Below are 55,331 nucleotides of genomic sequence, written 5' to 3' on the forward strand. Positions count from 1 at the left end.
CCCTAAGGAAGAAGAAATAGATAATAAAAAGACAGTCAAAAATGAACTTCCAAAAGAACCTAAATCTAAGCAAGCAAACAAAGAAGAAACTGAGAAAGTTCAAGAAAGTATTGAACAGCCAACATTATTATAAAAGGGGATAATGAAGAAATATGAAAATAAGCAAAGAAGAAAAAAGCCTATATAATTTTTTGAATGTATTTAACACGATTTTTGGAAAGAGCGAGTATAGAAATACAATTGTTGGAAAAGGTAACAAATGTTATTTCTTTACAAATGGTTATATTGGTATCTTTGAAGATAAAGATAGAGAAACATTAACAGGTGGAAATTATGACTTTGGTCAATCGTTCTATGAGTTGAAGCAAACTCCTGCAAAAACATTTGTCTTAGATGAGATTGAAGTAATGGATAACATTTATGCTGAGTCTATTGAAAAATCAATTGAATTAGCTGATCAGTTCTTTAACTGCAATTCCTTCAAGCTTGAATATGATAAACAATATGAATATAAGTTAGCTAAGATTGCTGAGGAAACAGGCAGATGGTTAAAGGACCAAGATGTCAAATATCTTGATAAGTTTAAAGAAGCAACAATCTTTCAGTTAGAGGATAGTGTTATTGTCAAGTCAAGTGGTCTTACAAAAGAAGATTGTTCTAATGTAACAACGATTCTTGTTTTTGTTGGAGAAATTCATCCTGATTTATCAGATGCAACACAACAAAAGATGAATGTTGATGAACCTATATTAGTAGAAAATAAGCAAATGTTAATTGAAAATCATGGTCTTGAAGATATTGTTGATGATGATCCATATCCAGATGATTTACAAGATGAAACCTTTGATGAAGATGGTGGAGGAATTTATTTCTAATGATATTTGCTATCGATCCAGGGAATGAGTACTCAGCTTACGTTTTATTGAATGATGATTTATCTGTATGTGATAAAGGAAAGGTAACCAATGATGAATTGTTGGATACAATTAATAGAGTTTTCTATATGAATGTTGTCAATTCAAAATTGATTTCCAATGTTGAGCATGTTGCTATTGAAATGGTTGCATCGTATGGAATGGCAGTTGGTAAAAGTATTTTTGATACATGTGTTTGGATAGGACGTTTCTATCAGGCTATATATGAGCAATCAAATATTAATCCAACATTTATATATCGCAAAGATGAAAAAATGTGTCTATGTGGAAGCATGAAAGCAAAGGATGCCAATATCAGACAGGCTCTTATTGATAGATTTGCTCAACATGATTTAAAGAACGGAAAAGGAACAAAGAAAAATCCGGACTGGTTTTATGGATTCAAGGCAGATATATGGGCAGCTTATGCAGTGGCTATAACTTATCATGATAAATTCATTGATAAAAATAATATGCGATTATTTCTATAAAACAGTAAGCATGCTTACTAAATATAAACTTTTATATCAAGGGGTATATTTATACCTAAAACAATAGAAAATTGAATAACCCCTTAAAAATAAGGGGTTTCAGCAAAAATAAACGCATTGTGGAGTGATTGAATAGATGAATGAAGAAAATAAGTATGTAAAGATGGTGCAGCAATCGAAAGGAAAGAGAATTAGCAGAGCAAAAGCTATAAGATTTAAATGTTTGGATTGTTGTGGTTATCAATCAAATGAAGTTAGATTATGTCCTTCGACAGATTGCCCTCTATGGCGATATAGAACAGGGCATGAAGAAAAGGATGATTTATATTCAGGAAAGAAGGAAACAGATGATACAAACATTTAGATTTGTTTTAAACAAAAGGAAAAATACGATTTGCGTATATGTTAAAGGTCTAGGTTTGATTGCTGAATTTGATGCAAAACAATATGAAGGTGAAATAGAACATATGTTTCATAAATCAAATTCTGTAAAAGTGCTTGGAAAAATTATTAATGGAAGAATTGAGATATGCAAAATATACAGTTAAAAGGGAAGTGAGTGAATGTATAAAAAAGTAAATAATGAATTTGTTTTGAATGATCGTGATCAAATGGTGCTTATTTTCGATAAAGGAACTTTAAAAGTTTTAATCAATAATGACTTGAAAATGACACCTGATAATATAAGCATTCAAACAGAGTCGTATGGAACTGTATCTATGATTAATGATAAGCCAAAGAAAATTATTTCAAGATTAATTTTGAATGTAGAGGAGGAGAACGAATGAAAGTAGTCGGTATTAGAATTGATGGATATAATAAGATTTATTTCTATAAGACTGAAATGGACTGTAAAGAGGGAGATACATTCAATTTAAGAATGCCTAGTGGTGGAACTCCTGAAGCTAAGATTGTCATTGATAACTCTAATAGAAATTACATGGGATTGAAGTTACTGGAAGAGTTGATTGAGAAGTGAATTATATAACAATAGTGGATTTTATGGTTGAGGACTTAAAATTAAAGGGAAATGAGTTAATTGTATTTGCTTTGATATATGGCTTTTCACAAGATGATGTAAGTGATTTCCATGGCAGTTTAACTTACATGCAACAAAGAACAGGATTATCAAGGCAGACAGTGGTGGATGTTTTAAAAAAATTAGTTGATAAAAAACTTATTATCAAAGAAGAAGGATTTAGGAATAATCTAAAAATATGTCATTATAGAACTAGTCAAGAAACTTTACTAGGGGTAGTCAAAAAACTTGACTCGACTAGTCAAGAAACTTTACCGCTTAACCTATTATATTACAAAGATTATATAAAAGATAATAATAGTGAAGTTGATGAAGATATAAAATTAAAAGTTACGGAAATCATAAAATATCTAAATTCTAAAACAAATAAAAATTTTAGAGTAGAAGCTAAAACAAATAGAGAACCAATAGAAGCTAGATTGAAAGATGGGTATACAATTAGGGAATTAAAAAAAGTTATAGATATAAAAGTAAGTGAATGGTCAGGTACAAACATGGATACATATTTATGTCCTCAAACATTATTTAGACCATCTAATTTTGAAAAATATTTAAATCAAAATGTTGTGTTTAAATCTCAAAATAAAAATATTGAATGGGAGTGATATAAGTGACAAATGAGCAATGTCAAAAGATGCTAGATATTATAGTGGGCGTATATCCAAGTTTTTTAAATGGCAGAGATCCTAAAATTGTATTTAGAGCTTGGTACAGATATTTAAAAGATTCTGACTATGAAGATACAATGAAGAACTTAGATAAATGGATTGAAGAAAATACATATCCTCCAACAATTCGTGACATAAAACCATGGGACCCATATGCAGGACTTAGAAAACAATAATTATCAAAATGAAATCATTGGTATTCTAGCAAATAAACCGGAACACTTCAAAAGAACAGTTTTAAGAAAAGAATATTTTGATAATACACATGGGATTATGTTTGAAATTATGCAGAAATCTTATCGTGAAAATGGAGTTGTTCTTCATGAACTTCTCCTTTCAGATAAGAGAGTTAATGATATGGAGTATTTAAATTGCATTTCAAATGTCATACATTCATATCCAGAATATTTTGATGCTTTGGAGAAATATGCTATTGATCAATACAAAGAAAAAATAATTTTCAACGAAAGTATGAAATTAAAGAATCACGCCATTAATCTCGAACAGTTCAACAATACAATATCTAATCTCAATAAAGTAGGTATCATCAAAGGAAACAAGCTTACCGAAAAGAAAATTATTGATTCATTAACAAAGAATAAAAAGAAGATAACATTCAACAAATTTAAAACTCTAGAAAGTAAGCTGAGTCTTGTTGAAAAAGATTTAGTCATACTTGCAGGAAAGACAGGGGCTGGAAAAACTGCTTTTGCTCTTAATTTGTTGGAAGACCTATCAAAGAATTATCCCTGTTTATATTTCAATATGGAGATGCTAGAAGAAAATCTAATCAAAAGAGTTATTGCTTTATGTACAAATCTAAAATTTTCTACAGTTGGAAATTTTGAAAAGTTACCTCAAAACGCAATTGAAGCAATAAAAAAGAATGCACATGTTTTAGGTTCGAGAGATATTGAAATCAAGAGTGAAAGTCAATCAATTGAAAAGATAAGAAGCTATATAAGCTCATATGACTCAAATGGCAAACATTTCATTGTTTTCATTGATCACATGGGGTTAATATCAGCAAGAGGAAAAACAAGCTATGAAGTAGCAACGAGAGTTGCCAAAGAATTGAGAAGAATATCGTTAGACAATAACTGCACTATTATTTCATTATGTCAGCTGTCAAGAGAAGCTAAGAAAGCCCAAAGACCTAGTCTTGATTTACTTCGTGATAGCGGAGAAATAGAGCAGAGTGCTAGAAAGGTTTTATTTGTCTGGGAAGAAAATGAAAAATATTATTTAAGAATTGAAAAGAATGACAGTGGGGCATTATCAACAATACCTGTCATCTTTGATAAGAATAAGCAGCTATTTAAAGAAATTGAAGGTGTAAGAACATGAGTGATACTGATTTGAATTTTTTGTATATTAGCAACCGAGAATTAAAAGCAATCATCAACACTGCTTTGTATAGCTATTACAAAAGATATGTTGAACAGCTGGAAAAGGAACATGACGAATTACTCAGAGAGAACATTCAGCTTGAAAAGAAGGTAACACGTTGGAGAAATAAATACAATGAAGCCAAGAACTCTAATGGAAATGATTTGAATCATAGGGAAATGTGTAAAAAGCTAGTTAAAGAAAGAGATGCATATAAAGAAATGTATCTAAAAATAAAAAAGGAATTAGGAGGAATGAAATGAAAGAATACATAGTTTATGACAATAGAACTGATGATGTACTTGCAAGTGGAACTGCAAAGGAATGTACAAAAGCTCTGGGATATGCAAGCAAAGATGTTTTTTATAGTCAAATCTGCTCTCAACGACACAGAGGACAGAAAGGCTATCCTCAACGAAACAAGCATATTGATATTTATGTCATTAATGATGAGGGATTAGAGAGATGTTGAAATGAATATAAAAATAGAATTGTATAATGATCATTTTGAAAATGCAAAACGTTATCAGATACCTAGAGCACAACTCATAATTGCAGACATTCCATATAACATCGGTATCAATGCTTATGGTTCAAGAAGTGATTGGTATATTGGTGGAGATAACAAAAATGGAGAAAGCGATAAGGCGGGTAAATCTTTTTTTGATACGGACAACGATTTCAAAATATATAATTTCTTTCAATTTTGTACAAGATTGCTAAGAAAAGAACCTAAAGAAAAAGGGAAAGCACCTTGTATGATTATTTTCTGTTCGTGGCAACAGCTGAATGAAATAAAAAATTATGCAAAACAATTTGGATTTAATCATGCTCAACCTTTATTCTTTATAAAAAATTCATCATCACAAGTATTAAAAGCAAATATGAGAATCTGTGGAGCAACTGAAGTTGCATTAGTGCTATATAGGGACAAGCTACCTAAATTCAATAATGATGGACATATGATATTAGATTGGTTCAAATGGGATAGAGGTGGGAATTACCCAAAAATACATCCTACTCAAAAGCCTGTGTCAGTTCTAAAAAGATTAATACAAATCTATACAGATGTTGGAGACGTTGTTATTGATCCAGTTGCCGGGAGTGGAAGTACTTTAAGAGCATGCGCCGAACTGAATCGTAGTTGCTATGGGTTTGAAATTAAGAAAAAGTATTATAACTTGGCAAAAGAAAAGATGCTTTCAAATGTAAATCTAACTTTGGAGATATAAATATATGATAGCAAAAGCAATTGATGATATAGGTGATTATACAAATGTAGTTAAAATTGATAAATATGTCAAAAGAATTATAGAACAAGGAGAATACATGGACTTATCTCATGGGAAAGTTGTAGTATTCGTTCCAAAAACAACTGAAAACTTTGTATATGAAATCAATGGCAAATTATATAACAGCATTTGGACAAACACTTATAAAGAATGCGTAGAATTTTTTAATAGATATAAAAGATATGAACAAATGAATTTATTTGATTATATACAGGAGGATTAGACATGAACAAATATGAAGAAGCGTTAGACTTTGCAAAAAAACATTTAGATTCTAAACATGATTTAGAGAGAGTTAGAGTGTTACAAGAATTGGTTGATAAGGCAACACCAAAGAAACCATTACCAAACAAAAAAATAGAAAAAGGAAAGTATATAACATGGAATTGTCCTAATTGCAATAAGTACATATCAAGCGGATATTATTATCCGCCATTAAGAATGGCATATAATCATAAATATTGTTGTGAATGCGGACAGAAATTATATTGGAGTGATGATGATGTTAAATAAAATAAAGAACAAAATAAGAAAAATGTTTGAAATTCATTGTCCTGATTGTGGGGGAATATTGGAATATGAGTTTTATGACCCTGTGCATAAAATAGATGTATTTAGATGTCAAGAATGTGGCAAGGAGTGGGTTTGATGTTGACTAAAGAAGAATGCATATATGCATTGAATAAAATGATTAATACATCTTATTCAAGATGGTACAGAAGACATGGGAAAACAACAAAGCCTTATTTTTTAGATGGTTTTCATAAAAATCCTGTATATAAGGGTGATTATAAAGCCCTGAAAGTTATTGATAAACTTATCAAAGAATACTTTGAACTTCTTGAAAAATTCAACGAAATGGAAAGAACAATCCATTTATTAGAATGTAAATTGGCAGATGTCTATTATCCACGAGCATATGAATTTAAAGAATTAAAAAAGGGAATGTGGGTATGGTATAAACCGTTTAAAGAATGTAAAAAAATTCGTGAACTTAGTGATAATGACAAAAAGTTTAAATGGATTGAATTTGAGGATGGATTTGTCATTGAATATGAAGATTGTCAATTCTTCCCAGTTACAAAGGCTATGGAGTATCAAGAATGACAGAATTATATACAACATTTTATTCTTTGACAATTATTATATGGATTGTATGGGGTATTGTTGCAATTGCTTTTATATTTGCAGGTTGTTTGATTTTATATGAATTACTGATTATGCCAATTTATGAAATGATTTGTGAATATTTAGAGAAGAAAAGGAAGTGAAAGATGATGAAGTATAGAAAAAAGCCAGTAGAAGTTGAAGCTATTCAATGGACTGATAACACAAGTGAAGTAAAGAAATTTTGTGGCAACAAATGCTCATATAACGTAAATGATTCTGCGTGGCAAGTCGGAAAAGGAGTTCCACATGAAGAACTTATTATACATACTCTTGAAGGAGATATGAAAGCAAATAGAAATGATTACATCATAAAAGGAATAAATGGCGAAGTATATCCATGTAAACCTGATATATTCGAAAAAACTTATGAAAAGGTTGATGAAAATGACTAAAGAAGATGTATTAAAACACATAGAAAGAATTATAGACGAAAAAAATAAATCGGGTTATGAAATAAGAAGCTTCGGGGGAAGACATAACGAGATTTATATAACATTCAAAAAAATTGATAAAAACAAAGCGGAAAGAGAGGTTAAATGATGTATATTGATCCATTTTGGTGTGGTGTAGTAGCAGGAGTTATTGGATTGAGTTTATTAGAAATAGTTGGAATTATCTTTTTGGTAAAAGGATGTGATATTACAGATGATAAATAAAGTCATTATTGAAGGGAGGATTGCTAAACCTTTTGACTTAAGAAAAACATCTTCAGGAGCATCAGTTGTTAATTTTTCTATTGCAAGTGAGCGAGTACATAAACAAAGTGAAAAAGAAGTAGATTATATAAATTGTGTTGCTTGGAATAAGGTTGCAGACAACTTAAACAAATTTTGTGATAAAGGATCATTATTGAGTGTTGTTGGAAGATTACAGACAAGAAGCTATTCAAATACAAACGGACAAACTATTTATGTTACAGAAATACTCTGTGAAGAGATCCATTTCTTAGGTAGAAAAACTGATATTGAGAAAAACAAACAACAGCAGGTAGAACAGCAGCAACTTAAAAATGACTTTGATAGTGCATTTGATAATTTTGATATACAACCTGATGATCTGCAATTTTAAAAAGATATAGATAAGGTGGTAAAGGAGAGTTCATTGTGAAAACGAAAATATTATGTTATGTAACCATTTCTGTTTTAATATCTTCACTCTTTTTTATGATTGGTGTTTGTGTTGGAAAGTCATTGCAACCTGTTGTTATCCAAACTGGAGAAACATATCAGTATTATGACCAAGAATTTGATGATCAAGTAGACGAATTAGTTACATGGGATATTTAGTTGTCAAAAGAAAAAATAGATGGGAGGAATAAATAAGAAATGACAGACAGAGATTATCTAGTGAATATTCTAAAATGCTTTTATTTCCTAAAAAGAAAAAGTAAAGACTTATCTCAGGAAATTTTAAGATTAGATTTGAAAATAGAAAATGAAAGAATAGAAATTGCTGCTCATAAATGTGATACTGCTATTGCTGGAGATGGTTGTTCAGTACATTGTTCTAAACCTTTATCTGTTTCGTATTTGATTGACAAGCAAATGGAAGTCAATGAGGAATTAAAAAGAATAAATGAAAAAATTAAAAAAATGGATGAAATTGAAAGAATTACAGAACGTTTGGAAGTTTTGACGACTGAATCACAAATCATAATTAACAATATCTTTCAAAGACAAATGACATTGAATGATGTTGCCAAAATAGAAGAAGTAAGCAAACAGACAATAAAAAATAGATTGGATAAAGCTCTTGAAGAAATGATGCAGCCATGAGTAAAAATCTAGAAAATAAAAATGAAGTTTTAACAAAATCAAAACTTCAGCAATGGTGTGAAGATAAAACTACTAATATTATATCTGATGTTCAGCAATTCTTTGTTGAATGTCCTGAATATAAATCAATGAATGTTTATCCAATATTTTCAAAAATATTAAGCAGAGATAATAAACTTTTAAAATTAAAAGAGAGAAAATTTGATGATCCAGAAGATGTAGAATTTTGCTTTCAATGTTTCCAGGATATTATGGCAACAATTAATTTAAAGGTTGTCTATGTACCATCAATTCAAACATTCTGTATGTTCATGGGTTGGACATCAAGAATATACAAACAGATGTTGAATGATTCTCCTGAAGAAATACAAGATATGATGCAAGTTATTAATGAATACATATTAGAAAATCAAATCAGTGCAGGACAGCAAGGAATATTGAAGCAAAATCTTACAAAGTTCAGAGCACAGATTGCTGGAGATCAAGGACAAAACCTTGTCACTCAAAAAGAGCAAAATGAAGAAAATAGATCTAACAAGAAAATCAAGAGTAAAGAAGAACTACTTAAGGACTTAAAGAACATGGGATATAAAGTTCCAACAGAAATTTCATCAAAACAAAAGTCTTAAAATGCTTTATTTACTCGTGGATAGTTAGCTAGTGAACTCAAAAAAGAGAAACTTACTTAATAGGATAAAATATACCTAAATGTAGCTTCTCTTTTTATATGCACTTTATATTTCTTTGTTTTCAATTTTTATGATATAATAATATGCGGGAGGGCATTAATTATGAAGGGAAATATTGAAAAAAATTCTTGGGCACAAACTATTTTTACAGCATTAGTATCAATAATAGTAGGTTTTTGTGGAGGTTCATATGGTACAGAAATTAAATTAGATGAACATTTAAATAAACTCGATGAACAAATATCATTGCTTGAGGAGGAAAATAAAACTTTAAAATCAGAAAATGAAAATTTAATGAATGAATTAGAGGCATCGTCTGCTGTTTCATTTCCTGAAGGATATTATTATCCTGATTCTGGTATTTATTTGTTGGATGATTTTGATATGATAAATAGCAAGGCATGTCAATTAATTGATGATTCTTCAATAAATATGAAGGGGAATCCACATACAAAAGGTTGGAAATGTACTGGTGAAGGAGAATGTACATTTTATCTTAACAATAAATATAAAATGTTAGAGTTAATTGTTGGCCCTAATGATGCACGCCCAACTGATGCGGATAATAGTATAAGTATAACTGTGTATGTTGATGGTAAACCAATGAATAATATCATTACTCAAAAATATTCTGAAAATCCTAATAAATATACTTTTGATATAAAAAATGGAAATGAGTTGAAAATAACTTGGACCAGAAGTGCATATGCATCTTTTGCAATTACAGAATTAATGGTTTATGAATAACAATTTTTTGTATCGGATATTGAATGATAAATAATAGAAGGTGTAAATAATGGATGAAAAAATTATTGATATTTTACATAGAGATATAGCTGTAAGTAATATCATAGAAGTTGTTGAAACAATGAAAAAGTATCCTAATAATGGATTTATTTTGATTGATGGTGAATGGGGGAGTGGGAAAACAACATTATTAAAATTATTAAAAAAAGAAATCAAAAATGATAATAATGTTATTGAATATAATTGTTGGGAGAACAGTTTTTATACTGACCCATTGATTGCAATTGTTAGTACCGTAACTGAACAGTTTAATAAATTTTATGATATAAATGAAATTGGTCTAAAATTAATGAATTATATTGGCTTTAATATGCCTACATTTAGTTATCAAGGAATTAATATTGATTTGAAGAAGAACAATCCAAATGATGAATATGTTTCGTTAGAAAGCTATATACGAAAATTTAAATCTACCATTTCAAATTTTAATAAACATAATTTCAGTATAGAAAATAAGAAAACAAGAATTATATTGGTTGATGAATTGGATAGATGCCTTCCAGAGTATGCAATTAAAGTTTTAGAAAGACTATATTTGTTATTTAAAGGAGCAAATAATGTTATTGTTATTATTGCGGCTGATAAAGATCAGTTAGAAAATTCTATAAAAACAATATTTGGTTCAGATTTTGACATGAATAGATATTTAAAGAAATTTATAGATTTTACATACGATTTAAATTATGGGGTAGTCAATGATAATAATGTATTAGAAAGATTTCAAAATTATTTTAATCTTTTTGAAACAAACAACTACAATGACGTTATTAATTTAATTTCTTATTTTATTCCTAAAGGAAATATAAGAGAAACAGTAAGTAGAATTGATGATATAATGCGATTTCATAATATATGTTTCAAAGAACATAATGAATATTATATATGTATATTTGAATTGCTTCTTTTTAGTATCGATAAAAAAACATTTAAAGAGATATATAATAACGTTTCTTCAACTTTGAATAAATTTTCTGTAAAATATAAAGATTCAATGCAAAAAGAATTATGTAAGAATATAATCGATTTATGTGATAGATTTTATAGATCTGGAAACAAATTAGATGATATACAAAAAGGATATCAATTATATCTTCAGTACCTATATCATAAAGATGTAATTGATGATAATTTTAAGAATGTGATTGAAAGGTTCTTTAACAATTATATTCTTAATATCGAAAATGAAAACATGGAAATTATAAATAGTATTCATGAATATCTTATTCAAAAAAACAACGGATAAACGTAAAAAGGCGAACTTAATCGCCTTTTTCCATCAAACTATAAACGTTATTTCTATCACGTATACATAAGTCAACATCCAATATTTCGCAAATTTTAATAAGATCACTGACTTTATAATTGTTTCGGTACAATTTATTGTTAAGTGATTGTTCTTGCATTCCTAACTGGTCAGCAATTTGATTGTAAGGAATATTTTTTTGATTCGAAATGAATCTGATAATTTTTGATGGTTTCATTTTTGTTTTTCCCTCCAGACAGATGAGTGCAGACAGATGCCCATAGACACATACCCCACACATCACCCAAATGTTAATTTTTACATTAAAATTATAGCATTTGAATCATATAAAAACAAGCTAAAAATAATCACAAAAACAGTATATATTAATCAAAAACGATTAAAAATAACTGTTGACAATGTATTTTGTGGGGTGTATAGTGAAATTGTAATTAGAGAGGGAAACAAAAAAACCACGATTTGACATAATAAAAAGCCCTCTTGATTACAAACAAAAGGGCTAGAGATTTGTTTTCTTCCTTTGTAGTCTTCCGGAGCTACTTATAAGGCGGAAAGGAGGGGAACCAATGAATAAGCTAACTCATTTAATTCGTGAAATAAGATTGTTGATTAACGCCATAATCAGACTTATAAAAGAATTAAAAAAAGAAAGTTTATAGGGCTACCAACCTTTTATAAACATTTCTCTAGTCCTCATTATAATAGAAAGATGAGGAAAAATCAAATGGAAAAGAAAGAACTAAGAAAAGAAATTACACAGCAACTAAAAGAACTTGGATTGAAAAGAAAAGATTATTCTTTAAGAATTAGAGAAAGTGGATATGCTGACACTTATATAAATATTGAACTTAAAAATCCATATGTCAATATTGCCGATGTTGATAATGCTTTGAAAAAATATAATGACATTCGCAGAGATATAGCAACTTGCGAAGTATTACAAGGATGTAATACATTTGTTAATGTACAATATGAATATGGACTATTTGAAGAGGTTTCAAAAGCATATGATCAGGAAGCAAAAGAAATAATAGAAGCTTCTAAAAATAATGAAGCACAAGAAATATATAGAATTAAAAATAATTCTTGTTATTTGATAAATGACGATGGGTTATTAATAGTACGAATGGACGGAGTAGGAAGAAAGATTATTTACGATTACAGAGGCTTAGCAATCATATTGTTTAAGATTAAAACATTAAATATATTTTAGAAAAAGGAGAGGAAAGGAAAAATGAAATTAATAATAAAGCTTATGATCTGGTTGCTTGCATTTCCTGTTATGTGCTTTGTTTGGCTAATGCAAGGGCTTATGAGAATGAAATAAGATGGCATCTTGAAATATAGATGTCTTTTTTATCTGCCTTTTCCTAATCGCTTTAAATTAGCCGTTTTAAGCAACGTTTGCATAAACATATATAAACATCCTCTTTATCGTTTTCTTTTTCTGTTTCCTTTACATGCTTTCTCTATTCGCCCTTTAAATATAATTATTCTTAATTAAATATTATTTATTATACTTATGTATAGTATTCTTATTATTTACTATCTTAAATATCTTTTTCTTACTTAAATATTTAATGTATTTATTCTATTATTTAATGTATTAATAAGTATTTAATGTAGTAATTATTTATTCTTCTTCCTCTCTATATATTATATTTATTTAATTAAGTATTATATATATATCTATGCTTTTATGGAACTGTTGGGCAGGAAAAGGGAGGGGATAAGAGCAGATTGCAGCTTTATAGAAATAAAAAAGTTGATACTCTGCTATAGATAGTCAAGTGCTGCTACTGATAGCAAAATGATGACTATCAGACTATCGGTAGTCAAATAAAATATATAAAGTGTTGATTTGCTTCAACATCAAATAAACGATCATTTTACTATCGATAGTCAAATTAATAGTTTTGATATAATCATCTATTATAAATAAAATGATGATTTAATAAGGTTTTTTTATGAAATTAATATAATTTGTTAGTTTATTTGTTAGTTTATATCAGTTGAATGACTCCAAAGAGTACCCCACCCCTATTTTTTGAAAAAATTTTTTAGGTATAGTTACCCCCATCCACCGCTCGCAAGTTTTTTAAAATGTCTAATAAAACATTTTAAAAATATATCAAAAATATATAGTTTTGAATTTATCTATATGAAAATCGTATGATTTGACTTGTAAACTTGACAAAATGATGTTACAATGTGCACGTAAGATATAGAAACGAGCAATTCTTAAAAAAGGGAGTTGCTTTTTTTATTTATCTAAAATGAAAGAAAGGAAAATTTTGAATATGAAAGGTACAGTTAAAGTTTTTGATGCGAAAAAAGGATATGGTTTTATTTCTGTAGATGATCATGGAGATGTCTTTGTTCATTATACAGGGATCAATAGTGATGGTTTCAAGACATTAAAGAAAGGACAGGAAGTTGTTTTTGATGTAGAAAATGCAGAAAGAGGACAAAAAGCTGTCAATGTCACAGTTATTAAATAAATAAAGGGTATGTAAGGTTTCATGGCAACATAATAGCCATGATGTGGTGCAATCAAGTTTTCTTAAAATGTTGTTTTTGGTAATTGATAAAGACAAGTGTTTCACCAGCAAAGTTTGACTCCACAAGATGGTTAGTTGATTATGACATATGTTCCCTCCAATTTCTTTTATTTTCTTTGATTGCACAAAATACAAAAAAAGATGCAAATGTACATATCGCCTTGTCTTTGCATCATCATATGGATAAGTAGCTTAATAGGTAAAGCAGTGAGTGCACATAAAAACTAGGAAACAATTGATATGGGTTCAAATCCCATCTTATCCGTTTATATGCATTATAGGATAGTTTTAAAAGAGCTATCTTTTTTATTTATACACGAAGAAAGGAAGGAGATAATTATGCTTGCTTCAGGTACAAATGTTACATTAAGACCATACAAGACATATAAAAATAACCCGGAAAATAACGTTGCTGTTGGTTATGGAGAAAACAAGCGTGGCAAGTTTTTGAAGTTCCAGGTTATGGATGTCAATAGCGGTTCGAAAAAGGCTACAGGTTTTTTATATGTCAATGTTCATACGGACCTTCCTTTGAAAGTTTTTGACATGGTTACAATTGATCAGATTTTATATGTCCAGCGTAAATTCAATGTTGTTGTAATAGGAATTACAATTAAACAGACTAATCCAGAAATTTTAGAAATGCCAAAAGAAGATATATTTGAAGGAATTGATTTTTAATGGAAGATTTTTCAGTATTGATCAATGCATATCATCAGGCATTTTTAAATTCCAATTACAACAATATAGGTAATATGTATAGCGTTGCAAACAATCTATACGATGCGATGTATCAGCATTATGAATATTGTGTAGATATAAATGATGTGAAGCAACAATACAGAATATGCAAGATTATAGATGATGATGTTTTAGAAAAATTGGATAATGCTGCTCTTATGTCTAAGAATATTAAAGCTGCCGAGAAAATAGTCAGATTGAGAAAATTGTTCTTTGCATTGAGTGCTAGAAGAATTCTTAAGAATTTTGCCTTATATATTGAACAGTACAAGACAAAAAAAGTCTGGGATAAAACGATGCAGACAATGGAATCGCTTTTTTATTACGGAGATATATTTTCTGTTTCGTCAAATCTCAATCTTTTGCGAGGTTCCATGATGCCATCTATGGGTAAAAGCTATTATGCAAATCTTTTTTGTGCCCAATCTATGGGAAACAATCCCAATATACAAATTCTAAGAATAACTTATTCAGATGATTTATGTATTTCGACTACAAGACAGACTGCCAATATCATCAACTCAAAGGCTTTCAGAGAAGTTTTTCCAAGATATTATCAATATGATGGGGATAGAATTTTTAAATCACAGACATCTTATCAGATTTGCCTTGTAGATTGTGAAGATGAGTACAATCTGAACGCTGTCACTAGAGAAGGACAAAGTACTGGGAAACGTGCTCAAATTCTCATTATTGATGATTTGTTGAAAGATGATACAGAATCATACAATAAAGATTTGCATAGTAGAATGTTGAATAGATATGAATCTACATGGAGCTCTCGTGCCGATGATGAAAATCTAAAGATTATGCTGCTAGGGACAATGTGGGCTGATACAGATCTTTTGAATATTCTTTACGATAGAGCCAGTGAAGACACTGAGTTAATCACAGACCCTAAGCATAAATATACAGAGGTCGCAGCTGATGGAACATCAGTTTGGATAGGAATTCCTGCGCTAGATGAAAACGAGGAATCAACATGTCCTTTAAGATATTCGACAGCTTTTCTTAAAAAGAAAAGAAAAAACATGGATAATTTCTTATGGATGTGTGTATATCAGCAAAATCCTATTGCACCTGAAGGTCTTGAATTCGATTGGTCGTGCTTAAATCAATATGATTCATTACCTGAGATGGAGATTGAATCAAGATATGCATCTCTTGATCCTGCTCGTAAAGGAAAAAACTACGTATCAATGCCAATATGCTACAAATATTCAATGTCAGACAAGCATTATCTTGTTGATTTTCTGTATAAAAAGAAATCCATGAAAGAATTGTACGATATCATTGTTGATAAGATTATTGAGCATAGGTTGAACAAACTTGTATTGGAAAACAATATTGATACATCTCTCAAGGAGGTTTTGGATGAAAAACTTCATACTAAAGGTTATTTTGGTTGCACTATTATTGAAAAATACTCAAGTGTCAACAAAGAGAAAAGAATCAATGATCATCAAGGGGACATTAGAGGAATGATTGTCTACCCTAGAAAGAACATGTATCCACCGAGTACCGATATGGGAAAAGCAATGCAGGGAATTACATCGTATTCTTTTAATTATCCAAATAAATTTGATGATGGTATAGATTCTATTGCTATGTATGTAATGGAATTTATAGATGAGAAAAACAGTTTTGCAAAGGTGACTAGCTTTAATAGAGCTAAATTTGGAATATAGAAGGGAGGTTAATTATGAGTAATGTAGGAGTTGATTATGATGATATTGCACCTCAGCAACCTTTGACATCATCAAAGGAAGAAAATAATCCAAGAATAAAATACAGATTTGGAAGACGTGTCATCAAAGTGCCATTAGATGAAGGATCGATAAATGAAATAACGTTGCAAAGATATTTGCCTTTTGTATTGAGAAAGCATCAGCTTAATCAAAATGACTGTGTTCATTTTGATAAAGTCTACAGAGGAGATACAAACATCTTTGACAAGACTAGAGAAATAAATCCTGAAAAGAAAAATACCATCATATCTGAAAATCATGCACATTATATGGTTGAATTCAAAAAAGGATATATGTTTGGAAATCCACTTAAATATTCATCTACGGATGATAATGTTTCAACAGATGATATAAGTTATCTTAATAAATACATTGTTGAACAGCAGAAACCATCTAAAGATGTAGAACTTGGAGAAATGGTTTTTAAAAATGGAAATGCATATAGGATGATTTTACCTAAGCCATATGGAAAGGTAACAAACATCAAAAAGGAATCACCATTTGAAATTATAAATTTAAAAAATGAATTTACTTTTGTTGTATATTCAAGTAATTTTACAAATAAAAAGTTATTTGCTGGTATCATATCTACGGTTGATTCTCCTAATCCAAATTCAGTTAGATATGAAATTCTTGTGTATACAAGAACTCATACATATAAATTCAGATGCTGGTCCTTATCTCCAGGATGGGAAAACATAGATTTTATATCAAGTAAAGTGCATTATCTTGAATATATTCCAATTGTTGAATATTATACGAATACTGCAAGACTAGGAGTCATTGATATTGTAGAAACGATTCTTGATGCAGCAAATGATGTGAGCTCTGATTCTGTTGATAATATTAATGACTTTGTCAATAGCATATTAGCGATATACAATATGGAAATTGATAAGGATTCAAAGAAAGAAATAGATGAGAATAAAGCTATTTCACTAAAGACAACAGATCCTTCACGACCGGCAGATGCAAAATATCTAACAAACGCATTACAGCAAAGTGATGTTATGACAAAATATGAGCAATTGATAAAAGTTGCCTATAACATTGCTGGTGTACCCCAACCAACAACCAAATCTACATCTGGAGGCGATACGGGAGATGCCAGAGAGCTAGCTGGTGGATGGGAGAATGCAAATATTATTGCTAAGCAAAATGAAGAACCATTAAAGCAAGGAGAAATTATGTGCTTAGAAATAATGTTAAGCATATGTAGAAAAATGCCAAATTGTCCTGTTAATGAACTATATCCATGTGATATAGAAATTAATTTTAACAGAACAAATAGAAACAATCTGCTTGTGAAAACACAGTCATTGCAAAATCTCATATCAATGAATGTTCCTAAAGAGATTGCTTTGAATATTGTGGAATTAACTTCTAATACTCATGAAGTTGCATTACTTTGGGAAAAAGAAGAAGAAAAAGTGAAAAGTATGAAATTAGAAAATAATGAATAGTTATTTTCTTTTTTATATGTCAGAGAAGACATTAAAACGCAGATAGACAGAGAAGTCTAACCATAAAAAACGCAATATGGGGCAGAGAAGCCTACTTAACAAACGCAGGAGGATTATAAATTATGAAAGAAACAAAGTATTTATTAAATCTACAGATGTTTGCAGATCCTGAAGATGGAAATGGTAATGGAAATCAAGAACCACAAGAAGAAATGGTATCAAAAAAGCTTTTTGACAAACAGGCTAGTGAAATTGCGAGTTTGAAAAAACAATTAAAAGCAAAACAAACTGATGATGAAGCTGCCTTAGAAGCACAAAAAGAAAAAGACAAAGAGCTTGAAGAATTAAGAATGTACAAACAAAAAACATCAATTAAAAGTGGACTTACAGCAAAAGGAATTTCTGATAAGGAAGCTGAAACTATTGCAGATGCTATTTTATCTGGAAAGGCAGATGCTATTGCAAAGGCAATTGGAGAAAATTTTGAATCCTCACAATCTGCACTTCAAAAGGAAATTGATACATTAAAATTATCTGGCATTGAAAAGCCTGGCGGTTCATCTAATACAGAAGAAACAACTGTTGAGGATTTTGCAAAAATGGATATTGATCAAAGAATTAGATTAAAGAATTCAAATCCAGAATTATTCAAAATTTTAAATGAACAACATAAAAAAGAAGTACAAAAAAATAGAATTTAAGGAGGTAATATAAATGGCTAGAACTGGTGAAGTAAATGGTTTTTACTTTGATAAAGAAGTCTTTACTGATTACATGCAAGAACAATCTTGCTTGAATAATTTATTGATTGCTAGTGGCGTATTGATGTACGACCCAATCATTGAGGAAGCATTAGGTGGCAAAAATAATGTTGCAACCATCCCATCTTTTTTATCTATTGATAATGAAAGTGATGCATTAAACGATGATGGTGAAACAAATAATACTCCAACAGAGTTGACAGGAAATAAGCAAACTTTAATGGCCATTGCTCGTATGAAAGCATGGAAAGAAAAAACATATACACGTTACTTAACAGGGGTATCTCCATTAAAAAATCTTGCAAACAATTTGGTTGTTCCATATTGGACAAATCAATGGGAAAAAGTAATTTTTTCAATTTTAAAAGGAATTATGGGTACAACAGGCATGGCTACTCATAAGTTAGATTTATCTGTTACAACAGGGACTATTACAGATGCGAATAAAATTGATTTAACAACACATATTGATTTAGGGCAACAGGCTTTAGGAGATAAAAGAAACAATTTTGCTCTTATGATTGCACATTCTCAAGTTGCTGCTAACTTAAAGAAAAAAGAGATTGCTGAAAGTGGAAAAATCTTTAGCGAAGTATTAGGCATTGACATTAAAGTATATAAAGTTGGAAATATGGTTTTATTAGAAACTGATACTGGAACAGTTGATACTACAGTAGCACAGTTCCCTGTATATAGCACATATATGTTAGGACGTGGAACTTTCTTGACATGCCCTAAAACTGTACATAATCCATATGATGTAAAATATGATCCTGAAGATAGTGGTGGAGTTGAAAAACTATACACTAAACAGGCAAGAGTATTGCATCCAAATGGTTTTTCATTGAAAGTTGACAATATTGCTAAGGAATCACCAACTAATACAGAATTAGAAACTGCTACTAACTGGGAATTAAGAATCAATCATAAAAATGTTCCAATTGCTTTGATTAAATCAAATGGATAAGGAGTGTGATTAAACATGGCATATATTATGCATAATTCAAAACCTTATTATTTTGATGGAACAAAGGCTTATCCATGCACTATTACCGGAGATTCTATTACTGTCCAATTTGACAAACCATTATCAGATACAGTTACACCTACTGAAATACTTAACGAACATCTTATTCGACATAAATTAGGAATTAAGATGATTGATGGATGGGATGATGTAGAAGATAAGGTTATTAAAGTTACAAATAAAACAGTAACATCTATCGAACAAGAACCACCTGTAGAAGATGATGAAGAAGAAACTGGAACACAAGATCAACAGGAAAAATCAGTCAAGTAGGTGAATAATTTGGATATCAAAGAATTATTCAAGAATGAAATAGATAATTTGAAAAAACAATATCCAGATAAGGATGTTGAAAATGAAGTAGAAAATGCAGTCTATATTTATCTTGGACTAAAACAAGAATTTGAGAAAGAAACGTTTAATAGCTATGAAAAGAACTGGATTAAGCGATGTGCAGCTGAATTGCTAGAACGTGATGCAGATACAAGAAATGTAGCTTCATATGCTGAGAACGGATATAGTGTATCATATTTTGAAAGTTTTATTTCTTTAGATTTACGAAGGGAAATATTCCCTAAGGTAGGTACTATCAAATGATTATACAAAAGAGAAAGTGTCATCTCGCTTCATTTTTAAAAACAGGAAAAGATGATGAAGGTAATCCAATTAATATATATGATGAACCTATTGTATTTGAATGCTCTTTAAATTCTGTAGATGCTGAGTATGAAATAGCTATTTTCGGCGATAAAGTCAATAAAATGTTTAAGACAGTTCTTGATTATAAACAATGGATCAATAAGATTAAGGAAAAAGACGCTATCTATCTATTTGATAGCAATCCTGACAATGAATATAATCATGGAGATAATTCTAATTATTTTGTTTCATCGGTTAGACCACAAAACAAGAAGATAATTGTATATTTTGAAAAGAGGATTTAGTGTATGACAAAATATATAATCAGTAATGAATTATCCCAAAAAGGAATTGCTAAAACAATAAGAAAATTAGAGTTGATTCAAAAGAATTTATCAAAACTTGAATTGGAATTTAAGAAACGTTCTTTAGATTATATCGAGAAAAGAGCTAGATATCACATCAACAATACAATAGGTGGTAGTCAATGGTATCAAATCACACATACATTAGAGAATAGTTGGATTAAGGATTATGATGTTGGAACCTTAATTAATTATTGTTGGTACAGTGCATTAACAAGAACTAGTGCACTATAAATCGAGCAAAATCGGTGAAAGCTAAAATCAAGCATACTAAGTAAGGAGCTGATCATATGAAAAGAAACAAAAAAGGACAATTCGTTAAAGGACAATTTAAAGATTATACTAATATGCGAAGTGGTAATCTTGTCGCTTTGTCTTATTCACATACTGTATGCAAAAAAAATGCAAGAAGAACTTATTGGAATTTTAAATGTGATTGCGGAAATATCAAAACTCTTAGAGTTGATACTGTTTTTAGCAGATCTCATCCAGTAACTTCTTGTGGATGTTTAAAGAAAAAACAAGATAATTTGAATTTAAATAGGAAAGGTAGTATGCCAAAAAATGAGGATTGTGTACATACTAGAAAAAATAATTTATATTCGAGATGGCTAGGAATGAAGCGACGTTGTTATAACAAAAAATTTAAACAATATAAAGATTATGGTGGACGAGGAATTAAAATATGTGATGAATGGTTGTATAATTTTGAATCTTTTTATTATTGGGCAATTAATAATGGATATAGAAAGGAATTGGAAATTGATAGAATAGATAATGATGGAAATTATTGTCCTGAGAATTGTAGATGGGTTACTCATAAAGAAAATATGAATAATCGAAGATATTCTAAAAAATGCTAACACCGAGGTAACTTTATAGATTACGAAAGGCTATAAAGCACCGTAGAGCATAGAAAGTGAATAAATATAATCTTTCCACGAGTGTTCGACATCACTATGTGATGATGATATATGCCGAACTTATAGGAAACTATAAGAGCTAAAGGATAAAAAGCCTTTAGGATAACAAAATGAGTAGTTGAGTTTGGTACAGGAGTAAAAGGAGAAGGTACGCATCCTGATTCAAAAGGATATCAATATGATGTTAATGGTCATGGGAATTCAGGCTGGTATTTTGATTATGAAGGAGAACTTCACTTTACAACGGGTATGGAAGCACATAGATTTATGTTCAATGCTATACAGGATTATGTTGTAGGGAATGAATATAAAAGAATATTTTCAAAATCTTTCAACGCTGTTATGGGAGGTATATTGAAATGATATTATTTGACAATATCAAAAATGGACTTGATTCATTTTTATCTAAAAACAGCAAGTATGCTCCACTTTTAACAACAGTTCCCAGTGATGGTACATTTCCTAATGTTGTCATAGAAAAAATTGATGATAGAGAGCATGCGTGCGATAACACAAGAAATAGCGTGTTTTCTACATGGTCTATAGAATTAAATATCTATGCAGTTTCTACAACGTTTGAAAATAAGAGAATTTCTGCACGCAGTGTAGCAGTTGAACTAGAGGATTTAATCAGACAGTATTTAGGTGAAAAAATGGGACTCAGACGAACATACGATAAGCCCACACCGAATGTTGATCAGTCTGTTTATCGTATTACAATGAGATTTCAAGTAAAAATAAATGACAAAAGAAATAGTTTTATAAGATAAAAAGAAAGGATGATGTAAATGGCTTTATTTAATGATGCACAGGAAACAAGAGCTCGTCTAGGTATGGGCTCTGCCCTGTATTCAAATTACTTCAATGAAGATGGCAAATTTCAGTTTTTGATTCCTACTGTTGAAACACCATTTATTGGTAGTGATGTAGCTGAAGTTGAAATTAAAGTTTCAAGTTCATCAGTTGTAACAAAAATTAATGGTGTAGAAACACTAAATGCAGCAGAAACGAATGTCTATATGCATCGTGATTGTTTGAGATTGTTAGAAAAACTAAATGGTAAAGATATTGAATTAATCTCTATGGCAGGTGACTTTACTGGATTTAGATATTCAGCAGCAGTATCTTATACACCTAGCAATGCAGCTATGGACGATGCTTGGCAAGGTACTATTAAATTGACACCAAAAACAAAACCGGTTTATGTTGAAAACTGTTATGAGTTAATCATTCCAACAGCTTTCTTTGAAAGCAATATTGATTCTGTTATTGAACTTGAAACAACAACAGGAACTTTTTCTCAAGACATTGAAATGAAACAGGAAGGTGCAACGTTTACCGCTGAAGTGGATAAAAGTGCAATTGCAACAGCACAAGTATCATCAAAAAAGTTGACTATTACAGGGAAAGCTAAAGGAAGTGCAATTGTGACTTTAAAATCATCTTTAGAAGGATATGCATCTTGGGAAACAACAATTCTTGTTATTGTTCCAGAGGCTGATGATTTAGGAGTATAAAAAAACAAATATTTTTAGATTAGGAGCTTTAATAAGCTCCTTATTTTTATAGGAGGGTCTATGTTTAAAAAAGAAATTTTAAGTTTTAATGGTAAAGATTATATTGTAACTCTAACAAGAAAAGCTATGTTAGAAATAGAGGACAGACAAAGATTGGCTGCTAAGAAAACAGCCGAAGATGAAACTGCAATAGAAATTCTATCTCAGTTAAGTGATCTAGAAAATATGGATGCTGAACTCGAAAAGATTAATGAGATGAAAGAGGGAAAAGCGAAAGATAAAAAGTTAATTGAATATAACAAAAAATATCTTCCTTTGACTTTAAAAATGAGTTCTAGTTCAATGTTTGATGAATCTATTGATCCTTTTGAAGTTGTTTATATTCTTATTAAAAATTACCCTAAAAACGATCCTTTATCAAAAGAAGAATATGAAAATGGATTGTTTGAATTAGAAGAAAAAATGGGTCTTGTCGAGTTAGAAATAAAGTTTAAGGAGATGTATGACAAAGTTTTTTCAGAGATTGGTCTTGTAAAACAGGCTCTACAAGATCATCAAAAGAAACAGAATCAGGAGAAATTACCAAGCTAGATTATAAAACGTATCGAGAATATGTATATGATTATCTTTTGCCTTTAGCTATACAGTGTCATATGCCATTGGATGAATTCTGGTATGGTGATGAAGAACTACTGACAATTTATGTCAAAGCTTATTATGAGGATGCAAGATACCATGCCTGGATTAATGGATATTATACTTACATTGCTAATGTGATTTCTACTTCTAATACGTGGGGTGGAAAAGATGGTAAAGATGTAAAATATCCTGATTACAATGAAGAAAAAAATAAATATAAAGTTGAAATCAAGGAAAAACCGAGAGGCAAAGATGATAATCATTTTCTTTCTCAATTTTATTAGAATAATAATTTTTTAGGAAGGAGGGCATGGATGAATGGCTGATTATGATACAAGTGTTGGAGTGCAATTGTATGATGATTTTTCTAAAATACAATCAGAGTTGCCTAAGCTAATTGCTAAACTTAATGAATTGAAAACAGTATTGGGAACAATCAGTGGAATTAAAATTGATTCTCGACAAATAGCAAATATGACTTCGCAAGTGAATAAATTGGTATCAAATTTAAATGGTATAAAAGATATAAAAAATGTTTTCAATGAAATGAATAAATCATTAAATGGTATTAACTCTACAAATATCAAAAGCATGAGAGAAGAAATAGCAAAGTTAAAGCAACAATACAAATCTTATATAGATACTTTGAATAAAAATAATGGTACCTCTATAAAAAATAGCAATATTCAAAATAAAACACCATACAATAGCACTTTAAATGCAAATGATTTGTATGGAACAAAGAATCAAAATATTACTTCATATATTAGACATATGAATGAAGGAATTTCTAGTATTGATAAAAATGCTAGAAACACAAAAAGAAGTATAAGTGATATGTTTTCTATTGGAAAAATGTACTTCTTTTTTAATTACGCAAAACAGATGTTTAGAGGATTAGGTAACATCATTACAAGTGCAATGGATTTCACAGAAACAGAAAACTATTTTGCACGTGCAATGGGAAATATGTATGACAGAGCTATGGAATTCCAAAATAAACTTACGGAAATGTATGGTATGTCTGCAAATACGATGATGAATGCTCAAGCATCTTATAAAAATATGATTGGTTCATTAGGTGGATTATCTGATGAAATGGCATATAAACTGTCAGAAACTGTTACAAAGATGACATTGGATTTTTCATCTTTATATAACGTTGATTTTGAGAGTGCAACTCAAAAATTTCAGTCTGCCTTATCTAAACAGGTAAGACCTATACGTAGTACATCAGGATATGATATTACTCAATCAGTTCTTGGTGCTACTGCATCAAGTCTAGGAATAGATAGATCTATTTCGCAAATGAACGAGCTAGAAAAACGATTACTTGTTATTTTGACTTTGATGCAACAGATGCGTAATTCAGGAGCAATGAACGATTTTTCCAGAACCATTGAACAACCAGCAAATCAATTGCGTATCTTACAGGAACAATTGCAAAGAAGTAGGTAGATGGATAGGTTCTGTGTTCTATGGAACAATAGGAGCAATCTTGCCATATGTTAATGGTTTTGTTATGGCCATAAAGGAACTGGTAAAAACTTTTGCGTTATTTGTAGGCTTTGAAATTCCTGATTCTAGTGGAACGACAGGTACTATTTTAGATAGCTATGGCGATTCTATTGATAACATTAATTCAGGCATTAGTAGTGCAGGAGCAAATACTGATAAAGCGACAAAGAAAGCTAAAGAATGGAAAAATGTCTTAATGGGATTTGATGTTGCTAATGTTCTTCCAGATCAATCAAGTTCAGATAGTGGTTCAAGTGGTTCTGGAGGAGCGGGTGGAACTGGTGGAATGTCAGTAGATCCACGAATTTTAGATGCTTTAAATAAATATAAATATCTTTTTGATGATATTCATATGAAAGCCATTGATATTAGGAATGAATTATTGAAATGGGCTGATATTGCGGGAAAAGCAATAAATGAAAATATATTTAAGCCTATTCAAAATTCATGGAAAAAATATGGTCCATCTACAATAAAGAATTGGAAAGATTCCTTTGACGATCTACAACATATTGCATCAGGTGTTTTCGATGTTGTAGGAAATAAATGGAAACCATTTTTCAGTTCGGCAAGTGATTTGTTCTTTAGCTTGCTTGATACAGCTTCTTTAGTTACATCTACTGTGACATCTTTCTTTAGAAATGTATGGGATAGTGGAGGAAATTATTTTCTCGAAGGAATTTTTGATTTATCTACATCATTTATCAAATTGGCAACTGCAATAAATGATGAATTTATAAAACCGGTTGTGAGTGGATTTAAAAATACATTTGGTGTTGTACTAGGTAAAATATTAGGTACTGTTTTAGGAATGCTAGGTAAGTTCATGACTGCTCTATCTAAATTAGTAACGTGGATTTCTAAAAATACCACTGCAGTTAAGTTGCTAGGAACTGCTTTGACAACAGCCTTTACTGTCATTCAGATTGGAAAAATTTCACAGTTATGGAATTCTATGTCAAATGGTTTAAGTATCACACAAAAGCTGACTCGTTTATTTGTTGAACATACAAAGATAGGCGAAAAGTTATTTTTAGCGTATGCAGATGGTAGTGGAAAGTTTAATATATTAAAAAATGCATGGAATTCTGGGTTAGGTGTTGTAAGAAATTTTCTTACTAATTTAAGCAATATGATAAATAAAACTGATTTAGCAGTTGTTTCAACAGATGCATTAACAACATCTACAACTAGCATGACATTAGCACAAAAATTATGTGCGACAGCTACTGGTGTATTGCAAACGGCTTTGAGTTTCTTGGCAGCACATCCTCTTGTTGCGGTTGGTCTTGCAGTAGGCACTGTTGTAACAGGGTTGATGGCATTTTCAACAGCACAAGGAAATGCAAAGCGTTCGATTGAAGATTGTTCGGAAGAAATTCAGCAACAATATGAAGATTTCAAAAGTCTATCTGAAGGTATAGATTCTGCAAAGGATAGTATGCAATCACAAATCGATGATACTAATGTTCAGGTGGAACTTATTCAAAAATATATAGATAAACTTCATGAAATGGAAGATGAAGATGGATATGTAAAAAATATTGAGTCAGCTAAAACATTAATTAGTGAAATTAATGGTATTCTTCCAGATACTGTATCTATTACTGAAGATGGTAAAGTTGCTTGGCAAAAGAGTAATGAGCAAATTCAAAAGTCAATAGAATTGTTAAAACAACAAGCAAAACAACAAGCTTATCAAGAGGTATATATTGAATCTTTAAAAGCACAAATTCAACAAGAACAAAAATTAAATGAAGCAAAGGAAAAATTAAATGATTTATATGAACAAGCCGAAGCTTCATATAATGAATATTTAGAATCTTTTGAAAATGGTACAAGAAGATATGATGAACAGAAATTAAGCTATGATGAATATATTGAATCGCTAAAAAATGGAAATACCGAATTATCTGATCAAATTACTCTCGTTAATGAAATGCAGGGAGAATTTGATAAGACATCACAAAGTGTATCTTATTATAGTGATAAGTTAGATGAGGCAGTAGAATCTATAGGACAAACTACTGAAGCAACTAAAGAAATGTCTGCTTCTACTGAAAAAGCATATGAAAACATTGGTAAAAGTGGTCAAAAAGAAATTGGCAAAGTTATTAGCTCATTAAAAGATTATGATAAAAAGATAGACGAAACTGGAAAGAAGCAAGAAAAGAATTCGGATAAACAAATAAAAACCTATCAAAAGGAAAGAAGTCTTAAGTTGTTGGAACTAACTAAAATGGCTGATGATTATGGCTTAACGTATGATCAAATTATTGATTTGGCTCAAAGTAAAGGAATAGACTTATCAGAGCAGGAACAATCAACCATGAAAGCAATATTAGAAGTTTATAAAAATGGTGGAAAAAATGCAGGAGATAACTATATTGATAGATTGACTCAAGAAATAAATAATGGGAAGTCAGATACTATAAATTCAGCTGTATCAAATGTAAATAGTGCAAACAGTGCAATTAGTAAGTTGCCACTTAGTATCAAATCAGTAGTTGAATCGGCTACATCAAAAGCAAAAACTGTTGTTAGCAATGCACAAAAGAATATTGGTAACATCAATATTAAATCGACTGTAAAAGAAGCAGCTAATGCAAAGACTGCAGGGAAAAATGCTGGAAAATCTTTTAAAAATGGATTTTCTTCTGTTTTATCTACTATTCAGACAACAATTAATGGAGTTACAAGTTTAATAGGAAGTATTAGATTGTTCGCTAGTGGTGGATTCCCTGATGTTGGGCAAATGTTCATAGCGAGAGAAGCGGGTCCGGAGTTGGTTGGTACTATGAATGGTAGAACAGCAGTTGCTAATAATTATCAGATAGAAAATGGGATTTATCGTGCAGTTAGACAGGCAATGCTAGAAGGAAAGGCATATGAAAAAGGTGGAGATTTATACATAACTATCCAAAATGAAGATGGCTCTAAAATTGAGAAAGTTATAAAGAATTATAATGAATATATGAAACACACAGGTGGGAAAGGAGGCTTTATTATTTAATGGAAGCTATATTAAAAGTTGATGATACAAATATTCCTGACCCTACTTCAATAACAATAAGTAGAAACAAAGTGTGGGCACAAAACACAGGACGCACAAAATCAGGAAAATATGTTGGTGATTTAGTTGCTGTAAAATGGCGTATTGATGCAACATGGAATAATATTTCTGAAACAAAAGCACAAGAGATAATTAATGCCTTTGAACCATCCTTTGTCAATGTAAGATTTAAGAATCCAAAAACAAAATCTTTTGCTACTGCAAAATTCTATGGTGGAGATGAAACTCTTAATGTTTACAATTATGAAATTGAGAAAGCAGTATATGAATCTGTTTCATTATCAATTGTAGAGGTTTAATTTATATGATTAATGTAAGTGAACTATTTAAACAGGTAGCAAATAGAGATAGTAGAACATTCAGAGCAAAAGCCATTATTAATGATATTGAATATAAGGAATTCAGAGAAGTGAAGATCACACAAAGCTGTGAATCGAACACTTCTCTTTCATTTGGTTCAACATCTAGTGCATGTTTGAATGTGACAATTGTAGATGTTGATAAAGGTGTTATTCTTACAGGACAGAAAATTAAATTATTCATTGGATTAAAAACAAATGATAGTTTAGATATGTTTGATGATGATAGTGCTTATACGTATATTCAAGTTGGAGAGTTTAATGTTGATACTCCTTCATGGGAAGATAGTGATGTTAAAATTACTGCTTATGATCATTTCTATTTATGTGAGCAAGGTTTCTTCACAAATTTGTCTGGAATGCAAAAAGTTAAGAACATTGTTTCAGAACAGTGCACTAAACTAGGTATTGAGTTTGTAGATGATATAGAAGATGTGTCTTATAATGTTGATGTTTTGAAAGGATTAACTATCCGTGAAGCCTTTGGTTATTTAGCATCATTTTTAGGAAAGAATGCTAGATTTGATAATTTAGGAAAATTACAGTTTGTTTGGTATACAGATAGTCAATTAACAATTGATTCAGATAGATTTTCATCTCCATTAACTATTGGAAATGCTTACGCAATAGGAAGTTTAAGTTGTATAGTTAGAACCACTACAACTAATGATGATGGTGTGACTCAAAATGAAGATACAACATATACAAGCGGATCAGGAGAAGGTATATCATTCTCTAATTTATACATGACTCAAGAAAGATTAAATACACTTCTTTCAAGAATTAAGAATTTTAGTATCAGAAGTGCTCAATTAAATTGGAATATGGCATTGCCTCAAATTACTGTTGGAGATATTATCAATGTCAAGGATGTTGATAATACCATATATGTGATTCCTATTATGGAATATACAATCGATATTGACGGAGGGTGCTATGGCACTGTTAAATCAAAATTTGTGTCACAAACTGAACAGTCTAAAGAATTCAAAGGTTCTTTATCGCAGCAAGTTGAAAGAATTTATACAGATTATGGTTCTTTTAAAGAAATCATTACTGAAAAGATTACAGCTTTTAATGGTGAGTTTGTACAAATAAATGCTGATTTTGTAAATGTCAATCAAAAACTAACTGCATTGGAAGCAAAAATTGGAGATTTAGATGTAACTGAACTAAGTGCAAGAGTTGCTACAATTGAAGAAGCATACATATCTAAGGCACAGGTAGAACAGCTATATGCTACGAAGGCTGAGATTGGAACTATTTCAGCTAATGTTGCAGAAATTCAAGAAGCAATGATAGGTGTTGCATATGTTGATGATTTAAATGCTCTTGAAGCTAAGATAAACGAGATAGAAGCAGGTTCTGTTACTACTGATTATCTTGAAACCAATTATGCAAAGATTGATTTATCTAATATTGAAAATGGTTGTATCACAACTGCAATGATTGGAACAGGTGTTGTTGGAACAGCTCAGATTGCTGACGGATCAATAACCGATGCTAAAATTGTTGGTCTTACTGCTAATAAATTGACTGCTGGAACAATAGATGCAAGTGATATAGAAGTTATTAATCTAAACTGTGCTAATTTGACAGTTGGAACAATCAATGGTCAACAGATAGCTAATAATGCTATTGATTGGGATAAATTAAACAGTCAGGTAAGTGGAACAATCAATAATGCAAATACAAATGCCAACCAAGCCTTAGAAGATGCTTTAGAAGCTATGCAAGAAGCACAAAGTGCTGCTAATGCTGCTCAGTCTGCACAGACAACAGCAAATGGTAAGAATACTGTTATTTATGCAACAGCTCAGCCTTCAACAAGTGGAAGAAAAACGAACGATATATGGTTTGATACTGATGATGGAAATAAAATGTATTATTTCAATGGTACATCGTGGGTTGCTGCACAATTTGGCACAAATGCAATTAAGAGCGCTAGTATTACAAATGCATTGATTGCCGATGCTGCAATTAATAATGCTAAAATATCAAATTTAGATGCAGGAAAAATAACTACAGGAACTTTAAGTGCAGATAGAATTGGTGCTAATTCTATTACCAGTGCAAAAATAGCAGCAAATGCAATTATAGCTGGAAAGATTGCAGCAAGTGCTGTGACTACATCAACTATTGCAGCTGATGCGGTCAATGCTGATAAAATAGCTGCTAAATCTATTAATGCGGAACATATAAATGGTGCAATTATCACTGGAGATATGATTGTTGCTAGTACTATTACAGGTGCAAAAATTGCTGCCAAGACAATAACAGCAAATAACATTGCAGCCGATACGATTACAGCTGCACAAATCGCATCTGGAACAATAACATCGACTGAAATCAATGTTGGTTCTGTTAAAGCTGCTATATTAACAGCTAATTCTATTACGTCAACAATGATTGCTGCGAATGCTATTACGTCAGATAAAATTGCTGCTAATGCAATTACGAGTGCAAAGATTGCTACTGATGCAATCAAATCAAGAAACTATGTTGCAAATAGTGCGGGTTCATATTTGAATTTACAAGATGGTTCATTTACATCTAAAAATCTAAAATGGACATCTGACGGAACGTTAACAGCAACTAATGGAAATTTCAGTGGAACTATCACTGCGACAGATGGAAAAATAGCTAATTGGATCATAAGTAGCACATCAATGTCTTGTACAAATACGGCTGATGATGGATGGACATATACGACGAGAATTTCTGGTGCAACAAGTATCACGTCATCATCTACAAATATTGTTATATATAGACAAAAAAGTGGTACTACAGAATACTTGTTTCATGTTCGCCCAAGTGGTGAAATGATGGCAACAAATGCAAGAATAACTGGCACAATAACTGGTTCTACTATATCAGGTTCAACAATCAGTGGTGGAACGATTTCAGGCGCTTCAATAACTGGTGGAAGCATTACATCAAATACAAGCATTAATGTAACAACGGATTTAAAAGTAGGTAAAAATATTTATTTAGATCAAAATACTCCTAATACCATCAAAACTATACAGTTTAATGGTAATAACTATATACAGAATATAAATCTAAGCAGTAACAATAGCTATATAAAAATGCAATCTAATTATCGTGCCGCATTAATGGCGAATGGTGGAGCAAGCGTTGTTGTAACAGGGAATGCATATGGGAAAGTTGGGGTAGAACTGACAAATCCAGGTGATACGATTGTTTTTGAACAATCATCGAATTCAACATATAGTGCATTTTTCCGTCCTAATTCAAACGGGAGAGTAACATTAGGAATTGCTTCTAATAGATTTTTTAGACTGTATCAATCTCAGGGAAGCATAGACACATCTGATGAAAGAAAGAAGCATAACATATTACCTATCAAAGATAATTATGTATATGAAAAATTATTCAACTCACTAATTCCTAAAACTTACTGCATGAACAATGATGATATTGTTGAAAACAGCAAAGTTCATATTGGATTTATTGCTCAAGATATTGCTAAAACTTTATCAAGCCTGAATCTCAATGAAAATGAAACAGGGTTGATTGATTATGCATGTTGGACTGATGAAAATGGGAATCAGAAAGATGAATATGGTTTATGCTATTCAGAGTTTATAGCGTTGAATACTCACATGATACAAAAGACAATATTAAGAGTTGATAATCACGATAAGGAACTTCAATATTTAAGAAACAAAAATATTCAATTAAGACAGGAATTAAAAAACACCCAGGATAAATTAGATGCGTTTATTAATGGAAATTATCAGATAAGAGAAGTCATTGCTTAAAGCTTCTCTTATTAAATAACATGAAAAATGAGGAGGAAAAAACATGGCGAATATTATAAACAATATTAGAAAGAATATTACATTGAATAATGAAATCAAAGTTGATGATGTCATCGTTAAAGGACAACAGGCAACGATTAACTCTGACACACAAGATATTACATTTAGTGATTGGATAAACGATATGGATTTATATAAAGCTAATCGTGTTGCTATTAGACAAAAAGAGGCTGAATTTGAAGATATGGCTTTTGAAGAACAGGAAAAGTTAATAGAAACATTAGCTGAATAAAACATTTGGGAGGATTAATTATATTATGGAATTGACAATTAAAAATTTATTAAATGGAAAAGCTGCGTTAATAACATTAGGAAATACAAAAGGACTATCAAGTGTGATTGCATATAGAATAGCTAAAAATATTAAAGCTATTGATGAAGAACTTAAAACATTTGAAGAAACTCGTTTGAATATTGTTAAAGAATATGCAACCAAGGATAAAGATGGAAATCCTGCTACAAAAAAAGATGCTAATGGTAATGAAGTATTTGATATAGATAATGAAAATATGAAATTGTTATCACAAGAAATCGAAAAACTTCAAGATGAAAAAGTCAATATTGACATAAAACAATTAAGTCTTGAGGAAATTGATAAAGCTGAATTATCACCGCTCGAATTATCGTCAATTGATTTTATGATTGTGGAGGAATAAGAAAATAGGTCGCATGCACTCTTTTATATTGGAGTGCTTTTTAAATATAGAAATTAAAAGAAAGAAGGATTCAAAAAATGTTAAATGAATTAATGACAGAATTACAACCAGTTATTATTAATGCGGCAGTTGTTGTTCTTACAACAGTTGCATCTTATGTGGGGATGAAGATCAAAAATATCTACAAAGAAAAAGTTGATACAGAAACAAAGAAGAAAGTTGTTGAAACAACATGTAGATACATTAATCAACTTTATAATGATTTGGATGGTTCTCAAAAATTAGAAAAAGCAAAGGAAAATATTGTTGATCAACTAAATGAAAAAGGAATTTCTATCACAGAATTAGAGCTAGATGTCCTAATTGAATCAACTATTAATTCTTTTAAAGATGCAGTAACACAAGGATAATCAATATGATAACTATTGTTACACATATCATTGATATAGCACTTCCCATAATTTTGGGATATGTTGTCTGGCTTTTAAAAGAAGATAGAATTGATAGAAAAGCAAATACTTTAGCTATGAAAGAAATTCTTGGATATATGATTGATCGCTGGTATCAAGAGTATATCATGCAAGGGTATGTCACTACTGAACAAAGAAATACTTTTGAAAGTGTCTATAAAGCATATGCAGAAAATAAAGGTAATGGGGCACGTGCTGCTAAATGGGAAGATATAAAAAGGTTAAAAATTGATGATACTAAGAGTGACATTAGTCCTTTTTTAAAATTTTATTTTGATAGTCTTAATAGTCAACCACATAAAGAGTAGTCAAATCGACTGCTCTTTTAAATTAGAAAAACAAAGAAATTAGGAGGAAAATTTTATGGCTGATTTAAGATCAGATTTGAATTTTGATGATATTGATTTTGAAAACATGACAGAAGAAGAACTCAAGGAATTTAGAAGTCAATTTAACCCAGATGAAATGGGAGATGTTGAAGTCGAAGGAGTTGATGAGTGATGTTACCAATTAATAGAAAAATCACGAAAGTAAACTTCAATGATAGAAACACTATTCCTAAATATATTGTTATTCATTATGTGGGTGCTGTGTCTACTGCTGCTAACAATGCTTCTTATTTCTATAATACTTATCGTGGAGCTTCTGCTCACTATTTTGTGGATGAAAAATCTATCTGGCAAGTTGTAGAAGATAATGATACTGCATGGTCTGTTGGTGGAAATAAATATAACAATAACGGTGGCTCATTGTATGGTGTTGCTAAGAACTCTAATACATTAAACATTGAAATGTGTGTTAAAAAGAAAGATGGTAAATGGTATTACGAACCTAAAACGTTGGATAATACTGCTGATTTAGTACGTGCAAAAATGAAACAATATGGTATTCCTGCAAGCCGAGTTATTAGACATTATGATGTTACTGGGAAAACATGTCCAGCTAATTATACAAATGACTCTGCATGGAAAACATTGCATGCTAAACTTACAGGACAATCCAATGTTTATACAGAAAAGCCTTCATCTTCAACTAGCTCTTCAGGAAAGTTAGAAAACTATAGTGGATATATTACTGTCACTTATGGTGGGTCTGATAAATTATCTTATCATAAAACGCCAGACTTTAATGCAAGTTCGGTAGCTGGTACTGTTGGAAAAGGAACTGTATTGACTGTTGTTGGACGTATTAAAGTTAATGGTACTTATATGTATAAAACTAAGGCTGGTTGGTACATTACAAGCGCTAGTGAATATGTAAAATATACTAAAGATAATCCTTTAAAGACTTCAACATCAAATTATTATCCAAAATATACTGGAGATTCATATTCTATTGTTACAGGATTGAATGCAGTTGGAGTGGATAGCTCTTATAGTAATAGAAAGAAAATTGCAACAGCAAATGGTATTAGTGGATATAGTGGCACTGCATCTCAAAACACAAAAATGTTGAATTTACTAAAGCAAGGTAAATTAAAGAAAACAGGTTCAACTTCTAGTAGTACGACTACAACAAGTTATTATAAAAAGTATACAGGTAAGTCTAATAGCATTTCGGATGCTTTGAATTCTATTGGTGTAGATAATTCTTATGATAATCGTAAGAAGATTGCCAAGAAAAATGGTATTTCTAATTACAGTGGCACTGCCAGCCAAAACGAAAAATTACTATCTCTTTTAAAACAAGGTAAACTTAAAAAGGCATAAAAATGGTAAAATACATTTTTGTAAAGATAGAATATCTAGCTCCAACAGTGGATGGAGATCATATGGAATTATGGCTTTATTCTCGACCGCTTTATGTTATAAAAGAGACAAAAGACACTGTTGTTGTGAGATATAACAATAACGAGTTCTACACTTATGAATTTGATAAAAAATATATAGAAAAAAGCCTCTAGCCATTGTGGTTAGAGGTTTTTTTATTATTTTTTAACACAAAAAATATAAATTATGATATTATATGTATGGGATAATACGTTTTTTGGCAAAATCTGATATACCTCATTTATTATAATCAATGAATGAGGTGATTAAATGTTGAAAGATAAGGAGTTCATATTTATGTGTGAAATAGTGAAAGAAATTAAAGAAAATAGAAATTATGATTTTTCTGAATTTTTTGAAAATGATAAAATTGAAGAAGTAGCAGGCAAAATATTAGAGTACTTTAAAATAAATGAATATCCTGTACCTATTGTTTCTATTGCAAAAAAAATTGGATTTAAAAGTTTTGCGAAAGAGCTGCCTAAAGATTTATCAGGAATTATAGCTATAGATATTGATTTAAAAAGTATTTTTGAGACAGATAAGATAATGTTGATTAATGTATTGGACAATCCAGGTCATAGAAAATTCACTATGGCTCATGAATTAGGACATTATATATTTGATTTTAACGAAAAGGAAGAAACTACATATTATGATGCATATAATACCGACGATGAATCTACAAGTTCAGATAAAGAAAAAAGAGCTAATAGATTTGCAGCAGCTTTATTAATGCCTAAAGACGAATTTAGTAGTTCATATCAAGATTTTAAAAATAAGTATAAAACAAAATTTGAAATAGTTAATAGCCTCTGTGATAAATTTGCTGTATCTAGAACAGCAGTAGAAAAAAGAATGGCTGAGTTATCTATAGAATAATAAGAGGAATGTTCTATGAATAAACAATTAGATTTTGATAAATTGATGAATTTGTTTAATACAGATAATGATTCATTATCTAGTAATGAAGATGAACAGTTGATTCCGTTAGACGATGAAAATATTGAAAGAACGATAATTGAAAATGATAAAGAGTCTTTAAACCAAAGAAACAAACAGTATAATGAGATACTAGATTCGTATAGTAATCATATAAAAAATACATTGGATTTTAAACAAAGAAATAGAGATCTAACATTTAAAATATTTATATGGACATTTATTATTGTTATCCTCTCAATTTTTTTGCTAATAGTTGGAGTATGCTGGTATGGCAATTTTAAAGATATAAGAATTATATCTTTAATTATTACGTCATTAATCACATTAATAACTTCACTAATTGTTATACCAACAAAAATAACAGAATTTATTTATAACCCAAATGAGGATACACAAATTGGAGAAATAATAAAAAATCTTCAAGATTATGATAAAGCTTTACGAGATCATATAGAATAAATATAGTTTTTTACAAATAAAAAAAGAAAAATGAAAAATTTCTGCGTATATATATAATAGGGGAGGTGAAATCCGCTATGAATATTTACGTAAGTGAACTTCAGAAAATAAGCAATGAGTTACAATTACATAATTCAATTCTGAATCTAATTTGCAGTGTAAAAGATGATGCTGAAGTAGAAGATATTCAGATTGTCTTAGACTACTTTGCTGATCGTCTTATGAACCTTGATGATGAAGTTCAAAGTATCTTAGAGTTCTAGCTTATGCTAGGACTTTTTATCGTAAAATAATGATTTAGAATTATAATAAACTAACAATAAACTAACACAAAAATAAAATATAGCATAATAACAACGTTTTTGCTATAATAGAGGCGGTGATGATATGAAGAAGATATGGATTGGTATGATGATTTTATTATTATGTGTAGCCTGTCAATCATCATCTTCAGATGAACAGTTTCAAGACTATTATCAAATCAAGGAACAACTGATCACACAACACGATTTTGATAAAGATTATCCATTTTGTGTAAGAGTTGTTTTTAATCGTATAGAGGATGTCTATCGTTATGATCTTATCATTGATCAGCCACAGGTTGATATGTATTATATTGAAGCAATGGCTTATGCTAATGAAAATGATCAGAACATGTGTCCTGTTTTAGGTATTGTTGATGACTCGATAAGTCATTTAAAGGTTCATTATGTTGATAAGTCAAAACATTATTATAAAGGTGTTCAACTTTCAGGACAAACAACTCAAGTGCAGAGTGTCAAGCTCTATATAAGTTATTATTTGGATGAAGACAAAACAGAAAGAGTAGAAAAATATATTGAGGTAGAACCATGAGATTAGATAAATTATTAGCACATTGTGGCTTTGGAACACGTAAAGAAGTGAAACAATTGATTAAAAATGGATATGTTAAAGTAAATGGTGAAGTTATCAAAAAAGATAAGCATCATGTAGATCCTGTTGGTGATAAGGTTTATGTTGATGATGAAGAAATTATGTATCAAAAATATGTTTACTATATGTTAAATAAACCGGCTGGATTTGTTAGTGCAACAGAGGATCATTTTTATCCAACTGTCATTGATTTGATTGAAGAAAACTATCGTCAAGATTTATTTCCTGTAGGAAGATTAGATATTGATACAGAGGGATTGCTGTTAATTACAAATGATGGTCAACTTGCTCATCAGTTACTTTCTCCAAAGAAACATTGTCCGAAAGTCTACTATGCTAAAATTCAGGGAGTTGTGACAAATGATGATGTTCAAACTTTTTTATCCGGTGTTATCATTGATCAGGATTATCAATGCCAGAGTGCACATTTAAAGATATTATCTGTTAACGGGAATGAAAGTGAAATTGAAGTTGAAATATATGAAGGAAAATTTCATCAAATCAAAAAGATGTTTCATGCTGTTGGAAAAGAGGTTACTTATCTAAAAAGAATTCGTATGAAAAATCTTGTCTTGGATGAAAGTCTGGAATTAGGCTCTTATCGTGAATTAACAGATGAAGAATTAGATAGATTAAAAAGCGAAACTGTGCTACAATAAATAAAAATATGGGAGGAATATATGCGTTTAAGAAATAACCCTAAAGCGAATGATATTTTGGCAGCACATGATGATATGGTTGTCATAGATGGAGTGCAATATAAAAATCAATGGCATAAACTTTTTGGGAATAATCATCCCATTTATATAGAAATTGGGATGGGGAAAGGTGATTTCATTATTGAAAATGCATCGCGTTATCCAGAGATTAATTTTATTGGGATTGAAAAGTTTCCTAGTGTGATGGTTGGTGCAGTAAAAAAAATTGATATACAGGACAATCATTTACCAAATCTGAAATTATTAAAAGCTGATGCCATTTCTTTAAGAGATGTTTTTGAAAAAGGTGAAGTCAATCGTATTTATTTGAATTTTAGTGATCCATGGCCTAAAAAACGCCATACAAAAAGACGATTGACATCACCAGCTTTTCTGGAAGTTTTTCAAGACATTTTGGTTTTAGATGGTGAATTGATTTTAAAAACAGACAATCGTTCTTTATTTGAATATTCATTGGTTTCTTTTCAAAACTTTGGACTTTATTTTGAAGATGTTTGTCTGGATTTACATCATAGTGAGGGATATGAAGATAATATTCAAACTGAATATGAAAGAAAATTTTCTCCATTTGGACCTATATATCAAATAAAAACAAGATTAAAAGGAGATAAATAATATGGATAATTTAACAAAAATTAGTGATTTACAAGCTTATGAACAAGCTATTCAAGGTCAAGCCATGCTTGTGTTTTCAACAACTTGGTGCCCTGATTGTCATTTTTTAAAAACTTTTATTGATGATTTAGTTGCTCAAAATCCACAATGGACTTTCTATTATATTGATAGAGATGAAATGGTTGATTTATGTATTGATTTAGATATTATGGGAATTCCTTCTTTTGTGGCTTATTGCAACGGTCAAGAAGTGGGACGTTATGTAGATAAATTAAGAAAAACCCAACAACAGATTCAAGCTTTTATTGATCAAATAGCATAATTTTGTAGAAATAGAACATATATGTAAGGAGGAAAGCAGGATGTTTAAAAAGTTTTTCAAAAAAGAAGATGAAGAAGAATTATATGAAAAGGTTGATCCCGTTTTAGAACAAAGACGTAAAGAAAAATTTAGTACACCTTTGATTTATAATGATGAAGTAGAAGAAAATGAACCTAAACAAGATGTTCTAAAAGAAGATGTTAAAAGGAAAGAAACGAAAAAAAGTGTTAATGTTGAAACAACCTATCGTATGAGTGAAATTATTTCACCAATGACGGGTTTAAAAGAAATCAAAAAACCAGAAGTCAAAAAAACAGTGAAACCTAAAGTAAAGAAGGTTAAAAAAGAATCAGATGAATTGATTCCTATTATTAGTCCTTTTTATGGACCATTTGAACAAGTCGAAGAAAAAGTGGAGAAAAAAAAGGAAGAACCTAGTGTTGAACAGAATTTAAGAAATATTGCAAATATTGTTGAAGAAGAACAAGATCAATTAAAAATCATTGAAGAACGTACAGGTGAATTTAAACTTGATTTTCAAAATAAAGATGAGGATTCTTTTATTGATGAAATTGATGATTCTATGAGTTTAGATGAATTGATGAGTCTTTATGAAAAGAAGTTTAAAGATTAATGAAAGGTATTGGGGTGGATATTGTTGATCTTGAACGTTTAGATATACATAATCTTCATTTTGTGAAACGTGTTTTATCTTCTCGTGAATATGAAATATTTACAAGAATACAGTCATCTCGTAGACAATTGGAGTTTTTAGGTGGACGTTTTGCTGGAAAAGAGGCTTATATGAAAGCTTGTCATGTAGGTATTGGAGCAATGTCTTTTCAAGACATTGAAATTCTTAATGATGAAAGTGGTGCTCCTTATTTACATGATCCTCATGCTCATATTTCTATTTCACACGAAAAAAAGTATGCTGTTGCATTTGTTTTGATTGAAAAGTAAAGAATTTTCTTTACTTTTTTTATCCAAAATCATGAAATTGGTCGTGTTTTTTCATAAAAATGAGTTTTTTTGATATAAAAACACTATTTTTACATACCAAAATATAAAAAAAGAGTTCAAAAATGTAGAAAAAGAGTGATTTTGGTCATTTTTATGTTTTCCTATATACTCATATTGAGGAGGGAAAATATAAAAATGTTTAATGAAATTATTTTAATTGGCAGATTAGCCGAAAATCCAAAATTTAAAGAAACGCCAACGGGAGTAAAACTGGCGACATTGATTCTCGATGTAGAAAGACCTTATCGTAATAATCTAGGAATTAGAGATCACGATTATATTAGCTGTGTTTTATGGAAAGGCATAGCACAGGAAGTGATGGATTGTTGTGAAGCAGGAAGCTTTTTAGGAATTAAGGGGAGATTGCAATCAAAAACATTTGAAACGCCTGATCATCTTTCAACGACGATCATGGAAGTGAAAGTAGAACATGTTGAATTCCTAGATAGATATTTTATGAAAAAATAGTCATTTTGACTATTTTTTTGTTTTCATTTCAGATAGAATTGTGTAAAATAGATAAGAAAAGAAAGGGGAGATAAAGATGAGTATTGATCAGTCACATATGAGAAACTTTTCTATTATTGCTCATATTGATCATGGAAAATCGACTCTTGCAGATAGAATATTACAATTAACAGGGGCGGTCAGTGATCGCGATATGAAAGAACAGTTGCTTGATAGTATGGATTTAGAGCGTGAAAGAGGTATTACAATTAAGCTTAATGCTGTGCAATTACAGTATACGGCTAAAAATGGAGAAACCTATCTTTTACATCTGATTGATACACCGGGTCATGTCGATTTTACTTATGAAGTTTCACGTTCACTTGCCGCATGTGAAGGAGCAGTTCTTGTGGTTGATGCGGCTCAAGGTGTGGAAGCTCAAACTCTTGCTAATGTATTTTTGGCTTTAGATAATGATTTGGAAATTTTACCTGTCATCAATAAAGTTGACTTGCCAAGTGCTGATCCACAACGTGTTATTCATGAAATAGAGGATATTATTGGTTTACCAGCTGATGAAGCACCACTCATTTCTGCAAAAACAGGATTGAATGTTGTAGATGTATTAGAAGATATTGTCAAAAATGTTCCAGCTCCTCGTGGCGATAGTTCACATCCAACACAAGCACTTATCTTTGATTCCTACTATGATAGTTATCGTGGTGTCATTGTCTTTGTTTGTATTAAAGAAGGACGTATTCGTGTGGGTGACCACATTCGTTTTATGGCGACGGATGCTGTTTATGAGGTCCTTGAAGTCGGTGTTAGAACACCAAAAGAAGTCAAAAAAGATGAGCTGGTGACTGGTGAAGTTGGATGGATTGCAGCTTCTATCAAATCAATTAATGATGTTCATGTCGGTGATACCATTACTACACTGGAAAATCCATCACAGACACAGTTACCTGGATATAGAAAATTAAATCCAATGGTTTATTGTGGTCTGTATCCAGTTGATAATGCAAAATATAAAGATTTACGTGAAGCATTAGAAAAAATGAAACTCAGTGATTCATCACTTGTCTTTGAACCAGAAACATCTCAAGCCTTAGGTTTTGGGTTTCGTTGTGGCTTCTTAGGTCTTTTACATATGGATGTCATTGAAGAACGTCTAGAAAGAGAATTTGATCTTGAATTAATCGCAACCGCTCCATCTGTTATTTATCATTGTTATTTAACGGATGGTTCTATGGTAGAAATAGATAATCCAGCTGCATTACCGGGACCACAGCGTATTGATCATATCGAGGAACCTTATGTCAAAGCATCTATTATGACTCCGAGTGAATATGTTGGACCTATTATGGAACTTTGTCAATCTAAACGTGGTGAGTATCAAGATATTGAATATATTGATGATTTAAGAAGAAATGTTATTTATTTGATTCCTTTAAGTGAAATTGTTTATGATTTCTTTGATAAACTAAAATCTTGTACAAAAGGTTATGCTTCTTTTGATTATGAGTTAGATGGCTATAAGGAAAGTCGTTTAACACGTATGGACATTTTGTTAAATGGGGAAGTTGTTGATGCCTTATCAACAATCGTTCATAAAGATTTTGCTTATAATCGTGGTCGTATTATCTGTGAAAAGCTTAAGGAAATTATTCCTAAACAGATGTTTGAAGTGCCTATTCAGGCAGCTATTCAAGGGAAGGTCATTGCTCGTACAAATATTAAGGCAATGCGTAAAAATGTTTTAGCAAAATGTTATGGTGGGGATATTTCTCGTAAGAAAAAATTACTGGAAAAACAAAAAGAAGGGAAAAAGCGTATGAAAGCAGTAGGAAGTGTAGAAATTCCACAGGAAGCTTTCATGGCTATTCTATCTGTTGATGATGATTAAGAGAATTTGTGAAATTCTCTTTTTCTTATGGGTTGATTTACTTTCTGGTTTGTATATAATATAATAAGTCGAGGAGGTGCATTGCGATTGAGTTTTTTTAAGAAAAATCCTATCCGATTTGAAGGACAAAAAGAAATTGAAACACAAATTAAAAATCAAACTGATAATGTCATCTCAAGAAGATTTAAAATTTTAATGGGATTCATTGGTGTTGTTGGTGTGATCTTATTAGTTCGCTTATTTTTAACACAGATCACCCAGCAAGAATATTACACAACAAAGCTTGATCAATACAATACAAGTCTTTTTACAAAAGATACATTTCGTGGAAATATTTATGACCGTAATTATAAAAGACTGTCTTATAATAAAAATATCAATTGTGCAACTTATTATGCAGTCCAAGATATAACAAAAGAAGAAATGGAAATGATTGCTAACTTCTTAGTTAAAAATGTTAATGTCGATACCAAAAGCGTAACCGAAAGAGATAAGAAAGATTATCTAATTTTGAAAAATGAAAAACTAGTAGATAGTTTGTTGACTAAAGAAGAAAAATCGACTTATACAAGTGATGAACTTTATCAATTACAGCTTAGTCGTATAACAAGTGCAATGCTTAAGGAAAACCTATCTGAAGATGATATTAAATTTTATATGCTTTATGCTAAGATTCAAAATTGTAGCAGTGGATCAGTTGTTTTATTGGAAGGTTTAACGATTAAAGAAGCCAGTCTGATTGGTGAAAATTCAGATATTTTACGTGGTGTTAAGGTGACGAATGACTGGTCTAGAGAAACAACTTATGGAGCTAATTTTAAATCCGTTTTAGGTAAAGTGACAACGAAAAAAGCAGGATTACCTGCGAGTACAAAAGATATTCTTTTAGCTAAAGATTATAATAATGACTCTCGTGTGGGAATCAGTGGTTTGGAGATGCAATATGAAGATATATTGGCTGGAACACCTGCAACTTATTCATTAAGCTATGATAGTGATGGAAATCCTGTTGTCAATACTGTTTCTAGTGGAACCAAAGGAGATAACATTCGTTTGACAATTGATTGGGATTTACAGTCATCTATTACTGAACAAATGGAAAAGACGATGAAAGGTTTTACTGGCTCTCTTTATAAATATAATCATAATATTTATCTGGTTTTGATTGATCCTAATACGGGGGCTATTTATGCCATGTGTGGTGTTCAAAAAGACAGTAAAGGGGATGTCTACGAATTAGCTGGAGGTGCTGTACAAAATGCTTTTGCTCCTGGTTCAGCATTTAAAGGTGGTACAATTTATGCGGGAATAAAGCATAACGTGATTAACCAGTATACAGAATTTGATGATACGAGTCGTGGATTTAAAATTGCCGGGACACCAGCTAAATATTCGTGGGATACAGGTGGATTAGGACGTTTGAATGCTGCGGAAGCTTTATCGCAATCTTCAAATATATATATGTTCTATGTCGCAACTTTATTAGGTGGGGGCACATATGAATATGATCAGCCATTATCTATTAAAGATTCAGCTTTTGATCAGATGCGTTTAGATGTAGGTGAACTGGGATTAGGTGTGAAAACAGGTATTGACTTGCCAAGTGAAGCCTTAGGTTATCGTGGAAAAGTGACACAACGTCAACCCGGTAACTTCCTGGATTTTGCGATTGGACAATATGACACTTATACTCCTATTCAACTTGCACAATATATTTCTACACTTGCCAATGGAGGCAAGAGAATTCAACCACATCTGTTTATGGAATCTTTTACTGAAGACGAAAATGGCACAAAAATTTCTTTATTACAGCATCAAGTCAAAGTTCTTGATGATGTATCAAGCTATAAAATGGCATTTGAAACCATTCAGACAGGATTCCGTATGGGGTGTGTTTCTGGATTAGCAAAAAGTGTCAATGGTGATTATGAAGCTGCTGGGAAAACCGGAACAGCCCAAGTATTACATGAAGGAACATATGATATCTGGGCAAACCGTGCCTTTGTTGGGTATGCACCATATGATGATCCTGAAATTGCTGTGGCATGTATTGCAGAAGCATTACCAAATGGAGCAGGAAGCACATGTCAGACATTATCAAAATATGCATTTGAGAAGTATTTTGAAAAATATGGATAAAAAGTAAAAAATTTATAGCATTTTATTATTGTTTATGCTATTATATTATGGCAAAGTCGTGATGGAGGTGTAAAAATGAGAGAAAACATCATTTTAAAATGTACTGAATGTGGAGAAGAAAACTACATTAATACAAAAAATAAAAGAAATCATCCAGAAAGAATGGAAGTAAAAAAATACTGTCCTAGATGTAATAAACAAACTACTCATAAAGAAAAGAAATAAGCCTTTTTGGCTTTTTTTCTTTATAGGAAAGGAAGAAATATATGATAAAAAAATTAATCTTAGGAACAATGCAGACAAATTGTTATGTGGTTTATAATGAGCAACATGAATGTTTTGTGATTGATCCAGGTGCACAGGGACAAAAAGTTGCTCGTTTTCTAACAGAAAATGAACTTGATATTAAAGCTATTTTATTAACACATGGCCATTTTGATCATATTGGAGCTGTTGATTATCTTTATAATCAATATCATTGTCCTATCTATACCCAGAAAGAATCACTAGAAATAATTGCGAAACCTGAATATAATCTTTCAAGTATGATGGGGGAACCAATGACATTAAAAGCTCCTATATTAGAAGCAACACCAACAATGAATATAGCCAATATGACTGTTCAATGGTTATTGTTAGAGGGACATTGTGAAGGAAGCAGCATGATTTATGTTCCTCAGGAAAATGCATTATTCAGTGGGGATGTTTTATTTGCTGGATCAATAGGACGTTATGATTTTCCAACGTCTTCACATTTAACAACAAAACAGAGTTTGGAAAAGATAAAAACATTACAGTTTGATGCTCGTTTATTACCGGGACATGGTGAAGAAAGCTCTATAAAATATGAACAAATGCATAACCCTTTTTTAAGATCATAAAAAAATATGATCTTTTTTTATTGAAAAAAAAGAAAAATGCAAAAATAATGCGTATATATATAATAGGAGGGTTATTATGAATGAACTATTTGAGAAGATGATTTATCGTGCATTAAACCAAAATGCTACTGATATTCATTTGTTATTGAAAAAGGATTTGAAGATTCAGTTTCGTATTTTTGGAGAATTAAAGAAATATGAGGTGATGGAAAATGAAAGAGGGTATAAGCTGATGAATTTTATTAAATATCGTTCTATGATTCATACGAATTATCGTTTGATGCCTCAAACAGGTAATATTTCTATAAATATGAATCAAAAGACTTATTTTTTAAGGGTATCTTATTTACCTTCTCTTGAATTTGAAAGTATTGTGATTAGAATTTTGAATAATCATGAATTACGTTCGATTGAAGAATTAACATACCAAAAGGAAATTCAAGATTATCTCTATTGGCTTTCTTTACAAAATAGTGGTTTGTTTTTTATTAGTGGTGCTACAGGTTCTGGTAAGTCAACCACGCTTTATACCTTATTAAAACAAATTTTATCAGGAGCACGTAAAAACATTATTACGATTGAAGATCCTATTGAAATTCATTTAGATGGTTGTCTTCAAATTGAATTAAATGAAAAAATTGGAATTACATATCATGATACATTAAAACAGATTTTAAGACATGATCCCGATGTGATTATGATAGGAGAAATTCGTGATGAAAAAACAGCAAAGATTGCTTTAACATGTGCTTTGACTGGACATCTTGTTTTAACAACGATTCATGCCAGTAATGCACCTTTATCAATGAAAAGATTAATGAATTTAGGGATTCATGAGGCTGATATTCTTGATGTGGTCATTGGTGTGATTTCACAACGTATGAAATATGATATTCAAAATAAACAGGCTATTGTTTTATCAGAATTGATGAAGAAAAAGGATATTGAACAATATCTCAAAGAGCATACATGTTCTTATTTATCATTTCAAAAGGCAGCTTTAGAACTTGTCAATCTTGGGTTTGATCAAGCTTTGTTTAAAGAGGAGCTCAATAATGAATAAGGATTATCTTTTATTGAAGAATATGTATAGCTTGTTAGATGCTGGTTACAGTATTGAAGAAACGTTGAGTTTATGTCAGCAGATGCTTCATCATCCAGCTATTTATGAGATGTTAAAACAATTGGATCATGGTGAATCTATTGAAACTGTATTATTGCAGTCTTCATTACCTCATTTATTTCAAGAATATTTTCGTTTTTTTCAAAATAAAAATTGTTTATCAGAAGCAATTAAAAAAAGTCTGGATATATGCATGATGAAAGAGGATTATCAAAATCAATTAAAATCTCAATTAACTTATCCCTCTATATTAATGACATTTTTATTTCTTTTCTCGTTATTTGTTGTTTTGGTTTTATTGCCTAATGTCAATCAGTTATTTTTATCATTTCAGATTGAAAAATCAATTATGATTCAAATCTTATTTGCTTTCTTTTACATTATGCCTTGCTTCATTATATTAGCTGTATTTTTAAGCTTATATCTTGTTTTTAGGCTTGTTTATGCACTTAAGCATAAATTATATAAGGTCATTGAACTTTATTTAAAATGGCCTGTATTTAAGACGATTTTACAAAAATATTTTTCTTTGAAGTTTGCTTTGTATTTTCATGAATTATTAAATGAGGATATGGATAGTACAAGAATTATTCAAGTCTTAAATGAACAAATGACGGATAGTGATTTAAAAATAGTCTTATATGAAATGAATAATCGTTTATATGGAGGTGAGAATTTAGAAGAAATACTGGAGGATTTTGAATACTTTGATCAATTGTTTATTTCTTTTTTTCAAATGTATATGAAAAATCCTCAACAAAAAAAAGCTTTATCTTATTATATCCAAGCCACCTATGAATATTTAGATTACTGGATCAAAAGATTTTTAAAATATTTGATACCGGCAGTTTATTGTTTTGTAGCTATCTTTGTTATTACAATTTATATCGCGATTATTATTCCAATGATGAATTCAATATCAAATCTATAACAGAAAGGACAATTCATATGTTGAATAAAAAAGGGTTTACTTTAATTGAGATGATTTTTTGTATTTCTAGTAATATAAAAAAGTATCGATAGAATCAATACTTTTTAAAATAAAATATAGAATTTTGCTAAAATTGTCATCAAATTGTTAAAATTATACCATATTTACATCATATTTCATCCATATTACCACTCAATAATGGTTTGATATGCTGATAATATTTCTCGAGCAACTGGCGTTTCTTTTCATCACTTAAATGAGTGTATACACTCTGTGTGACGTCAGATCCAACAGCATGACCAATCAGTTCCTGGAGAAGTATCTGATCAGCATGATTATCAATCGCGTTGACAGTTGTGAAATAATGTCTTAACTGATGAAATGATAATGACTTTCCATATTTGCTGTTGAATTTTTTCATATAGTCCTGCATGGCACGAGGATCTAATCTGTCGCCGTCTTCACGAGTCAGAAGGGAAGATGGGAGCTTTCCAAAATGATCAATTGTTTCCTCTTTCCATTTATGTAGCCTTTCAAGCATTATATCATCAAACGGATAGTCACGTCGAGAATATTCGTTCTTCATTTCGGTATTCATCTGCTTGGCCATGTAGTCATAGCTCTGCACGAATTCAAACTTCTTTTCTTTCAGATTTATACGATTCCAATCTAAAGCATAGATTTCACCAATTCTTGCACCAGTTACCAATCCAATATCAAATGCAAGAAGATGACCATGAATCTCATAAGGTGTTGTTCTATATCTCTTGTCCTTGCCATATTTCTCAGTTAGGCTATTTAGATATTCTTTAAATAGTGTCAAATCTTCCTCTACAGGCATTTTTGTTTTCTTTAATGTTTTCTTACGACCACGAGGGAAAATAAGCAATTCGCACGGATTCTCGCTTATATATCCATGTCTGCGTGCTGTGATAAATATCTTTTTAAGGAGGGAACAGTTATGATCATAGGTGCTGCTATAAGTGTTTTTGTTCCAGTCATTAACAAGATTTTGAAGTTCTGCCACTTTTACTGTCTTGATAAACCTGCTGCCGATAGTAGGAGCAATATGATTTTTATATCTATGCTTTGCATCGCGCTTTGCTGCAGCGGACTGATGATCATAATCTTCTAGCATGATATTGTATACATCATTGACAGACATGTTATCATCTTCTTTTGATGGAACGATGCCTTTCTGGGCAAAAAACTTATATTCCTTCAATCCTTCATCAAAGCATTTCTGATAATCAATATAGCCACTCTTGGATTTCATATGTCGTCCTTGTGCATCATAGTAGTAGAAATACCAGGTATATGTAATGCCATGCTTCTTTGATTTTCTTTTTAATACTTTAAGTGGATAATCTGTTCTAGGCATAAGATAATCACCTCACTTTGTAATATGATATGAATATGATTGCATTTTAATATCATTTCGGAATTATAGGGTTGCATTTTTGCAATATTTTAGTATATAATACAAGTGTAAAAGATATAATTAATATGGAATTGAGATATCAAATTCCTTTTTATAGCTCATTTACCTAGTGTAAAAGGAGATTCTGAAGACGTCATCGCAAGATGGCGTTTTCTGTTTCCTTCGCTTTCTCATAATAAGTTAATTGATCTGAGAGTGCGTGAGGCCAGTTTAAATAAAATGCTGTGATTAACAGACAATATTTTTTTCTGACTTCTATAACTACCAAATATTTTTCTTTTTCATTCAAAAAATTTACTCTATAATTTCCTTTATAAGGTTTTTTCCAAATTTTAAAGTCTTTACAATCAATGGGACAATTGCATGAATAATTCTCAATAAATTTTCTTGGCCACTTTATTCTTTCACATCTTCTTAAATCTGGAACTCTATCTACTTGAGGATCATCGTGACCTCCAGTAATGTGAAAAAAAGATTCTTCCTTTCCGTGGTATGTTGGATGTCTACGTATTTGAACTCTTTTTTGATCATAAGTAGGAAATGTTCTTACGAAATCCTGTAAAAATATTTCATAAATATTATTTTGGTAGCTTTCCCAATCAGAACCATCAAACTCTATTAATTCAGGTAGCCAAAAGCATTTATCTTGCATAATAATTGGCCTCCCATACTAATAAATTTATTTTTTCTTCTCTTGCAAGTGTGCTTTTTTGTAATGAATATCCGCTGATTTTTCTTATGTAATCGCAGAGCTCTTGTTTAGTGCTTCCAATATTTTCATTATCTGGAAAAATTCTGTTAGCATATGTCATGGCTCCAACAAATATATCAACCAGCTGCATAATTTGCACTTCATGAGATCTTATTGGTTGAATTTTTCTTACAATATTTGAGTTATAATCATATTGAGAATTTCTAGTGATTTCTAGTAATCTTTGTGATTTTTCATATGAATTGGTATCTTTTATATCAATGTAAATATTGTGACAGTCTGTCGGTGATAAAATTGTTTTTAACATTGTAAAATACATCTTGTAATACCAATCATCATGAGTTTGATGATAGGCTTTATGATCTAATATGTGTTTGTTGGGTACAATTACGCATCGAAAGGAAAGATCATCATCATGAAAGAAATAATCTATTAAATCCATATATAAACGTTTATTTGCAGGACTTATTTTTGTCCACTTTACTTCAGAAAATTTTGTTATTCCATTTTTTTCTTTAATACGAATTATATTATTGTTTATTTCTTTCAATTTATCTTTTCTGCAGTATATTGCACCAATTGACATTGAATTACTTTTGTCATGCTCTAAATGACAACTTTCATCGCAATAAATGTTGTATTCCATTTTTATTCCTCGCTTTCTATATAGTTAAAGTCGTTGATTGAAAATACCCATCCATCATTGAATGGAACTTGTATACCTTTTTTTAAGAATACTTTACATGAAGTTTCATATTTTTTATCTTTAAGACCATAGTAGGTTATTTTTATTTGTAACTTTATCATTGGAAAATCATCAGTTGAATTAATTACAAAAGAAATGGATCCTGAAACATCAGTATCTTTTGCAATTAATGAATATTGTTCTGTATAGCGTATATCTTGTATAAAAGTTTTATCATTTGAAATATCACTAATGCTTATCTTTATATTTTTAGCTTCATATGTCCCAGCGTTTTCTAAACGTAATCTAATCTTTAAAAGTGATTGACAAACATAAATTTCTCTATGATGTCCTCTTAAGATAAGTATAGGCTTTATTTCTTCTTCTCTTTGTCTCTTATTATCCTCAATTGTCCACCAAACACCAAACAACGTAAAGAAACCACCTAGAATAGATCCTCCATATCCAACTATTGTCAAACCTGTTTCATAAGGGATGATACCAATAGAAGAGGGAAACAGTATAATAAATGGAAATATGATTGCTATTGCTAGAAAGAGCAGTAGCATCTTTTTATTTTCTTTAAAAAATTTAGTCATTATCATTGTCCTCTCTTGCTTCTATAAAAGTGTTTTTATTACTTTTATTAGTTATGCAAATTTGTTCATTAGTAATTTCAAATATGTATTTACAACAAAATACACTCTTATAGTTTTTTAAAGTATATAAATCTGTATATGTTAAAACATACTCAACATTCATTTCTTTAGTACTACGTACTGGAATAGTACCAATGTTTTTAGGAACTTTAAAAATATTTTCAAAGCAAAGTAAAGAGGATACTTGAGTATTATAATCTATTGGAATCATGTCAATACATTTTGGGGTTATTTCAATAGAATCTTTTTGATTTAAATCGTTTAAACTAAAAGATGATGAAATCGATACATTTTTTGCTTCTCCTCGACCGACATTTTTTATTTTAATATTTGATTCTATTCTAATTTGATTTTTTGCATATTCAAGTATATCGACCATATCCGATTCTTCAATTATTGTTTTAGAATCCTGATTAGATAAAATATATAATACATTATCATCTATAATTAAAATAGGTTTATATTGAATAGCAATGTCCTTTTTTCTAGTTATCTTTTCATAATGGATAGTCAAACAAACTCCAAGAAGAGTGATACCCCCACCAAATATTGAACCTACATATCCTAATTGATTATCATCTATCAATTTATCATGATAGAACCAAAAACCAATAAAAATTGATATCAAACATAGTGAAATGATTAAACAAATTGATGTTGCTACATTTTTTATAGAAAAGTCAAATTTAGCTTTATTAATTGATGAAATATTATTAGAAATAATTTCATTTTTACATTTAGTATTTGTATAGAAAGAGTAACCAAGTCCGAACATAGCGAGTCCGATTGAAATTAAAGTTAAAGCCATCGTGGCAACATTAACTTGACTTGAGTTTTTAAAGAAATCAAGTTTAGCAAAATATGTATTCATAAATAACAATATAAGTCCAATAGACATATATAATGCGGTAATTAGATAGTAGACAATTGATATACCAGGTATTTTTGAATTTTTATTTGTTGTTTTTTTCATCTAATCCCTCCTAAATCAACAAAACACCTGGATTAATGTCCAGGTGTTACTTTTTTATTTGATTTTGTTCCTGAACAAAACATGGACTGTTTTATTCATCAATGACAACATTTATTGGATCAGGAGATATTTTTGTATCACCGTTCCATTCGTATGTCACCGTAAAGTTGCTTCTTATCATTGTGCCAAAGCTGTTTTGAGCATCTACGTATGAAGAAACTGTATACCTATTACCATTTTTGTTGATAATCCATTCATCTGATTCCATGACATGGCCAGGAAATTTAGCAGTTGATGGAGCTTTTAGTTTATCTTTAACATCATCTTCTGCTGCATTCATTAATGTTACACGTTCTTCTGTTGTTGGAAGTCTATCGGATACTATTTGTGTAGGCTTTCCTGCAACATAGAATTGTAATGTTCCACACTTATATGTAGATACTGAACCATCTTCATTTATCTCAGTCGAAAAGATGTATTCATCGTATGTAGAAGAAACAACATATTTATCATTTTCTTTTTTTATTTCATCCAATTTTATTTTATCGGTATCCATTCCGATGTTTTTTGAAGCATCAAAAAAAGATGTAATAATTTTCTCGCTGACGTCATATTTATCTGCAATTTTTTGATTTTCGTTTTGTTCTTTTGTTTCTTCAGTAACAGGATTATCATCTTTACTAGGCTGATCAGTATTATTATCTACTTGTCCATAAAAATAGAATGAAAAGCAAAATAGTAATACACAAAGTATAATTCTTAAAGCATTATTGATTTTCATCTTTAAGGTTTTATAGAACAGTGGACTTGCAACAAATGCTGCCAAAATCATTAAAATAGCAGATAATATACTTTTAGTAATCATCATACAACCAAAAACAAATAATAGAATTGTAACAATCCAAGATAAAATTTTTAAAAATGTTTTCATAGTTATCCCTCCCTTCAAATTTTATTGTATCAAAAACGAGAAAAGGAGTTCAATATATAGTTACATTTTTATATTCGATTTATTTATCACCTCGTTTTATAAGTTATTTAGAGAATACCAAATATCAATAGGTATTCCTTTTTCTTTTATAATGCAATCCATATTTTCTACAAACTCAAGCTCCCTATAATCAATATCAGAAAGCAGAAAGCAGCATGCAAAAGTGTTTGCTTCACGTTCAAGCCTGTTTGCATAGAGGCCTTCAAGAAAATAAAAACTTACATTCTCATCGTGATGGAGAATATAATGTCCAAGCTCATGAGCCAGAAGAAACTGTTCATATCGGTAGTCAAGATTTCTTCTGATGAATATCGAAAAATGATTTTCATAATTTTTCATGAGACATGATTGAGTTTTTACATTCTTGAAATCCTTATGGTTGATTTCAATTCCAAGACTTTCAAGAACATCATAAATATTATCTGATCCAGTTTCCTGGATGACTTTTTTAGCAGCTGATAAGATTTTGTTCATTTCAAAGCACTCCTTCTTAAATATTATTTTTTGTGCTTCTTTGCCATTATCCTCAACATATCTGCAACATCTTCAGCCATATTCATTATTTCCTGATCACTCATTTTGTTAAGGTCGTATCCACCAAAATTGGCTACCATCGGCTGTTTGATTATGAATTCGATAGCTTCTTGTGGAGAAGAGAAGGTAGTAGGGATATTATCTGAATGACTGTCAGTAACTTTTTCTCTACACGCTAAATAGTCTATAGAAACATTAAAATAATCAGCAATGTTAACTATCCTATCAAAGTCAGGGACACGTTTATTATTTTCAAATTGCGAAATTGTTGGTTTCGATTCGTTCAACATATACTTCTTATTTAATTCGTTTGCCAACTCTTCTTGTGTTAAGTTTCTTGATTTTCTTAATTCTTTTAATCTTGCACCGAATGAATGAGATTCTGTTTTTCTCATAAGTTATCACCTCTTTAACTATATCTTATATTTTTGTTAAAAAATATTCAACAAAGTTAAAGAATATTAAACAAAGTTATTGATTTTTTAACCGTATTATAGTATTATAAGTTTGTAAGTTAACAAATAGATAACTCGGAGGTGGTTAACATATATAAGATTGATGTAAGGTTAATTAAATCAAAACGTGTACTTTTAGGTTTAACGCAAGAAGATATGGTCGGCGGACCAATAAAATCTAAATCTTCATATTGTTTAAAGGAAAATGGAAAAGTGCAATTCAGTGGTCCTGAACTTATTTATGTAGCTAACAAATTGTGCATGAAAGCAGAGGACTTTTATTTAAAAACATAAGTAAGCTATATGTTAACTTATTTGAAGCACATATTTATCATAACATTTAATTTTATTTCATGTTTTGTAAAAACAGTGTTTAAACACCGAAAAAACGGAGTTAAAACAAAATATTTAAATTTGTTCATTCCTCTAAAGCAGGCAATCTCGAAAACTATAATACAACAGCTAATTATAATAATATGCTATTTCTCATGAATCTCCTGCATGCTTTAAAAATACTTTTAAGTCAGACAAATTTTATTGACGTTCCCCTATGAGGTTGTCTGCTTCGGAGGAGTGAACGGAAAGGAAGGTAAGTATGAAAAACGTATTAATTAACATTAACGGAAATTATGATGCAGTTGAAGAAATAACAAATCAGCTAAACGAATTGTTTAAAGGTACTTTATTTGAAGCTGAACATATCAGTACAGAATTCAATACCGTTGGTGGAGAAAAAATTCAATTGAATGCAATCAATATCTTTGATCATTCATTCAAGTATTATTTCACTTTTGGAACAGCAGAGTATTTTCCATATCAGGGTGGCCACGTCATCGTAAAGGCAAAAAGTAGATATGAGGCGGCTGAAAAGTTCAGAAAGGAAT

The 55,331-nt window shown here is 30.5% G+C and carries 78 protein-coding genes and 1 tRNA gene (2 of these 79 only partly in view); 70 read left to right on the forward strand and 9 right to left on the reverse strand.

The window, feature by feature from the left end; all coding sequences use genetic code 11:
- From KEC48_RS03320 to KEC48_RS03440, 25 genes are all read left to right on the forward strand, one after another.
- Window positions 1–133: the final stretch of a hypothetical protein gene (locus KEC48_RS03320; protein WP_211964339.1), read on the forward strand. The gene continues 770 nt to the left of window position 1, outside the view; the window shows 133 of its 903 coding nt (coding positions 771–903); its start codon lies off the left edge, out of view; the stop codon is at window positions 131–133.
- Window positions 134–191: 58 nt separating this feature from the next.
- Complete coding sequence (locus KEC48_RS03325) at window positions 192–875, forward strand: hypothetical protein (RefSeq protein WP_211964341.1); 684 nt, start codon at window positions 192–194, stop codon at window positions 873–875.
- Window positions 875–1,405 carry a hypothetical protein gene (locus tag KEC48_RS03330; protein ID WP_211964343.1) on the forward strand — a complete coding sequence of 177 codons (531 nt, stop codon included), beginning with the start codon at window positions 875–877 and terminating at the stop codon, window positions 1,403–1,405. Before KEC48_RS03325 ends, KEC48_RS03330 begins: the two co-directional genes overlap by 1 nt.
- Window positions 1,406–1,541: 136 nt before the next feature.
- Window positions 1,542–1,769: a hypothetical protein gene (locus KEC48_RS03335; RefSeq protein ID WP_211964345.1), complete on the forward strand. Its 228-nt coding sequence runs from the start codon at window positions 1,542–1,544 to the stop codon at window positions 1,767–1,769.
- Window positions 1,753–1,953: a hypothetical protein gene (locus KEC48_RS03340; RefSeq protein ID WP_211964347.1), complete on the forward strand. Its 201-nt coding sequence runs from the start codon at window positions 1,753–1,755 to the stop codon at window positions 1,951–1,953. Before KEC48_RS03335 ends, KEC48_RS03340 begins: the two co-directional genes overlap by 17 nt.
- Before the next feature lie 15 nt (window positions 1,954–1,968).
- Window positions 1,969–2,193 carry a hypothetical protein gene (locus KEC48_RS03345; RefSeq protein ID WP_211964349.1) on the forward strand — a complete coding sequence of 75 codons (225 nt, stop codon included), beginning with the start codon at window positions 1,969–1,971 and terminating at the stop codon, window positions 2,191–2,193.
- On the forward strand, window positions 2,190–2,384 hold the full coding sequence (locus tag KEC48_RS03350; RefSeq protein WP_211964351.1) for a hypothetical protein: 195 nt from the start codon (window positions 2,190–2,192) through the stop codon (window positions 2,382–2,384). The genes KEC48_RS03345 and KEC48_RS03350 overlap by 4 nt, the downstream gene beginning before the upstream one ends.
- Window positions 2,381–3,049 (forward strand): conserved phage C-terminal domain-containing protein, encoded by a 669-nt coding sequence (locus tag KEC48_RS03355; RefSeq protein ID WP_211964353.1) that lies wholly within the window; start codon window positions 2,381–2,383, stop codon window positions 3,047–3,049. Before KEC48_RS03350 ends, KEC48_RS03355 begins: the two co-directional genes overlap by 4 nt.
- Before the next feature lie 5 nt (window positions 3,050–3,054).
- Window positions 3,055–3,288, forward strand: coding sequence for a replicative helicase loader/inhibitor (locus KEC48_RS03360; RefSeq protein WP_211964355.1), 234 nt, complete (start codon window positions 3,055–3,057; stop codon window positions 3,286–3,288).
- On the forward strand, window positions 3,266–4,459 hold the full coding sequence (locus tag KEC48_RS03365; RefSeq protein WP_211964357.1) for a DnaB-like helicase C-terminal domain-containing protein: 1,194 nt from the start codon (window positions 3,266–3,268) through the stop codon (window positions 4,457–4,459). Before KEC48_RS03360 ends, KEC48_RS03365 begins: the two co-directional genes overlap by 23 nt.
- The gene (locus tag KEC48_RS03370) at window positions 4,456–4,764 is read left to right on the forward strand and encodes a hypothetical protein (protein ID WP_211964358.1); all 309 of its coding nucleotides are present in this window, start codon (window positions 4,456–4,458) and stop codon (window positions 4,762–4,764) included. Before KEC48_RS03365 ends, KEC48_RS03370 begins: the two co-directional genes overlap by 4 nt.
- Window positions 4,761–4,973: a hypothetical protein gene (locus tag KEC48_RS03375; protein ID WP_211964359.1), complete on the forward strand. Its 213-nt coding sequence runs from the start codon at window positions 4,761–4,763 to the stop codon at window positions 4,971–4,973. The genes KEC48_RS03370 and KEC48_RS03375 overlap by 4 nt, the downstream gene beginning before the upstream one ends.
- Before the next feature lies 1 nt (window position 4,974).
- Window positions 4,975–5,733 carry a site-specific DNA-methyltransferase gene (locus KEC48_RS03380; protein WP_211964360.1) on the forward strand — a complete coding sequence of 253 codons (759 nt, stop codon included), beginning with the start codon at window positions 4,975–4,977 and terminating at the stop codon, window positions 5,731–5,733.
- 4 nt (window positions 5,734–5,737) lie between these two features.
- Window positions 5,738–6,016, forward strand: a complete 279-nt coding sequence (locus KEC48_RS03385; RefSeq protein WP_211964364.1) for a hypothetical protein — start codon at window positions 5,738–5,740, stop codon at window positions 6,014–6,016.
- Between the two features lie 2 nt (window positions 6,017–6,018).
- On the forward strand, window positions 6,019–6,306 hold the full coding sequence (locus KEC48_RS03390; protein ID WP_211964365.1) for a hypothetical protein: 288 nt from the start codon (window positions 6,019–6,021) through the stop codon (window positions 6,304–6,306).
- A gap of 135 nt (window positions 6,307–6,441) precedes the next feature.
- The gene (locus tag KEC48_RS03395; protein WP_211964366.1) at window positions 6,442–6,900 is read left to right on the forward strand and encodes a hypothetical protein; all 459 of its coding nucleotides are present in this window, start codon (window positions 6,442–6,444) and stop codon (window positions 6,898–6,900) included.
- Window positions 6,897–7,064: a hypothetical protein gene (locus tag KEC48_RS03400; protein WP_211964368.1), complete on the forward strand. Its 168-nt coding sequence runs from the start codon at window positions 6,897–6,899 to the stop codon at window positions 7,062–7,064. The genes KEC48_RS03395 and KEC48_RS03400 overlap by 4 nt, the downstream gene beginning before the upstream one ends.
- 3 nt (window positions 7,065–7,067) lie before the next feature.
- Entirely contained in the window at window positions 7,068–7,355 is a 288-nt protein-coding gene (locus KEC48_RS03405; RefSeq protein WP_211964370.1) for a hypothetical protein, read from the forward strand.
- Window positions 7,348–7,503, forward strand: coding sequence for a hypothetical protein (locus KEC48_RS03410; protein ID WP_211964372.1), 156 nt, complete (start codon window positions 7,348–7,350; stop codon window positions 7,501–7,503). The genes KEC48_RS03405 and KEC48_RS03410 overlap by 8 nt, the downstream gene beginning before the upstream one ends.
- Window positions 7,504–7,608: 105 nt before the next feature.
- Window positions 7,609–8,031, forward strand: coding sequence for a single-stranded DNA-binding protein (locus KEC48_RS03415; RefSeq protein WP_211964374.1), 423 nt, complete (start codon window positions 7,609–7,611; stop codon window positions 8,029–8,031).
- A 35-nt stretch (window positions 8,032–8,066) separates the two neighbouring features.
- Entirely contained in the window at window positions 8,067–8,249 is a 183-nt protein-coding gene (locus KEC48_RS03420; protein ID WP_211964376.1) for a hypothetical protein, read from the forward strand.
- A 39-nt stretch (window positions 8,250–8,288) separates the two neighbouring features.
- Window positions 8,289–8,738: a sigma-70 family RNA polymerase sigma factor gene (locus tag KEC48_RS03425; RefSeq protein WP_211964378.1), complete on the forward strand. Its 450-nt coding sequence runs from the start codon at window positions 8,289–8,291 to the stop codon at window positions 8,736–8,738.
- A complete protein-coding gene (locus KEC48_RS03430) occupies window positions 8,735–9,367 on the forward strand; it encodes a hypothetical protein (protein WP_211964381.1) in 633 nt (210 codons plus the stop codon). The genes KEC48_RS03425 and KEC48_RS03430 overlap by 4 nt, the downstream gene beginning before the upstream one ends.
- Before the next feature lie 162 nt (window positions 9,368–9,529).
- Window positions 9,530–10,174 carry an NPCBM/NEW2 domain-containing protein gene (locus KEC48_RS03435; RefSeq protein WP_211964382.1) on the forward strand — a complete coding sequence of 215 codons (645 nt, stop codon included), beginning with the start codon at window positions 9,530–9,532 and terminating at the stop codon, window positions 10,172–10,174.
- Between the two features lie 49 nt (window positions 10,175–10,223).
- On the forward strand, window positions 10,224–11,477 hold the full coding sequence (locus KEC48_RS03440; protein WP_211964384.1) for a P-loop NTPase fold protein: 1,254 nt from the start codon (window positions 10,224–10,226) through the stop codon (window positions 11,475–11,477).
- Window positions 11,478–11,493: 16 nt separating this feature from the next.
- Here the strand turns inward: KEC48_RS03440 and KEC48_RS03445 are convergent, their stop codons facing one another.
- Window positions 11,494–11,715, reverse strand: a complete 222-nt coding sequence (locus KEC48_RS03445) for a hypothetical protein (protein WP_211964386.1) — start codon at window positions 11,713–11,715, stop codon at window positions 11,494–11,496.
- A gap of 507 nt (window positions 11,716–12,222) precedes the next feature.
- Here KEC48_RS03445 and KEC48_RS03450 point away from each other — a divergent pair.
- From KEC48_RS03450 to KEC48_RS03665, 44 genes are all read left to right on the forward strand, one after another.
- Window positions 12,223–12,711 (forward strand): hypothetical protein, encoded by a 489-nt coding sequence (locus KEC48_RS03450; RefSeq protein ID WP_211964388.1) that lies wholly within the window; start codon window positions 12,223–12,225, stop codon window positions 12,709–12,711.
- A 1,087-nt stretch (window positions 12,712–13,798) separates the two neighbouring features.
- Window positions 13,799–13,999, forward strand: coding sequence for a cold shock domain-containing protein (locus KEC48_RS03455; RefSeq protein ID WP_211965384.1), 201 nt, complete (start codon window positions 13,799–13,801; stop codon window positions 13,997–13,999).
- Window positions 14,000–14,240: 241 nt separating this feature from the next.
- A tRNA-OTHER gene (locus KEC48_RS03460) sits at window positions 14,241–14,324 on the forward strand.
- A gap of 74 nt (window positions 14,325–14,398) precedes the next feature.
- Window positions 14,399–14,740 (forward strand): hypothetical protein, encoded by a 342-nt coding sequence (locus tag KEC48_RS03465; RefSeq protein ID WP_211964389.1) that lies wholly within the window; start codon window positions 14,399–14,401, stop codon window positions 14,738–14,740.
- Window positions 14,740–16,488, forward strand: coding sequence for a hypothetical protein (locus KEC48_RS03470; RefSeq protein ID WP_211964390.1), 1,749 nt, complete (start codon window positions 14,740–14,742; stop codon window positions 16,486–16,488). Before KEC48_RS03465 ends, KEC48_RS03470 begins: the two co-directional genes overlap by 1 nt.
- Window positions 16,489–16,502: 14 nt before the next feature.
- The gene (locus KEC48_RS03475; RefSeq protein WP_211964392.1) at window positions 16,503–18,011 is read left to right on the forward strand and encodes a phage portal protein; all 1,509 of its coding nucleotides are present in this window, start codon (window positions 16,503–16,505) and stop codon (window positions 18,009–18,011) included.
- Window positions 18,012–18,133: 122 nt separating this feature from the next.
- Window positions 18,134–18,712 (forward strand): hypothetical protein, encoded by a 579-nt coding sequence (locus KEC48_RS03480; RefSeq protein ID WP_211964394.1) that lies wholly within the window; start codon window positions 18,134–18,136, stop codon window positions 18,710–18,712.
- 13 nt (window positions 18,713–18,725) lie between these two features.
- Window positions 18,726–19,739 (forward strand): major capsid protein, encoded by a 1,014-nt coding sequence (locus KEC48_RS03485; RefSeq protein WP_211964396.1) that lies wholly within the window; start codon window positions 18,726–18,728, stop codon window positions 19,737–19,739.
- A 15-nt stretch (window positions 19,740–19,754) separates the two neighbouring features.
- The gene (locus KEC48_RS03490) at window positions 19,755–20,072 is read left to right on the forward strand and encodes a hypothetical protein (RefSeq protein ID WP_211964398.1); all 318 of its coding nucleotides are present in this window, start codon (window positions 19,755–19,757) and stop codon (window positions 20,070–20,072) included.
- A 9-nt stretch (window positions 20,073–20,081) separates the two neighbouring features.
- Window positions 20,082–20,396: a hypothetical protein gene (locus KEC48_RS03495; protein WP_211964400.1), complete on the forward strand. Its 315-nt coding sequence runs from the start codon at window positions 20,082–20,084 to the stop codon at window positions 20,394–20,396.
- The gene (locus tag KEC48_RS03500; RefSeq protein WP_211964401.1) at window positions 20,393–20,743 is read left to right on the forward strand and encodes a hypothetical protein; all 351 of its coding nucleotides are present in this window, start codon (window positions 20,393–20,395) and stop codon (window positions 20,741–20,743) included. Before KEC48_RS03495 ends, KEC48_RS03500 begins: the two co-directional genes overlap by 4 nt.
- Before the next feature lie 3 nt (window positions 20,744–20,746).
- The gene (locus tag KEC48_RS03505) at window positions 20,747–21,037 is read left to right on the forward strand and encodes a hypothetical protein (RefSeq protein WP_211964402.1); all 291 of its coding nucleotides are present in this window, start codon (window positions 20,747–20,749) and stop codon (window positions 21,035–21,037) included.
- 56 nt (window positions 21,038–21,093) lie between these two features.
- Window positions 21,094–21,666 carry a hypothetical protein gene (locus tag KEC48_RS03510; RefSeq protein WP_211964403.1) on the forward strand — a complete coding sequence of 191 codons (573 nt, stop codon included), beginning with the start codon at window positions 21,094–21,096 and terminating at the stop codon, window positions 21,664–21,666.
- A gap of 419 nt (window positions 21,667–22,085) precedes the next feature.
- On the forward strand, window positions 22,086–22,496 hold the full coding sequence (locus KEC48_RS03515) for a hypothetical protein (protein WP_211964404.1): 411 nt from the start codon (window positions 22,086–22,088) through the stop codon (window positions 22,494–22,496).
- An 18-nt stretch (window positions 22,497–22,514) separates the two neighbouring features.
- The gene (locus KEC48_RS03520; RefSeq protein ID WP_211964405.1) at window positions 22,515–23,243 is read left to right on the forward strand and encodes a hypothetical protein; all 729 of its coding nucleotides are present in this window, start codon (window positions 22,515–22,517) and stop codon (window positions 23,241–23,243) included.
- Between the two features lie 60 nt (window positions 23,244–23,303).
- The gene (locus KEC48_RS03525; RefSeq protein ID WP_211964406.1) at window positions 23,304–23,834 is read left to right on the forward strand and encodes a hypothetical protein; all 531 of its coding nucleotides are present in this window, start codon (window positions 23,304–23,306) and stop codon (window positions 23,832–23,834) included.
- A 38-nt stretch (window positions 23,835–23,872) separates the two neighbouring features.
- On the forward strand, window positions 23,873–24,166 hold the full coding sequence (locus tag KEC48_RS03530) for a hypothetical protein (RefSeq protein WP_211964408.1): 294 nt from the start codon (window positions 23,873–23,875) through the stop codon (window positions 24,164–24,166).
- A 34-nt stretch (window positions 24,167–24,200) separates the two neighbouring features.
- Window positions 24,201–25,340 (forward strand): hypothetical protein, encoded by a 1,140-nt coding sequence (locus KEC48_RS03535; protein ID WP_211964410.1) that lies wholly within the window; start codon window positions 24,201–24,203, stop codon window positions 25,338–25,340.
- A 13-nt stretch (window positions 25,341–25,353) separates the two neighbouring features.
- Complete coding sequence (locus KEC48_RS03540) at window positions 25,354–28,413, forward strand: hypothetical protein (RefSeq protein WP_211964412.1); 3,060 nt, start codon at window positions 25,354–25,356, stop codon at window positions 28,411–28,413.
- On the forward strand, window positions 28,413–28,772 hold the full coding sequence (locus KEC48_RS03545) for a DUF6711 family protein (RefSeq protein WP_211964414.1): 360 nt from the start codon (window positions 28,413–28,415) through the stop codon (window positions 28,770–28,772). The genes KEC48_RS03540 and KEC48_RS03545 overlap by 1 nt, the downstream gene beginning before the upstream one ends.
- 5 nt (window positions 28,773–28,777) lie before the next feature.
- Window positions 28,778–32,617: a tail fiber domain-containing protein gene (locus KEC48_RS03550; protein ID WP_211964416.1), complete on the forward strand. Its 3,840-nt coding sequence runs from the start codon at window positions 28,778–28,780 to the stop codon at window positions 32,615–32,617.
- Window positions 32,618–32,660: 43 nt separating this feature from the next.
- Window positions 32,661–32,909, forward strand: coding sequence for a hypothetical protein (locus KEC48_RS03555; protein ID WP_211964418.1), 249 nt, complete (start codon window positions 32,661–32,663; stop codon window positions 32,907–32,909).
- 25 nt (window positions 32,910–32,934) lie between these two features.
- Window positions 32,935–33,333: a hypothetical protein gene (locus tag KEC48_RS03560; protein WP_211964420.1), complete on the forward strand. Its 399-nt coding sequence runs from the start codon at window positions 32,935–32,937 to the stop codon at window positions 33,331–33,333.
- Between the two features lie 77 nt (window positions 33,334–33,410).
- Complete coding sequence (locus KEC48_RS03565) at window positions 33,411–33,743, forward strand: phage holin, LLH family (RefSeq protein ID WP_211964426.1); 333 nt, start codon at window positions 33,411–33,413, stop codon at window positions 33,741–33,743.
- A gap of 5 nt (window positions 33,744–33,748) precedes the next feature.
- The gene (locus tag KEC48_RS03570) at window positions 33,749–34,111 is read left to right on the forward strand and encodes a hypothetical protein (protein WP_211964428.1); all 363 of its coding nucleotides are present in this window, start codon (window positions 33,749–33,751) and stop codon (window positions 34,109–34,111) included.
- Between the two features lie 55 nt (window positions 34,112–34,166).
- Complete coding sequence (locus KEC48_RS03575; RefSeq protein ID WP_211964431.1) at window positions 34,167–34,304, forward strand: hypothetical protein; 138 nt, start codon at window positions 34,167–34,169, stop codon at window positions 34,302–34,304.
- Window positions 34,304–35,512 carry an N-acetylmuramoyl-L-alanine amidase gene (locus tag KEC48_RS03580; protein ID WP_211964433.1) on the forward strand — a complete coding sequence of 403 codons (1,209 nt, stop codon included), beginning with the start codon at window positions 34,304–34,306 and terminating at the stop codon, window positions 35,510–35,512. Before KEC48_RS03575 ends, KEC48_RS03580 begins: the two co-directional genes overlap by 1 nt.
- A 2-nt stretch (window positions 35,513–35,514) precedes the next feature.
- The gene (locus KEC48_RS03585; protein ID WP_211964435.1) at window positions 35,515–35,706 is read left to right on the forward strand and encodes a hypothetical protein; all 192 of its coding nucleotides are present in this window, start codon (window positions 35,515–35,517) and stop codon (window positions 35,704–35,706) included.
- A gap of 163 nt (window positions 35,707–35,869) precedes the next feature.
- Window positions 35,870–36,454 carry an ImmA/IrrE family metallo-endopeptidase gene (locus KEC48_RS03590; protein ID WP_211964437.1) on the forward strand — a complete coding sequence of 195 codons (585 nt, stop codon included), beginning with the start codon at window positions 35,870–35,872 and terminating at the stop codon, window positions 36,452–36,454.
- A 15-nt stretch (window positions 36,455–36,469) separates the two neighbouring features.
- Window positions 36,470–36,976 (forward strand): hypothetical protein, encoded by a 507-nt coding sequence (locus tag KEC48_RS03595; RefSeq protein WP_211964439.1) that lies wholly within the window; start codon window positions 36,470–36,472, stop codon window positions 36,974–36,976.
- Window positions 36,977–37,053: 77 nt separating this feature from the next.
- Window positions 37,054–37,239, forward strand: coding sequence for a hypothetical protein (locus tag KEC48_RS03600; protein ID WP_211964441.1), 186 nt, complete (start codon window positions 37,054–37,056; stop codon window positions 37,237–37,239).
- Window positions 37,240–37,363: 124 nt separating this feature from the next.
- Window positions 37,364–37,831, forward strand: coding sequence for a hypothetical protein (locus KEC48_RS03605; protein ID WP_087357451.1), 468 nt, complete (start codon window positions 37,364–37,366; stop codon window positions 37,829–37,831).
- On the forward strand, window positions 37,828–38,550 hold the full coding sequence (locus tag KEC48_RS03610) for a pseudouridine synthase (RefSeq protein ID WP_087357450.1): 723 nt from the start codon (window positions 37,828–37,830) through the stop codon (window positions 38,548–38,550). The genes KEC48_RS03605 and KEC48_RS03610 overlap by 4 nt, the downstream gene beginning before the upstream one ends.
- A gap of 21 nt (window positions 38,551–38,571) precedes the next feature.
- On the forward strand, window positions 38,572–39,225 hold the full coding sequence (gene trmB, locus KEC48_RS03615; protein ID WP_087357449.1) for a tRNA (guanosine(46)-N7)-methyltransferase TrmB: 654 nt from the start codon (window positions 38,572–38,574) through the stop codon (window positions 39,223–39,225).
- A 1-nt stretch (window position 39,226) separates the two neighbouring features.
- A complete protein-coding gene (locus KEC48_RS03620; RefSeq protein ID WP_211964443.1) occupies window positions 39,227–39,547 on the forward strand; it encodes a thioredoxin family protein in 321 nt (106 codons plus the stop codon).
- A gap of 40 nt (window positions 39,548–39,587) precedes the next feature.
- Window positions 39,588–40,181, forward strand: coding sequence for a hypothetical protein (locus KEC48_RS03625; protein ID WP_087357447.1), 594 nt, complete (start codon window positions 39,588–39,590; stop codon window positions 40,179–40,181).
- Complete coding sequence (gene acpS / locus KEC48_RS03630; RefSeq protein WP_087357446.1) at window positions 40,181–40,510, forward strand: holo-ACP synthase; 330 nt, start codon at window positions 40,181–40,183, stop codon at window positions 40,508–40,510. The genes KEC48_RS03625 and acpS overlap by 1 nt, the downstream gene beginning before the upstream one ends.
- A gap of 195 nt (window positions 40,511–40,705) precedes the next feature.
- Entirely contained in the window at window positions 40,706–41,038 is a 333-nt protein-coding gene (locus tag KEC48_RS03635; protein ID WP_087357445.1) for a single-stranded DNA-binding protein, read from the forward strand.
- A gap of 76 nt (window positions 41,039–41,114) precedes the next feature.
- Complete coding sequence (gene lepA / locus KEC48_RS03640) at window positions 41,115–42,923, forward strand: translation elongation factor 4 (RefSeq protein ID WP_087357444.1); 1,809 nt, start codon at window positions 41,115–41,117, stop codon at window positions 42,921–42,923.
- Between the two features lie 87 nt (window positions 42,924–43,010).
- Window positions 43,011–45,062 carry a penicillin-binding protein 2 gene (locus KEC48_RS03645; RefSeq protein WP_211964445.1) on the forward strand — a complete coding sequence of 684 codons (2,052 nt, stop codon included), beginning with the start codon at window positions 43,011–43,013 and terminating at the stop codon, window positions 45,060–45,062.
- Between the two features lie 75 nt (window positions 45,063–45,137).
- Window positions 45,138–45,287: a 50S ribosomal protein L33 gene (rpmG, locus tag KEC48_RS03650; protein ID WP_087357442.1), complete on the forward strand. Its 150-nt coding sequence runs from the start codon at window positions 45,138–45,140 to the stop codon at window positions 45,285–45,287.
- A gap of 41 nt (window positions 45,288–45,328) precedes the next feature.
- Window positions 45,329–45,943 carry an MBL fold metallo-hydrolase gene (locus tag KEC48_RS03655; protein ID WP_205088791.1) on the forward strand — a complete coding sequence of 205 codons (615 nt, stop codon included), beginning with the start codon at window positions 45,329–45,331 and terminating at the stop codon, window positions 45,941–45,943.
- A 76-nt stretch (window positions 45,944–46,019) separates the two neighbouring features.
- The gene (locus KEC48_RS03660) at window positions 46,020–47,006 is read left to right on the forward strand and encodes an ATPase, T2SS/T4P/T4SS family (RefSeq protein ID WP_205088790.1); all 987 of its coding nucleotides are present in this window, start codon (window positions 46,020–46,022) and stop codon (window positions 47,004–47,006) included.
- Window positions 46,999–47,997, forward strand: a complete 999-nt coding sequence (locus KEC48_RS03665) for a type II secretion system F family protein (RefSeq protein ID WP_211964447.1) — start codon at window positions 46,999–47,001, stop codon at window positions 47,995–47,997. The genes KEC48_RS03660 and KEC48_RS03665 overlap by 8 nt, the downstream gene beginning before the upstream one ends.
- A gap of 169 nt (window positions 47,998–48,166) precedes the next feature.
- Here KEC48_RS03665 and KEC48_RS03670 read toward each other — a convergent pair whose 3' ends face one another.
- From KEC48_RS03670 to KEC48_RS03705, 8 genes are all read right to left on the reverse strand, one after another.
- The gene (locus KEC48_RS03670; RefSeq protein ID WP_211964449.1) at window positions 48,167–49,378 is read right to left on the reverse strand and encodes a tyrosine-type recombinase/integrase; all 1,212 of its coding nucleotides are present in this window, start codon (window positions 49,376–49,378) and stop codon (window positions 48,167–48,169) included.
- A gap of 193 nt (window positions 49,379–49,571) precedes the next feature.
- Window positions 49,572–50,090 (reverse strand): hypothetical protein, encoded by a 519-nt coding sequence (locus tag KEC48_RS03675; RefSeq protein ID WP_211964451.1) that lies wholly within the window; start codon window positions 50,088–50,090, stop codon window positions 49,572–49,574.
- Window positions 50,080–50,796, reverse strand: a complete 717-nt coding sequence (locus KEC48_RS03680) for a DUF3800 domain-containing protein (protein ID WP_211964453.1) — start codon at window positions 50,794–50,796, stop codon at window positions 50,080–50,082. The genes KEC48_RS03675 and KEC48_RS03680 overlap by 11 nt, the downstream gene beginning before the upstream one ends.
- A 2-nt stretch (window positions 50,797–50,798) precedes the next feature.
- Window positions 50,799–51,440, reverse strand: a complete 642-nt coding sequence (locus KEC48_RS03685) for a hypothetical protein (RefSeq protein ID WP_211964454.1) — start codon at window positions 51,438–51,440, stop codon at window positions 50,799–50,801.
- Window positions 51,427–52,467 (reverse strand): hypothetical protein, encoded by a 1,041-nt coding sequence (locus tag KEC48_RS03690; protein ID WP_211964455.1) that lies wholly within the window; start codon window positions 52,465–52,467, stop codon window positions 51,427–51,429. The genes KEC48_RS03685 and KEC48_RS03690 overlap by 14 nt, the downstream gene beginning before the upstream one ends.
- A 91-nt stretch (window positions 52,468–52,558) precedes the next feature.
- Window positions 52,559–53,398, reverse strand: coding sequence for a hypothetical protein (locus tag KEC48_RS03695; RefSeq protein WP_211964456.1), 840 nt, complete (start codon window positions 53,396–53,398; stop codon window positions 52,559–52,561).
- Window positions 53,399–53,494: 96 nt separating this feature from the next.
- Entirely contained in the window at window positions 53,495–53,932 is a 438-nt protein-coding gene (locus KEC48_RS03700) for an ImmA/IrrE family metallo-endopeptidase (protein ID WP_211964457.1), read from the reverse strand.
- Window positions 53,933–53,955: 23 nt separating this feature from the next.
- Complete coding sequence (locus KEC48_RS03705) at window positions 53,956–54,387, reverse strand: helix-turn-helix transcriptional regulator (RefSeq protein ID WP_211964458.1); 432 nt, start codon at window positions 54,385–54,387, stop codon at window positions 53,956–53,958.
- Between the two features lie 655 nt (window positions 54,388–55,042).
- On the opposite strand from KEC48_RS03705, the gene KEC48_RS03710 reads away from it, so the two are divergent.
- Window positions 55,043–55,331, forward strand: partial view of a hypothetical protein gene (locus KEC48_RS03710; RefSeq protein ID WP_211964460.1) — the 5' portion only. 107 nt of this gene lie beyond the right edge of the window; the window shows 289 of its 396 coding nt (coding positions 1–289); its start codon is at window positions 55,043–55,045; the stop codon falls past the right edge of the window.

Source organism: Clostridium sp. C1 (assembly GCF_018223625.1).
Taxonomy (GTDB): Bacteria; Bacillota_I; Bacilli_A; order Erysipelotrichales; family Coprobacillaceae; genus Allocoprobacillus.

Bases quoted from the DNA above. Each gene is read 5' to 3' on its own strand.
- KEC48_RS03675 (WP_211964451.1), bottom strand. From the start codon at position 50,090: ATGCAAGATAAATGCTTTTGGCTACCTGAATTAATAGAGTTTGATGGT.
- KEC48_RS03435 (WP_211964382.1), top strand. From the start codon at position 9,530: ATGAAGGGAAATATTGAAAAAAATTCTTGGGCACAAACTATTTTTACA.
- KEC48_RS03665 (WP_211964447.1), top strand. From the start codon at position 46,999: ATGAATAAGGATTATCTTTTATTGAAGAATATGTATAGCTTGTTAGAT.
- KEC48_RS03475 (WP_211964392.1), top strand. From the start codon at position 16,503: ATGAGTAATGTAGGAGTTGATTATGATGATATTGCACCTCAGCAACCT.
- KEC48_RS03340 (WP_211964347.1), top strand. From the start codon at position 1,753: ATGATACAAACATTTAGATTTGTTTTAAACAAAAGGAAAAATACGATT.
- rpmG (WP_087357442.1), top strand. From the start codon at position 45,138: ATGAGAGAAAACATCATTTTAAAATGTACTGAATGTGGAGAAGAAAAC.
- KEC48_RS03680 (WP_211964453.1), bottom strand. From the start codon at position 50,796: ATGGAATACAACATTTATTGCGATGAAAGTTGTCATTTAGAGCATGAC.
- KEC48_RS03465 (WP_211964389.1), top strand. From the start codon at position 14,399: ATGCTTGCTTCAGGTACAAATGTTACATTAAGACCATACAAGACATAT.
- KEC48_RS03635 (WP_087357445.1), top strand. From the start codon at position 40,706: ATGTTTAATGAAATTATTTTAATTGGCAGATTAGCCGAAAATCCAAAA.
- KEC48_RS03385 (WP_211964364.1), top strand. From the start codon at position 5,738: ATGATAGCAAAAGCAATTGATGATATAGGTGATTATACAAATGTAGTT.
- KEC48_RS03550 (WP_211964416.1), top strand. From the start codon at position 28,778: ATGATTAATGTAAGTGAACTATTTAAACAGGTAGCAAATAGAGATAGT.
- KEC48_RS03410 (WP_211964372.1), top strand. From the start codon at position 7,348: ATGACTAAAGAAGATGTATTAAAACACATAGAAAGAATTATAGACGAA.
- KEC48_RS03560 (WP_211964420.1), top strand. From the start codon at position 32,935: ATGGAATTGACAATTAAAAATTTATTAAATGGAAAAGCTGCGTTAATA.
- KEC48_RS03425 (WP_211964378.1), top strand. From the start codon at position 8,289: ATGACAGACAGAGATTATCTAGTGAATATTCTAAAATGCTTTTATTTC.
- KEC48_RS03695 (WP_211964456.1), bottom strand. From the start codon at position 53,398: ATGAAAACATTTTTAAAAATTTTATCTTGGATTGTTACAATTCTATTA.
- KEC48_RS03605 (WP_087357451.1), top strand. From the start codon at position 37,364: ATGAAGAAGATATGGATTGGTATGATGATTTTATTATTATGTGTAGCC.
- KEC48_RS03390 (WP_211964365.1), top strand. From the start codon at position 6,019: ATGAACAAATATGAAGAAGCGTTAGACTTTGCAAAAAAACATTTAGAT.
- KEC48_RS03510 (WP_211964403.1), top strand. From the start codon at position 21,094: ATGAAAAGAAACAAAAAAGGACAATTCGTTAAAGGACAATTTAAAGAT.
- KEC48_RS03545 (WP_211964414.1), top strand. From the start codon at position 28,413: ATGGAAGCTATATTAAAAGTTGATGATACAAATATTCCTGACCCTACT.
- KEC48_RS03380 (WP_211964360.1), top strand. From the start codon at position 4,975: ATGAATATAAAAATAGAATTGTATAATGATCATTTTGAAAATGCAAAA.
- KEC48_RS03345 (WP_211964349.1), top strand. From the start codon at position 1,969: ATGTATAAAAAAGTAAATAATGAATTTGTTTTGAATGATCGTGATCAA.
- KEC48_RS03505 (WP_211964402.1), top strand. From the start codon at position 20,747: ATGACAAAATATATAATCAGTAATGAATTATCCCAAAAAGGAATTGCT.
- KEC48_RS03590 (WP_211964437.1), top strand. From the start codon at position 35,870: ATGTGTGAAATAGTGAAAGAAATTAAAGAAAATAGAAATTATGATTTT.
- KEC48_RS03395 (WP_211964366.1), top strand. From the start codon at position 6,442: ATGTTGACTAAAGAAGAATGCATATATGCATTGAATAAAATGATTAAT.
- KEC48_RS03445 (WP_211964386.1), bottom strand. From the start codon at position 11,715: ATGAAACCATCAAAAATTATCAGATTCATTTCGAATCAAAAAAATATT.
- KEC48_RS03610 (WP_087357450.1), top strand. From the start codon at position 37,828: ATGAGATTAGATAAATTATTAGCACATTGTGGCTTTGGAACACGTAAA.
- KEC48_RS03535 (WP_211964410.1), top strand. From the start codon at position 24,201: ATGGCTGATTATGATACAAGTGTTGGAGTGCAATTGTATGATGATTTT.
- KEC48_RS03485 (WP_211964396.1), top strand. From the start codon at position 18,726: ATGGCTAGAACTGGTGAAGTAAATGGTTTTTACTTTGATAAAGAAGTC.
- KEC48_RS03440 (WP_211964384.1), top strand. From the start codon at position 10,224: ATGGATGAAAAAATTATTGATATTTTACATAGAGATATAGCTGTAAGT.
- KEC48_RS03570 (WP_211964428.1), top strand. From the start codon at position 33,749: ATGATAACTATTGTTACACATATCATTGATATAGCACTTCCCATAATT.
- KEC48_RS03335 (WP_211964345.1), top strand. From the start codon at position 1,542: ATGAATGAAGAAAATAAGTATGTAAAGATGGTGCAGCAATCGAAAGGA.
- KEC48_RS03600 (WP_211964441.1), top strand. From the start codon at position 37,054: ATGAATATTTACGTAAGTGAACTTCAGAAAATAAGCAATGAGTTACAA.
- KEC48_RS03480 (WP_211964394.1), top strand. From the start codon at position 18,134: ATGAAAGAAACAAAGTATTTATTAAATCTACAGATGTTTGCAGATCCT.
- KEC48_RS03405 (WP_211964370.1), top strand. From the start codon at position 7,068: ATGATGAAGTATAGAAAAAAGCCAGTAGAAGTTGAAGCTATTCAATGG.
- KEC48_RS03625 (WP_087357447.1), top strand. From the start codon at position 39,588: ATGTTTAAAAAGTTTTTCAAAAAAGAAGATGAAGAAGAATTATATGAA.
- KEC48_RS03455 (WP_211965384.1), top strand. From the start codon at position 13,799: ATGAAAGGTACAGTTAAAGTTTTTGATGCGAAAAAAGGATATGGTTTT.
- KEC48_RS03470 (WP_211964390.1), top strand. From the start codon at position 14,740: ATGGAAGATTTTTCAGTATTGATCAATGCATATCATCAGGCATTTTTA.
- KEC48_RS03490 (WP_211964398.1), top strand. From the start codon at position 19,755: ATGGCATATATTATGCATAATTCAAAACCTTATTATTTTGATGGAACA.
- KEC48_RS03690 (WP_211964455.1), bottom strand. From the start codon at position 52,467: ATGAAAAAAACAACAAATAAAAATTCAAAAATACCTGGTATATCAATT.
- KEC48_RS03595 (WP_211964439.1), top strand. From the start codon at position 36,470: ATGAATAAACAATTAGATTTTGATAAATTGATGAATTTGTTTAATACA.
- KEC48_RS03500 (WP_211964401.1), top strand. From the start codon at position 20,393: ATGATTATACAAAAGAGAAAGTGTCATCTCGCTTCATTTTTAAAAACA.
- KEC48_RS03400 (WP_211964368.1), top strand. From the start codon at position 6,897: ATGACAGAATTATATACAACATTTTATTCTTTGACAATTATTATATGG.
- KEC48_RS03430 (WP_211964381.1), top strand. From the start codon at position 8,735: ATGAGTAAAAATCTAGAAAATAAAAATGAAGTTTTAACAAAATCAAAA.
- KEC48_RS03520 (WP_211964405.1), top strand. From the start codon at position 22,515: ATGGCTTTATTTAATGATGCACAGGAAACAAGAGCTCGTCTAGGTATG.
- KEC48_RS03565 (WP_211964426.1), top strand. From the start codon at position 33,411: ATGTTAAATGAATTAATGACAGAATTACAACCAGTTATTATTAATGCG.
- KEC48_RS03370 (WP_211964358.1), top strand. From the start codon at position 4,456: ATGAGTGATACTGATTTGAATTTTTTGTATATTAGCAACCGAGAATTA.
- KEC48_RS03365 (WP_211964357.1), top strand. From the start codon at position 3,266: ATGCAGGACTTAGAAAACAATAATTATCAAAATGAAATCATTGGTATT.
- KEC48_RS03415 (WP_211964374.1), top strand. From the start codon at position 7,609: ATGATAAATAAAGTCATTATTGAAGGGAGGATTGCTAAACCTTTTGAC.
- KEC48_RS03585 (WP_211964435.1), top strand. From the start codon at position 35,515: ATGGTAAAATACATTTTTGTAAAGATAGAATATCTAGCTCCAACAGTG.
- KEC48_RS03575 (WP_211964431.1), top strand. From the start codon at position 34,167: ATGGCTGATTTAAGATCAGATTTGAATTTTGATGATATTGATTTTGAA.
- KEC48_RS03660 (WP_205088790.1), top strand. From the start codon at position 46,020: ATGAATGAACTATTTGAGAAGATGATTTATCGTGCATTAAACCAAAAT.
- KEC48_RS03705 (WP_211964458.1), bottom strand. From the start codon at position 54,387: ATGAGAAAAACAGAATCTCATTCATTCGGTGCAAGATTAAAAGAATTA.
- KEC48_RS03555 (WP_211964418.1), top strand. From the start codon at position 32,661: ATGGCGAATATTATAAACAATATTAGAAAGAATATTACATTGAATAAT.
- KEC48_RS03375 (WP_211964359.1), top strand. From the start codon at position 4,761: ATGAAAGAATACATAGTTTATGACAATAGAACTGATGATGTACTTGCA.
- trmB (WP_087357449.1), top strand. From the start codon at position 38,572: ATGCGTTTAAGAAATAACCCTAAAGCGAATGATATTTTGGCAGCACAT.
- KEC48_RS03450 (WP_211964388.1), top strand. From the start codon at position 12,223: ATGGAAAAGAAAGAACTAAGAAAAGAAATTACACAGCAACTAAAAGAA.
- KEC48_RS03350 (WP_211964351.1), top strand. From the start codon at position 2,190: ATGAAAGTAGTCGGTATTAGAATTGATGGATATAATAAGATTTATTTC.
- KEC48_RS03670 (WP_211964449.1), bottom strand. From the start codon at position 49,378: ATGCCTAGAACAGATTATCCACTTAAAGTATTAAAAAGAAAATCAAAG.
- KEC48_RS03700 (WP_211964457.1), bottom strand. From the start codon at position 53,932: ATGAACAAAATCTTATCAGCTGCTAAAAAAGTCATCCAGGAAACTGGA.
- KEC48_RS03580 (WP_211964433.1), top strand. From the start codon at position 34,304: ATGTTACCAATTAATAGAAAAATCACGAAAGTAAACTTCAATGATAGA.
- KEC48_RS03525 (WP_211964406.1), top strand. From the start codon at position 23,304: ATGTTTAAAAAAGAAATTTTAAGTTTTAATGGTAAAGATTATATTGTA.
- lepA (WP_087357444.1), top strand. From the start codon at position 41,115: ATGAGTATTGATCAGTCACATATGAGAAACTTTTCTATTATTGCTCAT.
- KEC48_RS03330 (WP_211964343.1), top strand. From the start codon at position 875: ATGATATTTGCTATCGATCCAGGGAATGAGTACTCAGCTTACGTTTTA.
- KEC48_RS03655 (WP_205088791.1), top strand. From the start codon at position 45,329: ATGATAAAAAAATTAATCTTAGGAACAATGCAGACAAATTGTTATGTG.
- KEC48_RS03515 (WP_211964404.1), top strand. From the start codon at position 22,086: ATGATATTATTTGACAATATCAAAAATGGACTTGATTCATTTTTATCT.
- KEC48_RS03685 (WP_211964454.1), bottom strand. From the start codon at position 51,440: ATGATAATGACTAAATTTTTTAAAGAAAATAAAAAGATGCTACTGCTC.
- KEC48_RS03620 (WP_211964443.1), top strand. From the start codon at position 39,227: ATGGATAATTTAACAAAAATTAGTGATTTACAAGCTTATGAACAAGCT.
- acpS (WP_087357446.1), top strand. From the start codon at position 40,181: ATGAAAGGTATTGGGGTGGATATTGTTGATCTTGAACGTTTAGATATA.